Origin of the sequence: Ligilactobacillus hayakitensis DSM 18933 = JCM 14209 (assembly GCF_000615845.1) — a bacterium.
Taxonomy (GTDB): domain Bacteria; phylum Bacillota; class Bacilli; order Lactobacillales; family Lactobacillaceae; genus Ligilactobacillus; species Ligilactobacillus hayakitensis.
In genome coordinates this window covers 1-57,671 of sequence record NZ_BAML01000007.1, presented here as the reverse complement: position 1 = coordinate 57,671, position 57,671 = coordinate 1, and the positions used below count along the sequence as shown (strand labels likewise).

Below are 57,671 nucleotides of genomic sequence, written 5' to 3'. Positions count from 1 at the left end.
TAATTGCTTGGTTCAATACTTCTTCATATGCGCTGATAAAAAATAGGAAGTAAACTAAAGTAAACACTAACGCTTTTACTTTAGCGCGCCAATATATAAGTTTATCTTCTGATTTTTTATTTCCTAATAATGCTAGGTAAATTAAGATTAATACAAGAAAAGTTGCTAAAGGGAAGCTTGGGAGAAATCCTGCAGCTAACGAAGCAAATTTATCTGGACTTTTACTTACAACAAGCAAAAAAATTATTAACTTAAATAATAGTAATCCTCCAAGGATTTTCACTGTAAAATCATAGTATTCATAAATTAATTCATTTTTTATCTTCTTTTCCATTCCTATCTCCCCCTATCTTTTTTCTTATTGTATCACAAAAAAGACCAAGGATTTTTCCTTAGTCTTCAATCTTACTTATTCAGCATTTTTTACACTAGCTTCAATTTCTTTAACTAATGCTTCATCGCTTAATCCTGTAGTTTCTTTAATTACATCTGTTAAAGCTTCATCTTTTAACATCTTTTGTAATTTTTGACTTTCTTCATCTGCTGGTTCATCAAAGTGGTAAATCTTACCTACAGTTTCCATTAAAGTTGTATAACTTAAGTTACGTTCCTTCAATTCACGAATTGGACAGATGAAACGTTCATCATAACCTAATTTACGGATTGGAGTCCGACCAACACGCGCAATATCATCTGAGATATATGGATTTTCAAAACGACTTACAATCTTCTTGTGATAATCAACTAATTCTTGTTCTTCAAAGTCCCACTTAGACAATAGTAATGAACGAATTTCAGCTAATGTTTTTTCAAGTTGTGAAATTACTTTTTCATCTTTCACGGCTTCACCGATTGTATTGTATCCTAATGCTTTACCAGTATAAGCTACTGTAGCGTGACCAGTATTAACTGAGAATAACTTACGTTCAATATATGGTTGTAAATCACTTGCATAGTGGACTGTTTCTAATTTTAAAGATGGGTTCTTCATTTGACTTTCATCAACAACCCATTCTTTGAATTCTTCAACTGAGACTAATAATGGATCATCATGCTTTTGAAGAGGAACAATTCTATCTACTGCCGCATTTGGAAAACCAATATATTCATCAGCAAATTCCTTCGTTTCTTCATCTAAGTGACTATAAACTTCTTCTTTAAGATGTTGTGAGCCACCAATCATGTTTTCACATGCAATGACATCTAACTTTTCTTTATTGCTTGCATCTTTTCTGGCCTTAATTCCATCCGCAATTAATGGTGCAATAAATTTTAAAATCTTAGGTCCAATAGCAGTTGTAACTAGGTTCGTATCTTTAATGGCATCAACAACTTTTTTAGGATCTTTACCATTATTAATCCCATCAACATTTTCTACATGAATTTTCTTTTGTCCTGGTGCTGCTAATTCAATATCATATTCATGGCGTTCATTTAAAGCATCGATAATCGTTTCATTTACATCAACAAAATCAATGCTAAAACCATTTGCGGCTAATGTTTCTCCAATAAATCCTCTACCAATGTTACCTGCTCCAAAATGTACTGCTCTCATTATTTTCCAACTTCTTTCAATAGATTTATTACTTCATTTGGTGTTTGTGCATCTGCTAATTTAGCGACATTTGATACATCACTACAGAAGAGTGCAATTTGTGATAATAATTGTAGGTGTTCGTTATTTAACCCTGCGATTCCAAAAACAACCGTTACTAATTGTTCGGTATCGTCATCATCAGCGCTAAAATCAACTCCCATTGGAATTTGAACAACTGAAATCCCGGTCTTTTTAATGAACTTCTTGCCTTCATCTGTCCCATGAGGAATTGCAATGAAGTTGCCCATATAAGTTGAGACATCGTTATTTCTTGCAATCATGGATTCGATATATTCAGGTCCCACGCAACCATTGTCAACTAAAAGTTGTCCGGCCATTCGAATAGCTTGTTCTTTTGTTGCCACGTCTTGGTTTAACTTAATCATATTTGCTTGTAGTTCCATTTATCTCATCCCCTTATTTAAGTTTTGATACAACTTCTTGTAACTTTTCATCCTTCAATAAATCTTTAACCACAACAACTTGAATGTTTGAGTAACGCACTGCTAAGTTCTTAGCGGCTGCTGGCGTCACAATTACTAAGTTTTCTTTGTTATCATCAAAGTCGCTAATCTTAACTGCTTTAACTGGAGTTGTCTTATTTGCTTTATTCATTAATTCTTTAAATAAGCTTGTTGCCATTGTAGCTGTTCCCATGTGTTGATCATGGCGGATAAAGTTAACTGTCTTTACTTCTGCAAAATCTACATGATCGATATTTGGTGTTTGTGCTTTTGGAGTTGCTTTAGTTACAGCTGCATTACCTGTTACTTGAGTTACAGCTTTTAAGTTAGCAACAATTTCATCATATTTAGGACTGCTCAAGAAGTTATCTACCGCAACGTGCATTGCGTTTGGTGTTCTTTGAGCAGCACGTTCAGCTAATTCAGCTTGAGTAACCACTAATAATCCTTGTTCATCTTGTAATCTATTAACCGCAGTATTTGTAACTGATAAGTCTTTAAATCCTGCTTTTCTTACTTTGTCACGTAATAAAGAAGCACCCATCGCTGATGATCCCATTCCAGCGTCACAAGCAAAGATAATCTTTTTAACACTTGCGTATGATTCAACTGAATTTTCAGCTGCTTGTGATGTTGGCATTTCTTTACTTAGTGTTTGACCTTTTGATTCAGCTTTCATTGCTTGCATTTGAGCTTGTTTTGCTTCAAGATCTGAATCATCTGGTGTTGATTTATCAGCCTTTAAAATTACTGAAGCAATTAAGAAAGATACAATGCAAGCTACTACTACCCCAGCAATAACTCCAAAATATGCTCCTTTTGCTGTCATCAATAAAATTGCAATGATTGAACCAGGTGAAGCTGCTGCTTTAAGACCGGCACCAAAAATTTGGAATGTAAATGTTCCTGAAACCCCACCAGCAATTGCTGCTAAAATCAATGATGGCTTCATCAAAATGTATGGGAAGTAGATTTCATGAATCCCACCAAAGAATTGAATAATTGCAGCACCTGGAGCTGAGCCTTTAGCACTACCTTTACCAAATAACATGAAGGCTAAAAGAATTCCTAAACCAGGACCAGGATTTGATTCAAGTAAGAATAACACTGACTTTCCTGTTTGAGCTGTTTGTTGAATTCCTAAAGGAACCAAAATTCCGTTTCCGATCGCATTATTTAAGAATAATACTTTAGCTGGTTCAATGAAGATGTTAGCTAATGGCAACATATGAATTGAGATGATAAAATCAACACCCTTACTCATCAAGTTGCTACCACCAACAACTAATGGATTAACAATGTATGTTCCTAAAATGGCTAACAACATCCCTAAAATCCCACTAGAGAAGTTGTTATAAATCATTTCAAAACCTGATTTAATTTTTTCTTGGAATAATTGATCGAATTTCTTAATAGCATATCCACCAAGAGGACCCATAATCATTGCGCCTAAAAACATTGGAATCTTCGCCCCAACGATTACCCCCATTGTTGAAATCGCCCCAACAACAGCGCCTCGTTCATCGTAAACCATTCGTCCACCAACATAACCAATTAATAATGGCAATAAGTAGTGAAGCATAGGGTCGATTAATTTAGCGATTTGCGCATTTGGAAACCATCCTTGCGCCATAAAAATCGCTGTAATTAAACCCCAAGCAATTATCGCTGCAATATTTGGCATAACCATACTTGAAAGTGCTGTTCCTAATTTTTGAACACGCGCTTTTAGTGATGTTTTCTTTTGTGTATCTTGCATGATTGCTCCTCCTTTAAAGTATTTCTTAATCTTTTCTACATTTTAATGATAACGCTTACAAAATATCGTAGCAATCATTTCCAAATTGAACTTTGGCACTTTAGTGAGTGTCAGAATTATTAATTTGGATTTTAAACACAAAAAAAGAAGCTAGAAAATCTAGCTTCTTTTACGATTTTAATTATTCTACTGTAACACTCTTAGCTAAGTTACGTGGCTTATCAACATCGTATCCTCGTTGTAATGAGGCATAGTATGCTAATAATTGAGTTGGCACAATTGATAATAATGGTGATAATAATGGATTTACATCTGGTAATACCACTTGGTCACCTTCTTGGGCTACGCCACGGCTTGAAATAATCATGACATTTGCACCACGTGCTAATACTTCTTGAGTATTTGAACGTGTGTGTGTTGCTGTCTTAGGATTTGTAATTACAGCAATTACCGGAGTTCCTTCTTCAATTAAAGCGATTGTACCGTGCTTTAATTCACCTGAAGCAAAACCTTCAGTTTGAATGTATGATACTTCTTTTAACTTCAAGGCAGCTTCTTGAGCAACTGCATAATCAATTCCACGACCTAAGTAAAATGCATTACGAGTTGTTTCTAACATTTCCTTAGCAACTTTTTCTACAGTTCCTTTTTCATCAACTAATTCTTGCATTCCGTTAGCAACCTTAGTCAATTCAGCAGCTAAATCAAATTCTTTAACTGCTTGTAATCCTTTAGCTTCGCCGTATGCCTTAACTAAAATAGCTAAGACAGCAATTTGAGCTGTATATGCCTTAGTTGAAGCAACCGCAATTTCTGGACCAGCGTGAAGTAATAATGTGTATGTTGCTTCACGATCTAATGTTGATGCCTTAACGTTTGTAATTGTTAAACTTGGATAACCTTGAGCATTAACTTGTGTAAGTACTTGACGACTATCTGCAGTTTCTCCACTTTGAGTTAAGAAAATAAAGAATGGTTTTTCTGATAACAATGGTGGATTGTAAGCAAATTCTGAAGCAACGTGAACTTCAGTTGGAATCTTAGCTAATTTTTCAAATAATTCTTTACCTACTAAACCAGCATGGTAACTTGTACCAGCTGCAACCACATATAAGCGATCTGCTTGTGATAATGCATTTAATAAATCAGCATCAATCTTAATTGAACCATCTTCATTGAAGTATTCTTGAACTAATGTACGCATTACACCAGGTTGTTCGTCGATTTCTTTAAGCATGTAGTATGGGTATGCACCTTTTTGTGCAGCTGAAGCATCTGTATCAACATGGAATGGTTCACGTGAAACTTCTGTCCCATCCATTTTTTGAATCTTAACTGAATCAGGCTTAACGATTACGATTTCACCGTCAACTAATTCGATAAAGTCATGAGTTTGGTTTAACATTGCTATTGCATCTGAACATACAACGTTAAAGCCATCAGCAACCCCGATTAATAATGGACTCTTATTCTTAGCTACATATAATGTATCAGCATCATTTTTATCCATTAATAAGAATGAATATGATGATGTTTCATCAACTAAACCGATAACTTTCTTGAAAGCATCTAGTGTTGATAAACCTTCATCGGAAAATTTACCAATAAGTTGGACAATAACTTCTGTATCAGTTGAACTTACTAACTTTACATCTGATAAGTATTCTTCTTTTAATTGAGCAAAGTTACCAATAACCCCATTGTGAACTAAGAAGAAACGACCATTAGCTGATACGTGAGGGTGGGCGTTTACTTTACTTGGAACCCCGTGAGTTGCCCAACGAGTATGACCAATCCCTGTTGATCCTTTAACGTCTGCGCTAACTTCAGCACGTAAATCAGCAATACGACCTTTTTCTTTAACTAAAAAGTCGTTACCTGCTTGATCATTTACATAAATCCCTGCTGAATCATAACCCCGATATTCTAATTGTTGTAAACCATCTAACAAAATATTTGTTGCGTCACTATTTCCTGTAACACCTACGATACCACACATGTGCATCTACCTCTCAAATCTTAAATTTTTTCATTTTCTAAATTGGTATAGACCTTAACAAGAAATTTTCTAATACGAAAACCCTTATAAATTAAGGTACATTCAAAATATACTCTATTAAAAACAACTTGTCAACTAGGCCAATTTTCAAATTGGTATACCTACTTTTATTTCTTGTAAAAATCTCTTTGAAATAACATCTTGAATTTGTTGTTTGCTACCTTTTTCAAATAAAGATAAGCTTTGATCACTCATAATAATCATACTACTAATTAACCCCATTACTTTTTGTTCTACTTCAGATAAATTTTTAGGCCCTAGCATAACTAATATCCGTGTGACTTCAATTTCATTTTGATCCATTGCTTTGAGTCTAATGGGGCAAGACAAATCAATCACCGTAAAATAACATCGTTTAATTTCTTGGCTACTTGTATGTAATAGCGCTATTGAACTATCTGGAATTCCAATCGGTGCTAAGGATATTCTCCGTTTTAAATTTTGAGCGACTTCAGTCCGATTGCGAATAATTGATGTCGTTACCATCAAGACAATTTCATCGACAACTTCATCAATCAAAGTTGTTTTATTATTTAATCGCTTAACTTCAATTCCATTTACTAAATCTGAACAAAATAGCGAACTAATCGCGATTTCATTTAATCCTTGAATTGGATCATGATTAATAATTTTCTCAACATTTTCCTTTGAAACTGCAATATTTTCTTGCATTTTTCTTTGCGATTTTTCTAAATAATCTTTAATACGTCCTAATTCTTCATCTAATAATAGTGGACTTACAATTTGATACTTTCTAGGAAATCCGGGTAACTTAATTGTCGAAAGCACCATATCATATTGACTTAAATCAAGTTTTCTTACCTCTGACACGTTGCTGACTTTAATATTACTAATATTAGGAATTTCTTTTTGAATACGACTAGCTAGAATTGAAGATGTCCCAATTCCGTTTTCACAAATAATCAAGAAACTAACTTTAACTTGGTAACGCCGATTCTTTAATTCGTTAGCGAAATATAGAAGTAATAGTTGTAATTCCGAGATTGGTAAAGTATTGGTTGGAAAATTATCTTGCCATGATTGAGAGATGCTAGCAAATAATTTAGGATACTGTTCACTTACTCGCGTTAATGTTTCAATTGGTGAATTAGGTAATTGGTTAACTTTCTTTTTGATTATTCCTCCAATATGTTTGGTTACCTTTTGGAAAAAAACCGGATTTCTTTGAAAATCCCATCTAATATCATTAGAAACTTGTTGAATAAACTGCTTAATCTTAATTGATAACAGTAATTCTTGATCATCATCATAAAAAACAGGCGAAGCTTCTTGGTCACAACTTTCAACATACTTAGCTAAAAATAAGACTTCTTGGCGCAAGACTTGTAATGGATACTTCTTTTCATAATTTGTCAAAAATTCATAGACTAAACCTTGATATTTTAAAGTTTTATCATCAATCTTGGCATCAGCTTTTATAACCTGTCCTTGTTGCATACGCATCAAACAAATCGCAAACATTAAAATTAGCTGCATTAATTGATGATCTGAGGCTAAGCTAATTTCTTGTAAAATACTTTTTTTTAAATCAATCTTAATTTCTTGAAGTAATTCACGTTCAATTAAGTTCAAAAAGTATTCTTGTTCATACTGGTTATTTTCAATGTAATTAAAGAAACGATATTCATTAATTTCATTTAACAAAATGCCACATAAAACTTGTCTTCTTGTGATTTCTGTTCCTTTAACATAAACCCCCACGCCGCGTTTTTTTATGAGCGTAATTCCATATTCACTAATTGCTTTTCCAACATCACGTAAATCATTTTGAATCGTTGCTTCACTAACATGCAATTCTAAGGCTAATGCAATAATTTTTTGTGGTTCATCATTAAATAAAAGTTTAATTGCTAAAGCATTTTGACGCTTTGAAACTGACATTTCATTGCGGGGATTATCTTCGCCAAGGTCATCTTTTAATTCATTGAGATCTTCTGTTTGTCCTTGAATTTGGTACTTTCCTTCGATGGTTACAATCGCTAACCCGCGCTTTTGAAGTGGTTTTTTTAATTCTTTAAATTCACGATAAATTGTCCGGCGACTAACTTTAATCCGTTCTTCAATCTGTTTAATTCCAATTCCTCCTTGCGCTTTTTGAAGGAGAATTAAAAGATTTTTTTGACGTTCAGTTAAAATCAACATATAACCACCTACTTTTTTACTATTTACTAAAATGAGTATATCACTCAAATGTTTACGCTTACAATAAACAGTAATTAAAAAGACAAGATATTTTCTCTTGTCTTTTCAAATTATTCTTCTATATAATCATCAACAATCAAGGCTTCGATTTGTAAGATTTCATTATACAAACCCACCTTCGATTATCATTCCCATTGCTATACTAATATAATTAACTGAAATTTTACTGAAAATTTGTTCTAAAGTAATACTAAGCGCTACACTTAAAGCCATTAACAAAACTATTATTAATAATTGCATCTTCTTTCTCACTTTCTTAGATAATTTTCATCAATTTTATTTTATTAAAATACTATCTATAAGTCTAGAATCATGCTCTTACTTTAAATAGTATTTGAACTCATTCTTTAAAAAGATTAAAATATCATTAATATGATTCTCATTTATTAAGGAGATTTTCTCATGAAAGTAATTAAATTTGGTGGAAGCTCACTTTCTGATGGGGCTTCCTTCACAAATGCAATTAACATTATTACATCAGATCCTGAGCGTCGTGTGGTGGTAACTTCAGCACCAGGTAAACGTTATTCAGATGATATTAAAGTTACTGATTTACTTATTAAATATGCTGAAATGACAATGGCTAAAAAAGATACTACCGAAATTGTAACTATCATCTTTAATCGTTATAAAGAAATTGGTAATTTCTTTGGGATTGCTGATGAAGAACTTTTTGTAATTCGTGATATCTTAATCGACTTAGCTAATACAGATTATCCAAACAACGATTATCTTATGGCTGCATTTAAAGCCCATGGCGAACGCTTGAATGCGCGTTTAATGGCAAAAATTTTACAAGCTAAAGGCTTTAACGCTCGCTTCGTTGACCCATTGGAAGTTGGTCTTTATGTTACTGGAACTCCCAATAATGCTTCGGTTGTCCCTGCTGCTTATCGCGCATTACGTCGCTTTGAATTCAGCGATGATGAAATTATTATCTTTCCTGGTTTCTTTGGGGTTACTTTAACTAAAAATATCGCGACTTTCGCCCGTGGTGGCTCTGACATTACTGGAGCTATTTTAGCGCGTGCGTTTAGAGCCGATATATATGAAAACTTCACTGATGTCGATGCGATTTACTCAGCTAACCCTGCTTTAGTTGATAATCCATACGCTATCAAGAAGATGACCTACCGTGAAATGCGTGAATTATCATACGCTGGTTTTTCTGTTTTCCATGACGAAGCTTTAATTCCAGCAATCGGTGGGAACATTCCAATTAACGTTCGCAACACTAATAATCCAGATGCACCTGGTACTTTGATTGTTCCAGAAAATGGTTTTGAACCAGAAACAACTCTAACTGGGATTGCCAGCAGTAAAAACTTTGGTGCCCTTTACCTCCATAAGTATCTTTTAAATAAAGAAACTGGGGTTACGTTTAGAATTCTTGAAATCCTAAATGACTTAGGAATTTCATACGAACACATGCCATCTGGAATTGATGACATTACAATTATTTTCGATAAGCAATTCTTAACCGAAGAAATTGTCGATGAACTTTGTACGCGTATTCAAAAAGAAATCGAACCCGATCGTCTAGAATGGATTAGAAACTACGCAATCATCATGATGGTTGGTGAAGGTTTAGCTAAACGTGTTGGAATTATCGCCCCAGCCTTACAATCACTTTATGATAAAGGAATTGATATCCAAATGGTCAACCAAGGAGCTTCCCGAATTTCATTCATGTTAGGAACTAAACGTGAGGATGTAGATGCCGCTGTTAAAGCAATCTACGACCGTTTCTTTAATCAAGAAATTTAAAATCTACTAATGCATAACAAAAGGGACTGGAATTTTTCCAGTCCCTTTTTTAGTTTACGTCAGCTTGTTTAGAATTGATTCTTCAATAATTCTCTAATTTCTTCTAGGCGTGGTTGACGTGGGTTAGCAGTTGTACATTGATCTTGGTATACACGTTCAACCATCTTATCTAATGCCCCATCAAATTGTTCTTTAGTTACGCCATTAGCTGAAAGTTTTGGTGTTACTTCTAAGGCTGTCATCAAATCATTAATCTTCTTGCATAATGCATCAACTAATTCTTCATCTGTGCTACCTTTCAAACCAAGGTTTCTAGCAATATCTGCATAATCTTTTTGTGCACGGTAAACTTCGTAACGTGGGAATGGTGTTCTCTTAACCGCACCTGATACACCATTAAACTTAATTACTTCTTGCATTGCAATTGAAATTGCCAAACCGTGTGGTAATCCAAATTCCCCACCTGTCTTGTGAGCAATTGAGTGGTTAATTCCTAAGAATGCATTAGCAAATGACATTCCGGCTAAGGTTGCAGCATAGTGCATATTTTCTCTTGCTTGTTCACCACGTAAAGTTGGATTCTTTGGATCGAACTTGTATGATTCTTCTAAGTTTTCAAAGACTAAACGAATTGCTTCCATCGCCCATGGACGTGTAAAGTTTGAAGCCATAACTGAAACATATGATTCTAAGGCATGTGATAAACTATCTAATCCTGAAAGAGCTACCGTTCTCTTTGGAACCGTCATTACAAATTCAGGATCTACAATGGCTACTTGCGGTGTCAATTCATAATCAGTTAATGGGTACTTAACGTGAGTCTTATCATCTGTAATAACAGCATATGGTGTTACTTCTGAACCTGTACCTGAAGTTGTTGGAATCGCAAATAATTTAGTTTGCGTTGCATGGTGGAACTTCACAATCCGCTTTCTGATATCAACGAATTTTTGTTGTAATCTAGTAAAGAGTTCGCTAACTTTTTCATAACTATCTAAGAAGCCTGCTTCTTGGTCTAATGAATATTCATAGATGTAACGAGCAATCTTAGATGCATCTAATGCTGAACCCCCACCAATTGCAATGACTGTATCTGGTTGGAATTGTGCCATTTGCTTGGCGATTTCAATTGTTTGACCTAAAGTTGGATCGGGTCTTACAGTTCCATAAATTGCAGTTTCAACTTTTTCATCACGAACAGCTAATTGGTCATACACTTTGTCAACAAAACCAAATTTAACCATTCCTGGATCCGCTACAATAAAGGCACGCTTAATGTCTTCGGTATCATCTTGAAGATATGTGATGGCATTTTTTTCATAGTAAATCTTTTCTGGAAGGCGTACCCATTGAGGACGGTTACGTCTTTTAGCAACAGTCTTAATATTTAATAAATCTGAAGTTGATAAGTTATGTGACAATGAATTCTTCCCCCATGAACCTGTTCCAAGAGTTAAGCTTGCACGTAAAGCATCTGTGTACAAATCACCGATACCCCCGATTGAGTCAGGTTGGTTAACGAGGATACGTGCAGCTTTTGTACGTTCACCAAATTCTTTTACAAATGGATCTGCTTGAGAACCAATTTGAATTGCAGCATTGTGACCTGCACCTTGGTAATCCAATAACTTGCCTACAATTTCAATGGCATTTTCGCGATCCTTTGCTTTATAAACTGATAATAATGGAGATAATTTTTCAGATGAAAGTTTTTCACCGATATTTTTTTCATCTAATTCAAATAACATAACGTCTTTATCTTCAGGTAAATCAACTCCTGCTTGTTGGGCAATCCAACGAGCTGACTTCCCTGCGACTGGGCCATTTACCCCATGACGGTCGTTGAAAACAAAATCTTCAAGTTTCTTATAATCTTTCTTAGGTACGAGATATGCCCCTTTAGCTTGCATTTTTTCAAGCCATTCATCATAAACTGGAGCTTCAACAACCGCTGAATTTTCAGTCGCACAAATCATCCCGTTATCAAAACGCTTTGAAAGAAGTAAATCTTCAACGGCACGATCTAAATGAGCTGTGTGATCAATAAAGATAGCCCCATTACCAGCACCTACACCCATTGATGGATTTCCTGAAGTTAAGGCTGCATGAACCATTCCAGGACCACCAGTAGCTAAAATTGATGCGATATCTGGATTTTGAATTAAAGCAGTTGTATTTTCCAAACTTGGCTTTTCAATCCATTGAATAATGTTTTCTGGAGCACCAGCTTTAACCGCTGCTTCATAGACAATTTTAGCAGCATGAACTGAACAGTTTTGTGCTTGTGGGTGGAATGCAAAGACAAGCGCATTTCTTGTCTTTAATGCAAGTAATGATTTAAACATCGCTGTTGAAGTTGGATTAGTTGTAGGAACAATTCCAGCAAGAACTCCAAGTGGAGCAGCAATCTTAACTTCACCTTTCACCTTATCTTCTTCGATAACACCAACAGTCTTATCGTTTTTGATAGTGTTGTAAATATTTTCAGTTGCAAAACGATTCTTAGTATCTTTATCTTCAACAACACCACGTTTAGTTTCTGCAACTGCTTCTTTGGCTAAGGTCATTGCAGCTTCTGAACCAGCTAAAGCTGCTTGTGCAACGATCTTGTCAACTTGTTCTTGGCTGAAAGTTGAAAATTCTCTTTCTGCTTCCAACGCCTTTTGAACTAAGCCGCTTGTATACTTCTTAGCAGCTTCCATTTTTTCGTTAACATCTTTTTGATCTTTACTCATAAGTCAATCCTCCCTGAGGCCAATTTCATTGTGAATTAATTCACATTTTTTACACCACTAATATAGCACTATAATTTTATAATTACAATATATTTAGTGATTTTTTTCACATAATTTAAAAATATTTGCTTCAAACCGTTCTAAACGCAACATTTAAAGACACAAAAAAAACTGGAGAAATAATTTCTCCAGTTTTAATTTCTATTCTTCTTCTAATACTTGAACATTTACTTTTCCTTGAACACGTTTAAATGCGTATACTCCAAGGCCTAAGGCTAAACCAACTAATGCCGGTACTAACCATGATAATCCCATGCTTGCAAATGGTAAGTAGTGTAATCTAAAGGCTGCAACTGCTTTACCAAAAGCACTTTGGCTTACAACAGCTGGGAAAGCTACTACCATATCAAAGAATGCAGGTACTACTGTGAATAATACTACGCCAAAGTAAACTGCGCTATCTTTGTGGAAGAGTGGTGAAAATACTGATAATAAGATCAATACCATTGATAATGGATATAAGAACATTAACATTGGAGTTGACCAAGCGATGATTTGTTGCAATCCGAAATTAGCTGTTAAAAATGATGCTAAACATGAAAATGCTAACCATGTGTGGTAACTAACTTTTGGAAAATGTTCGTGGAAATCTTGTGCAAATGCGGCAACTAAACCAACTGCTGTTGTTAAACATGTAAGTGTTAATAATGTTGCAAGTAATGCTTGACCAAATACACCAGCGTAAGCATTAACTAATTGTGAAAAGGCAACACCACCATCAGCAGAAACTTTGAATTTACCTAATGACATTGCACCTACAACGATTAGTAGTAAATAGATTAATGCAACAGCTGCCATTGAAAGTACCCCTGCTTTAGCAGTTACTTTAGCAACACTACTTTCTTTCTTTTGTCCCATTGAACGAACAGCACTAACAACTGTAACCCCAAAAGCTAAACCAGCTAAGGCATCCATTGTGTTATACCCTTCTAAAAATCCATTCGTAAATGCACCGTGAAGATATTCTTTAGTTGAAGCTACTTCAGCAGGATTTCCTAATGGGTTTAAAAATGCAACGACAAATACTAAGAATAATAAGACTAAGAAAACAGGGTTTAATAATTTACCTAAATTTGAAACGATTTTATTTTCCTTGTATGAAAGCAAAAATGCTAACAAGAAGAATACAGCTGAAAATCCAAATAATGCTAAATGTTGGAACTTTTCAGGAAGAAGTGGTGCAAATCCAACTGCAAATGAAACTGTCGCAGTTCTTGGTGTTCCAAATAATGGCCCGATAGTTGCATGGATAAGTACCATGAATGCGAGCGCAAAGCCAGATCCAAGTGGTAACCCTACATCATATACCCCTTTTGATCGTGTCACTGCAATTGCGAGCACTGAAAGCAATGGAAGTAATACCCCGGTTACTAAAAAACCAAGTGATGCTGGTAACCAGTTATGACCAGCTAATTGACCTAAGTGTAGCGGGAAAATCAAGTTCCCAGCCCCAAAGAATAGGGCAAACAGCATTGAACTGACGACAAAATAATCTTTTTTAGTTAATTTTCTTTCTTGCATAATTATAGTCCTCTTTAATTCTCAAAATTTTATTAAAAGATCACAATCGTTTTTCTTTTCTAGAACAAGAAAAACAAAAAGCGCCCTTAAGTCGACTGCTCGACTCAAGGACGCTTTAAGCGTGGTACCACCCTGTTTTCATAAATGTATCGCTACATTTACCTTTCACGTACGGCCTACGTCTAGGCGATACGCTAACACGATAATGGGTGTACCCAATGTACTTTACTTTCAAAAATGATTTCAGTACAACACTTGGAAGTGATTTTCATCTAACCATCATCTTACTCCCTTCCACCAACCGGAGCTCGCTGAAAGACTGCTTAGACTACTCTTCTTCCTCATTGCGTTCTTTTATATTAAATATCTATGATTTGTATATTAAATCAATTATGAGAAACTGTCAACACTTTTTAATCTTTTTTTAATTTTTCTTATTTTTATCTCAAAATATCAATCAAATTCTTATTAGCTGCTTGCTTAGCGGGTAAGATTCCAAAGATAATCCCAATAAGCGTAGACACTCCGAATGCGAGTACAAAAGCATTCATCGAGATATGCGCCTTAATATGAACGCCGTTACCAACTTGTGAGGAAAGTAATGGCGCAATTAAATGCGCTAAGCCAGCTCCACTAATAAATCCAATTAATCCACCAATTACCGTTAAGCTAACTGCTTCTAATAAAAATTGGGTCATAATATTTTGGGGAGTAGCTCCGACTGCAAGGCGAATTCCGATTTCTTGGGTTCTTTCAGAAACAGAAATATACATCATATTCATAACCCCAATTCCGGCGATAAATAGCGAAATTCCCGCAACAAATGAAATTAACGCTGTAATGATATTGATAACCGTTGAAAATTGTTTAAGGGCTTTTTCGGTATCATAGTATTGATAAACCCCTTGATTTTTAGCCGTTCCATTCTTTTTAAGGTACTTTTCAATCTTTTTGGATACCTTACTTGGATTAGCGTTCGTTAAAATTTTCATATTAATTACATCACCAGTTTTCTTACTTTCGGCAGTGTAATATCCTTTTTTCGGAACTAAAATATCAGCACTATACTTATTTACATCCCCTAAATTCGTATACATTCCATGATTTTTATATACTCCAACAACAGTATATGTTTTATCTTCGATATTAACCGTTGTCCCTAAAGCATTTTGAATCGTACCGTAATTTTTCTTAGCGATGCTTTCTTTGATCAAAGCAACTTTATTTGCCGCATCTAATTGGCTTTGTGAGAGATTCTTTCCCGCAATTACTTTCATCTCGGAAGTTGCCTTCTTGAGTAAAGTCACACTATAAGTTCCATCATTCAACCCTACAGACCCATGAGTTGTAATATTATGACTAACATGATAAATTTTAATTTTTCTAACTTCGGGGAATTTTTGTTGAATATTTGTCAAATCATCGGCGGTAAATCCATGCGTGGCCGAACTAATATCATCAGGGGTATAATCAATTTCCGTTGTTTGCGTCTTTTTAGTCGCATTGTTCCCTAGATTCTTCCGCATTGTTTGACTAACACCATCACCAATCCCAAGAATCGTGATAACTGCCGCAATCCCAATCGCAATCCCTAAAATGGTAAGAAAACTCCGCTTTTTATTCGTACTAATTGCTTGGAAGGCACTTTTTATTAATTCTGATACTAACATTAGATATCCCTCCTTGTATCGTTAACAACACGACCATCGATAATTTCAATGACACGTTGACATTCTTTAGCAATTCTTGGATCATGAGTAACCATAATTATGGTTGTCCCGTTTTCCTTGTTTAAGCGTTTAAATAAATCCATAATTTCTTGACTGGTCTTTGTATCCAAGGCCCCGGTAGGTTCATCAGCGATTAAGAACTTGGGATTTGTCGCAATTGCCCGTGCAATTGAAACTCGTTGTTGTTGTCCCCCAGACATGTTTTTTGGCAGTTGCTTTTCATATCCGGATAACCCTACCATTTCAAGAAGTTCACTAATTCGTTGCTTGACTTCACTTCGGCTTTTTCCCGCATAAAGCAAAGGTAATGCAACATTTTCTGCAACCGAAAGCTCCCGTAATAACTTAAAATTTTGAAATACAAATCCTACATTTTGGTTTCGTAACTTAGAGTATTGCTTACGACTTAAATTGTGAATTTCTAAATCTTTAAATTGATATTCTCCTTCAAATTCACTATCTAAAAAACCGATAATATTAATCAGTGTTGACTTTCCTGACCCGGATTCACCAATGATTGCGACTAATTCGCCGTCTTCAATCTTAAAACTAATATCATGTAATACATGCGTTAAGTTCGTTCCTGAACGGTAACTCTTATTGATTTTGTTCACTTCAATTAACTTAGTCAATACGATCACCACTCTTTAGATGCTTATCTGGATTAATAACCACTTTTTGACCTTCATTTAAGCCACTTTGAATGACGAATTGCCCATTATTAGCGTAGCCTTCAACCTTTTGTTTATGGGCTTTACCATGTTTTACAAGGTAAACCGTCTTATTTTTAACAGCCGTTGAAGGAATCACCACTCCATCTTGTTGCACCTTGATTTTAACCGTTTGCCCATTCATGAAATTATCCATATTAACATCAGCTGTCATCTTATACTTGGTGTTGTTCTTACTGTTCTTTTCTGTCATTGGGTATTGCGCTAATGATTTAACCGTCGTCGTATCCTCTTTATGGGTCGCTAAAGCTTCGACCTTAATTTCTTTACCGACTGGAACTTTAGCGTAATCATATTCTGAAATTCCTGTTGTAACTTGTAAATCATTGGAATATACAGTAATCACAGGATGATCTTGCTTTGAGTCATCAATATCAACAACCCCTGCAAATGGCGCTGTTACCGTCTTATACTCATTTGATTCATCGCCTTTATTATAAACACTTACAAGAGCTTGTCCTGGGTAAACATACTCACCTGACGTTACCGAAATCCATTGTACTTTTCCTTCAGGAATATCAAGAACTTGCATTCTTTGGGCTTGGATTGAACCCGTGGTTGAAAATGAGCTCATATGACTAACTTTTTTAATTGTATAATTTGGTTTATTATCTTTTTGATCATTTTTATTATTTACTACTCTTAAAGCTCCAAATAAAACAACGATCCCAACCGCTGTATAGATAACTTTTTTCTTGGTTAATTTAGGAAATTTCATTTTATTTTCCCCCTATATATAAATGTTAATTAATTATAACATTTTAAAAATTCTTTTAATATATTCATAATTAAACGTCCATTTTTCTTTAATTATCGTTATATTTTTACTATTAAAACCCATTTTAGTATTTCTAATTTAAATTGTTATTATTTTTTATTCTATAATTCATACTAAATATTATCTTCATGAAAGGGGGACATTTATATGTCATACGTAGGAAAACGTGTTTTGAAATTTGCTCTACGAACAGCCGCTGAATACGCTGGTTGGGAATTAGGCAGAAGATGGTAAAGGAGAGTAATATGTTATCTGTTGTAAAATTATTAGGAAAAGGATTCATTGAAGGTAGCGTCGCTTATCTTTTTGATAGAGCTACCCGTCGTTAAAAAATTAAAAGGAGGAAAAGAATGTTTTCATCATTTGTAAGAGGATACGTTGCAAGAAAAGCTTATAATTTTTATAAACGTACTTTTAAATAATTTATAACAAAAATAGAGAGATTAGAAAAAAGTCTTGAAATTAAAAACCCTTAAGAAATTACGTTTTTTAAACGTTGATTCCTTAAGGGTTTTATTATTACTTTTTTCCAGTCTCCTCTTCTTTTATTTTAATCATTATTATATTAATTTCTAGCTTCCATATATAGCATTAACATGATTACTACTTGTACAATTACTGCAAATATATATTTAATGCTGAAAACGTCTATGTCGATTTTATTAGTAATGCTTAATAATATTATTACAATGTTAAAACTCAATAATTCACCTGAATATTTTTTCACTTTTTCTTTATTAATAAATTTTATTTTTTTCAAATTACTTTCCCTTTTCTTTCTATATTTTAAAAATTATTATTTTCACTTATCTTTCCATGTTCCATAAAAATAACGTTACTCTCATTACTTATCATTTCTAATTTATGAGTTATCGCTACCACTATTTTTTACATCTAAGTTAGATGTAGCTTCATCAACTAAAAGTATATCCTTCTCTGCTAAAATAAGACTTGTCTTATCAATTTTTACATATTTATGTAAAATATTTAATTTGTTGAACATTGCATACATCCCTTCTGTAGAAAAAGTATAAAAAAAGAAGGTTTCAAAAACACCTCCTTCTCTAGCTTAAACTTTTCAACTCGCGTAATTTTCGTGTTGATACAGGACATCCAATTTCTTCATCCACATCAAAATATATTATTTTCTTCTGATAATCAATTTTTTTATAATTCTCCTTGTTTATCAGATAACTTTTATGTGATCTAAAAAAGTATTTATGATCTATTTCAATTTGATTCAACGTTCCCCTTATATCAACAACTCTATCTTTACAATGCATTGTTACAATATTAGGTTTCCCTGGAATTGTTTCAAAATAATAAATATCACTAAATTTCAATTTATAATATCGATTTCTTTTTTTATATGTAAAAAAATCAACGCTTTTCTTCCGGCTCAATATTTTTAAGCAATATTCCAAATCTTCTCGTAAACGCCTATTTACTTTATCATAATCGATATTTTTCACAATAAAATCGATTGGTGAAATTCTTCGTTCTATTGCCATCATGGATAATTGATCATGTGATGTTAAAAAAATTATTGGTTCAAATGGATAGTCTTTTCTAATTTCCTTTGCTAGATGAAAACCTGCAAACCTATCTTCATTTATTTCAATATCTAATATAAATAAAAAATCATGTTCCTTAGAGTTAACATTAACATATTTTAATATTTCATCTTTCGAATCAGTTGCCAAAACTACTTCGGCTTCATATCCTGATAGTAGTATAAGATGTCGTAAAAAATTCTCGTACTCTTCACGTTGTTTCTTATTATCTTCAAATAGAATTACTTTTAACATCCTAAAACTCTCCTACCTCTAAAGTTACTTCGACAAAGTTTTTTTCTTTTATGACAGTTAGTCCAACTTGTTGGTTATTTTTTATTAACTCCCTAACAATCGCAAGCCCATGCCCTCTTTTATTAGATTTTGAAGAAATACCATCAATCAACCAACTATTAACACTTGTCTCCGAATTTTCAGATTCTTGAATTGTATTTTTTATTATAATATCGTATCCTTCGCTTCCATACGAATCTATTAGAAAACTAACTTTTTTCTTCCTAGCTAAACTAGCTCCTTCAAAAGCATTATCAATAAGTATAGATACTATTCTAATTAGATCAATCTCATCAATCTGTAAATCAATAATTTCTTTAGGAATATCACAAATAAATTCAATGTTCATACTTTTAGCTTTATGTTGTTTGGCGATAATTACATTTTTCAATGCTTCACTTTTTAAATTATTAATCGTCATAGACCCCTGGATACTTAACTTTTCAAGTTTTTCTTCCGAATATTCAACAATTTTCGAATAATAACTTTTCAATTCATCATTATCAGTATCTTTTATATAAGAACTTAAAGTAATTAAGATATTTTTATAATCATGTTTAAAATGTTCTATTTGTTTATTTTGTTCTGAAATTACAGATATGTATCTTTCAAAATCTTTATTTTGTTTTTCTTGCATCACTAAAATCATTTTATTACGGACATAATTATATTCAATAAAAAGAAAATAAATAATTAAAAATACACCAATAAAAATGACAAAGATTAACTCTTTTTGATATTTAAGTATATTTCCGGAAATATTCATATATACTTGAATAATTGTAAGTACAGTAAAAAAGCTACAAATTATTCTATTACGTATACTTATAAAATAATCAGTCTTGATAATTACATACCCATCCACTTTTTTATAAATATATATGTATCCAAACGTAAATAAAATTACTACACTTGTACTAAATATCATTTTCAATATTACTGAAGAAATTCCAATTAAATCAGCCATTAAAACTGACAAATTCCCTATCATAGTTAACACTATAATCGTTAACAATAATTCTGGCATTTTATACTCATTAATCTTAATTTTCTGATGTAAAAGCTTTAATCCATACCCATAAAGTCCATACAAAGTTAATTCAAATATATCCTGTGTTAATAATGCAATTACCGTCAAAATAATTGCATCAATTATAGTAGTTACGAACCTAATTGGCGATAATTTTTTTGTGATTATATTAGTTGAAATTCCCACTGGAATAAACGTAATAATGCTATAAATTATAAATAAAATTTCTTCTATTTTCATCTTTTCTTCCCGTAACGCTTGCTAATCGTCAATCCAAATCTAAGTACTGGGATAAACACTTTCCTCACCTCCTAATTATTTTATCTTACAGTCAGCAGTTTACACAAACACATTATAAATTTCACGAAGTATTTTTAAACGTTGTTTTTTTGATTGTAAACGTAAAAATGCGACTCAAGTATGACTCAAGTCGCATTATTTATATTATATTCTTCAAAAATCCGTATATTCCTCCGACTAATAGGAGAAATACCAACGCTAATGGAATAAAGATATGCGTTAGTAACCAACAAAATACCACTATACAAAAAATCCAGTAAAGCATTTTTCCGAAAATCTTCAAAAGAAAAATCGCAAGTAATACACTTATTATTAAGGCAATCATTTACCTCACCTCTTCGTTACCATTATACTATCTTTTTATTTTTATAATCCTAAAATTTTCATTAAATCGTCGTTCTTTTTATACGCTACAACAGCTCGTTGAAGTCGCTTTAACATTTCTTCTATATTATCTACTGAAGTTGCTAAATTAAGCAAGATAAAGTTATCTGTATTTTCTAAATATTCATTTCCAGCTCCAACAATAACTCCGGTTTCTTTCATCGCAAAATCTTTAAATTCAGTACCTGAAATCCCTAATGTTGATATGTCTACCCACATTATAATTGTATTTTTCGTTGGAAGTGGACGTAAATCTGGTACATTATGATCAAGATAGCGGCGGACAAATTCACGATTATCAGCAACATATTGGCTAATTTCTTTTGAAAAAGAATTTCGTTTTCGAAAATTTTCGCTGCGGCTTCTTCATTTTCAAAAACATCCCCAACATCTAAAGTAATATAGATTTGTCCCACTTTTTCTAGTCTTATCACATTTTCTGTTATTTCATCTTCAAAATCAACTTGAATCTTATCACTTCCATCTAAAATAACAGTTTTCCCAAGTGCCATAATCCCTTTAACCTCCGCATTGGAGAAGAATTTACCAACTGGCAACAATGGATTTTTTAACCAAATATATCGCTTAGATTCACCTTGATTTTTTATCACTTCTAAATCAAGTTCATACTCCATTTTTTCAGAATTATAATTTAAGTTATCTCCTGTAATTACTAAACTTGCTTGCTTCAATTCTTCAACTTTTTTAGTATCAATAATTTTTATATTTTCTTTTAATGCTGTGCTAATATCGGCTTTTGTAACTGAAATTAGTGATGCTGGATTTTTCAAATCTGATATTAATGTATTTACAGGGAGTTGATTCTCTTTTACATTCCATTTTTTTGGATTTTTATTATTTATCTCATTAAAATTAAACATTATTTTTCCTCTTTTCCAAATTCTCTTTTATTATAACATTGTTATTATTTTGCAATCGTACTCAGATACGATATACTTTGCTTATTAATATTACAAAGGAAAACCATATGAAAGAAATGAGACACCAAGCTAAACATGCCTTTCCTAAAAAAAGACACTTTTCTTGGAAAGTTGTATCTATCATACTTATTTTAATTAGCTTAATCACTTTAATTAAGCCTGTTCATAAAGACATTAAAAATTCTTTTTACTTTCTTGAAGGTAAAGTAGATTATCTTCTTGCCAAACCTTCACAAAAATTGACAGTTGATTTACAAAACCAACTGCCTGATTTACCCAATGGATGTGAAGTTACTTCACTTTCAATGTTGCTAAATTATTATGATTTGAATACTACTAAAGATCAACTTGCAAGTGAAATTAAGCACGTTGATTCCTTTTATCCTGGCAATAAACGTGGCAATCCTCATGTTGCTTTGTTGGATACATGAGTCAAAAAAACGGTGGTTGGTGTGTTTATAACGAACCTCTTTATGATTTAGCTCATGCCTACACGCCAAATGCGGTTAATTTTACTGGTCATGATTTTAATAGTGTCATCAAAAAAGTTTCCGATGGTCATCCTGTTTTGATTATCGTTAGCACTACTTTAAAACCAGTCGATGACATGAGAACATGGAATACTCCGCAAGGAAAAGTTCAAGTTACGCCATCATCACACTGCGTTGTCGTAACTGGATACGATAAGAAGCAAGGTATCGTTTATTTGAATAATCCTTTTGGTTACCAAAACCAAGCTACTAATTGGCAAGATCTTGAAGCTGTTTATAATCAACAAGGTAAACAAGCAATTTATATTAAATAGCACAATAAAACAAAAAGAAGTTTGATTTAAAGAGTTAGCTCTCATATCAAACTTCTTTTTTATTAGTTTTCTTTGCGTTTACCTAATCCGATTCCAAACATTGTTGATAATACTACAACTGCTAAACCAAGATATTCATTAGTATTTACATCACCTGTTGCTGGTAATTTGTAATTTTCTTGTCCTTGTTGAATATCTTCATTTTCTTTGCCATTATCAATTTGTTTAAAAACATTTTTCTTTTGAAGAACTTCCAGTACTGATGTTACCGGTTTTTCATTCAAAATACTTTCTGGTTGGTTACCAGTAATTATCTCAGTTGAACTTACTTCTGACATTGCTTGGTTCATTGTAGATTCACTTGTTACTGGTGTTTGACTCACAGGTGTTTCACTTTGGGCTGCTGCTTGGCTCACTGATATTTCACTTGTTGCCGTTGCTTGACTCACTGGTGTTTCACTTTGAGATGCTGCTTGGCTCACTGGTGTTTCGCTTGTTGCCACTTCTTGGCTCACTGGCGCTTCACTTTGAGACGCTGCTTGGCTTCCTGATGTTTCACTTTGGGCTGCTGCTTGGCTCACTGATATTTCACTTTGGGCTGCTGCTTGGCTCACTGATATTTCACTTTGGGCTGCTGCTTGGCTCACTGGCGTTTCGCTTGTTGCCACTGCTTGGCTCACTGATGTTTCACTTTGGGCCGTTGCTTGACTCACTGGCGTTTCGCTTTGAGATGCTGCTTGGCTCACTGGCGTTTCGCTTGTTGCCTCTGCTTGACTCACTGGCGCTTCACTTGTTGCTGCTGCTTGGCTTTCTGGTGTTTCACTTTGCGCCGTTGCTTGGCTAACTGGCGCTTCGCTTTGTGCTGGTGTTTGACTCACTGGCGCTTCACTTTCAGGTGCATCCTCTAATGCATCAATTGCGCCATATAATTCATCTTCAGCATCATTAATTTGATCTTGTGTCGCATTAGGATCAACTAATATCTTCTTAGCAGCTTCTAATTTTTGATTAAAATTATCTAAACTAGCTTTCGTCTTATTATTTACATCAGTACTATTAGCTTCATTAATTGCATCTTCTAGATATGATTTATCGACTTCATCTGACTTCTCTAATTTCCAACTATTTTCAACTTTATTTAACTCTAATCCATTTGGATTATTTTGGAAGGTAATCTTTGGTAAAGCATTTAATTTTTGTGCTTCAAAATAAACATGCCCTTCATAATCATTATAATTTTTATCTGATTTTTGAACTTCTAAATTAATTGGATCAGATAATAATTGGGTTGTTAATGAACCGTCATAATTTACAGTATATTGTCCATTTCCTCTAATATTCGCTACTGCTAGGTTATTACTTCCAATATTTAATGTTGAATTTTCTTGAACATCGACGTTCCCATTAATTTTAGTATTATTCTCTAAACTAACTGTACTGTTATTTTTTAATGTTAAATTTTGTGCATCTATTTCAACATTTGCCACATTGGATCCATCAAATTCTAAGTTTTTTATTCCTGAATACTTAGCAATAAAATTAGAAGCAGATTTTACATTTGAAACTCCATCCCCAATAACCGCATTAGCGCGGACATTATTATCACTAATTTCAAGATTTGATCCGTTTTTAACTTCTAATTTGTCGAATTTAGTTTCTGATGTTCCACTTTTAATCGTAACTTTTCCTTGTGTTGAAACAATACTTGGGCGTACTTCAGCTTGAGCTTGACTAATTAACGTTGTTACATTGTTAAGTGTTAAATCGCCTTCATTCGTGATTGTACCTGCACTAGTGCCTTCACCTAAAAGATTTAAATTAATATTTTCTAAGGTTACATTTGCAGCTGTGACAAGATTTACCCCACGTAAAGTTAACGTTTGTCCGCCAGCATCAATTATAATGTCTTTATTTAAAGTTAAAATTTTACCACCAACATTGGCTTCTGTTAGCGAATCTTTAAATCCAGCTCCTAACTTAATTGTATCGCCTTCATTAGCATTTTTAATTGCACTCACTAATTCTTGAGCATTCGTTACCTCACGTGTAACTGTTTTCGTTGTAGCAGCAGTATCAGCTTTAACTAAGTTAGGTTGAACAATCGCTCCTGTTCCTAAGGCAAATGTCATCCCTATTAAAACTGATGTTACTCCAAAACTATATTTACGAATTGAAAAATGTTGTTTAATCGGTGTTGTTTGCTTTTTCATGGTATGTTCTCCTTTTACTTCCTCTCTTAATTAAAATATATCATATTACTATTTTTCTTAAAATATTAAAAATAAAAACCTTAAGAAATCAAATTTTTGGAAATATAATTTCTTAAGGTTTTTTATTCAAGACTTTACTCTAGTCTCTTTTATTTTCTTGTTGTTCTTCCTGTTGCGTAATCAATATTAATATTGGTTTGGACATTTGGAATAAAGACATTAAATTCTAAAGAACCATCAGAAGACTTAGCTTCTAAATGTGCTCCTGATGGAATAATATTGTTGCCATCATACAAGTTCGTTACCCGATATCTGACTTGCTTATTTCTATCTAAAGCTTTTCTGACTAAACCTTCATAATAATTTTGGCCAGTTGAATTTTGTGAAGCTGCTTCATTGGCCCATGCGGTTTGCGTTGCAATATTTTTAGGGTTAGCTTCTGAAGCATCAAAGCCACGAATATTTCCAACTAAAGCATACGCTAATAAATGTCCACGATCATAAGCATGACGATAGCGTCCTGGTAAATTTTGTTGTTGGAAAAATCCTTTTGGCTTCCAATATGTTCTCCCGTTACCAGTTTCTTCACGGCTTTTATATTGACGAGCAGTTCGGTTTAACCAAGCATTCCCGACAGTTGGTCGCCCTAGTGCATCCACTTCATTTGTTGCATATGGTGCACTGGATACCTTGGTATTTAACTTGGTTTTATTATCATTAACAATAAACGCTCCGGTTCCATTGTATTGCACGTTTTTTCCTAATTGTTGACGGATATTATCCGTTAAAACAATTCCAGCTTGCTGTTCATTAGGTGTATCAACGCTTATATTAGTATTAGAACTATTAACGGTTTGAGTTGAAATTTCATTTTTTATATTATCAACATTATTAACTCCAACTGATCCCAATGCGGCGGTTACAGCGATTCCTACTAACCAACGTACTAATTTTTTCGTCTCATTTCTCTTCTTTGCCATCCACTTATTCCTTTCTTATTTTAGATGTAATTTTTGTTTCATTTTTAATACACGATAAACAGATTGATCTACTTGTTTTTCTGACAGTTTTCCTTGTTTAATCGCCTGTTTAATTTCTGGAATTCCATTATCATAATTATTGCTTAAAATCATATCATTACCGGACTGTAATGCAAGTAAATCTGGATTTACATGATTATCTTTGGCATAATCTAGAATCGCTCCCATGGTTAAATCATCGGTTAATACGACCCCTTGATACTTTAAATCCCGCCGTAAATATTGATTAACCTTTTTTGACATTGAAGCGGATGATCTTTATCCAATCCCTTAGCGACAACGTGGCCCACCATAATACTATCAACTTTGGCCTTTACTCCCGCTTTAAATGGAAGCAAATCCTCATTTTGCATGGTCTTTTTATCTTTAGTAGTTTCTCCAAAACCGACATGCGTATCGGCCGCATCTCCATATCCTGGGAAATGCTTCAACGTCGCTGCGACTCCTTGTTGTTGCATTGCCGGCACTACTTTTTTAATATACGTTGCCGTGGTTGGATAATCTTCACCTAAAGTTCGCTCATAAATAAAGCTATCCGAACTTTCTGCCACATCCGCAACCGGCGCAAAATTCCAATTAATCCCTAAATCTTTCAGGATTTTAGCAGTTTGACTCGCTTCACTAACAACACCTTTCATTCCTTGTTCTGCAAACATTTGTTGGGGTGATGGAAACAGACGATTATTAGTTAATTGCGGGTCACTATCTAACCGCGAAACACTACTTCCTTCTTGATCGGTGGCGATTAACAAGGGGATTTCACTATTATTTTGATATGACTGTAATTTTTCTTTGAATTCTTCTTTATTTCCTGTAAAGTCATCTCCAAATAAAACTACCCCACCTAGATGATATTTTTTTATATCTTCAATTTGTAATTTTGGAGCCTTAACACTTGGGCTAACATACAGCTGTCCAAGCTTTTCATCCAAGCTCATTTCATTAACTTCTTTTTTGATCTGTGCATCTGTATCAGGGATTTTTTGTGCTGATACCTCCGCATTGGTAAGCATTAAACTGGCTAATACTACTCCTAAAATTTGACTTATTTTTTTCATTTTTCTTCTTTCTTTCAAAATAATTCCTTTTCAAGATTACAACAAAAATTACTAAAAAGCTAGCACACAAAAAAAGTTAGAAGCTCCTTTTTATCAGAGTTTCCAACTTTATTTCATGTATTTAGTTAATTGATCGACAAATTTTGGATATTCTTTTTTCAAGTTAAGAATCTTACCATCACGATTTGTAAAACAATGCTTAGAAATTCCTTTGGCTACTAGTTCATCATTACAATACATTTCATAACCAATTTCTAACTTAACGGCACTAATATTAATGACATAAGTTTCGATTTCAACGATATCATCAAAGGTCGTTGGGCGCTTATACTTACAATTCGTTTCAATTACAGGTGAAATAATACCCGCTTCTTCAAACTTGGCATAACTCCAGCCAATATTTTTAAGAAACTCTGTTCGTGCTTCTTCCATCCAACGAATATAATTTGAATGATGGGTTATTCCCATGCGATCTGTTTCATAATACTTAACTTCGTGCCGATATCGTTGCATAAATTTCCATCCTTATAATCCCCAGCGCCCACCGTGAACATTCATTACATTTGAAGTTACGATAAAAGCATCTGGATCAATTTCGTGGATTTGTCTAATCAAAGGACCGTAATCTTGAGTATCTACTACCAATAATAACTGTTGTTTTTGATCTTCACTATATCCACCAACTACATTATACACTGTTAAGCCGTTATAGTTTTCCATTAACATCTTTTTAATTTCATTAGTATATTTATTACTCATCACTTCGACTTGATATTTGTGATCTAATCCCGATTCAGTATACCGCATCACCATTGCCGTTACTAATTGCGAGAATGCCGCTAAGAAAAAGGCGTTTAGCCATCAACAAAAACATTCATACAGATCACTATCATATCAATTACTAGTAAACTAATTGCTGAATTGATATAAAAGTACTTCTTTAATATCATTGGTGGTACGGTGGTTCCTCCGCTTGAGGCATTGATTCGATATAATAAAGCCACGCCAAAGCCCATTAACCCCCCACCATAAATCACGGCTAATAATTCATTATTCGTTACTTGAAAACTAGGCGTAATTTCCATCAATAATGGCAATAAGAAACTTCCGATTGTAATATTTTTAACGGTTTTCTTATCTAAAAAAATCAGCGCCAAAACAATCATCAAAATATTAAAAATCAATACCGTCAGCGATCGATTAATTCCCCAAACAGCATCAACTAAAATCGCAATCCCCGTCGCTCCACCAGCGGCAATGTTTATCGGTGCATAAAAAAAGTTAATACTTAACGTGATAATTTCTAATGCTAGTACTAAAACAACCCATCTAAACCACGGGTTTCTTTGAATTTTATTATTAATCATAACCCCACCTCTTGCATATAAATATCTATAACTATTTTAATATATTTAAATATCCGAAAGCAAATAAAAAGCCCAGAATTTAACCTTCTGAGCTTAATTTTAATAAATCCTTTACCTATGCTTCATTATTTTCTTCAATTACTAATTCGCCATCTTTCATCACAGCTTTTAAGTGCTTGATATCAATGTGATCAAGATAAAAATCAGTTACTTTATCCCGAATTTGTTGTTCAACAACGCGACGTAATGGACGTGCACCCATTGCTTCGTCGTATCCTTGTTCAATCAAATATTCCTTTGCTTCATCCGTCACTACTAAATCAATATCTTTCTTAGCTAAGGTCTTATTAACTTCTGCTAACATTAAGTCAACAATTTCTTTTAAATCTTCCTTAGTTAAATGTGAAAATTCAATCACAGCATTAAAACGATTTAAGAATTCAGGACGGAAGAAAGGTGCAATCTTCTTCATGATATCTTCATCTTGTTGCTTATCTTTACCAAGAAGTTCTTCATTGCCAAAACCAGCATTTGAAGTTGCGATAATCACAGTGTTCTTAAAGTCAATTGTATTACCTTGACCATCTGTTAAGCGACCATCGTCTAATACTTGAAGAAGCAATGTAATCACTTGTGGATCAGCTTTTTCAATTTCATCCAAAAGAACAATTGAATATGGATTACGACGAACCCGTTCTGTTAAAGTGTTACTGTTATCATCGTATCCCACATAACCCGCAGTCGTACCAATTAGCTTAGATACCGCTGTGCGATCTGAATATTCTGACATATCCAACCGGATAATGGCATCCTTTGAACCAAACATATCTAAAGCTAATTGCTTAGCCAATTCTGTTTTACCGACACCTGTAGGTCCGACAAATAAGAAACTACCAATTGGACGATTGCCTTCATCAAATCCAGCACGGTTTCTACGAATGGCACGTGCAACTGCTTGAACGGCTTCATTTTGACCAATTACCTTTCCCTTAAGGCGATTGCCAATTTCTTTTAAGCGTTCAATATCACTAGCTCCCATTTTTGATACGGGAATTCCAGTTAATCTTTCAACCGCTTCTGCAACATCATTGATTGTTGCAACTGCTTTTTGCGTTTCTTTGTGATTATCAATTTTCTTTTGAAGTTCATCAATCTTAACTTTAGCATTCAAAGCTGTTTCATAATCTTCTTTGTCAGCTGCATCTTGTTGACGTTGTTTTTCTTCTTCAATGCGGGCCTCAATGGCTTTAACGTCTGTCACTGGATGCATTGCAGCTAAGTGAGCAGCAGTCATATCTACCAAATCAATGGCCTTGTCAGGTAAACTTCTTTGAGGAATATATTGAACTGAAAAATCAACGGCAGCCTTTAATACATCATCAGGTAATTCAACGTTATGGTGCTTTTCATAAAGGGGACGAATTCCTTGAAGAATCTTAAGTGTATCTTCAGGACTTGGGGCGTTAACTGTTACTTGGTTAAAGCGGCGAGCTAAAGCAGCATTTTTCATAATTGTGTTACGATATTCATCTTGAGTTGTCGCACCGATAACAGTAATTTCACCTCGTGACAATGCTGGCTTCAAAATGTCAGCTAAACCTTTAGAGCCATTGTCGCCTCCCATTCCACCAGCACCTAAAATTTGGTGAATTTCATCAAAGAATAGGATTACATTTTTACTTGCCTTAACTTCTTTTACGAGGTTTTGGATGTTTTCTTCAAAGCTTCCACGATATTGGGTTCCTGCTTCAAGTCCAGAAATATCAATACTGATAATTTCTTTATTTTTAATTGCAGCAGGGACATCCCCGTTTACAATCGCTTGGGCTAAACCTTCAACAACGGCTGTCTTACCAACCCCAGCATCACCGACAAGTACTGGATTATTCTTAGTCCGACGTGCGAGAATTTCCGCTGTTTCTTGAATTTCCTTATTTCTTCCAATCACTGGATCTAATTTATCTTCTCTTGCTTCTTGAGTTAAATTACGACCTAATCGAGCTAAAATACCATCTTTTTTAGGAGCTTTTCCTGCTTGATTATTCACTTGATTTCCAGGCATCTTTCCTGTTTGACGATACTTCGCAAATTCTTCTGGAGTTACTTCACGTCCATTAATTAAATAACGGCGTTCGGAGTTAATTCCGTTCATATTTCCCATCAATTCATTAAAAATATCATCCATGTTATCAAATGGTCCTACTGGAATATTTGCCATAATAAATCCCTCATTTCATTATAAGGTACATAAAAAACCCCTAAAACCACATTTACTGTAACTCTACGGATTTCTCATGCACTATTACTTTCACTTCTCATTATCAAGGTATCCTTGTTCTAATTCTTTTAGTACTTCCCACATTGCAAGATTCTGTGCTCTTGCAAGTGAATCTAAATCACGGATATTAATCGAAGTTGCTTTCGATTGTTCCTTGTTAAATGACTTGTGCAAGGTAGTGTAGCCATAGCCTGAAATTTTAGCAACCTGATAGATTGTTAAATTCTTGGCGTCTAAGTACTTTTTTATATCTATTCTCAAGGTACTTCACTTCCTTACAGACTTTATTATATCACATTTGTGATATAACACAAGTGTGATATATATTTTTTTGCAAAAAAATAGGAGAAATCTTTTAATTTCTCCTATCATTGCTTATTCAGCAGCATCAGCTGGTACTTGAACAATTCTTGTAGTTGAATATGTTTCTGTAACTGGAACTTGATAACTATACTTCACCACTTGTCTAGTCGGTTGCGTTGTTGTAGTTGTTTGCGTATTAGTTCTTGTTCCGCCGCCAGTTGTATTTCCTGGTTGTGCCGCTACTTGAGTAACTTGGTTTCCAGCAGATACATTGCCGCCATTATTATTAGATCTATTTTGATTATTGTTAGTATTAGCCGCATTCGCATTGTTTTGGGCTGAGTTATTTTCTTGTTGTTTGTTTTGTTGTGCTTTATCCTCAGCTTCACTTACTTTTTTAGCCGTATCTTGTTTTTCTTGGTTAACATTTGTCTTTTCTTTAACAACCTTAACGATTTTCACGCGTGTGGTTTTGTTAACAAACGGAGACATTGCCCCACCACCTAATCCAAAAATCATTACTAATAGTAACAAGCGATTAAGTGGAACCAATTTTTTCATTTTTGTACGGGTTTTTTCATAACCGATTTTCTTTACAATTACTTCTTGTCCAAGAAAAATGAGAACAAGTAAAACTAAAGAAACCAACGCCGCACCTAAAAAATACTTTGCCATCTTCTTACCTCTTTTATATCATTAAATTTTGTCAAATAATATCTCTTAACATATATCCTTAATCAATTCGATTATAGCAATTTTTTTGGTATTAATCTATATAAAAAAGCCGAGAATATAACTTTTCTCAGCTTGTATAACTTTATTCTTGGGCTGTTTGATCGCCTGGTTCTTCTTGTGGAGCGGGTGCTTTATTTTCTGTTTGGCTTTCTGTCAAGGAAGTCAAATTTCCTTCTCCGGCTCCATTATTTTCTGCTGCAGGTGTGGTTGTAGGCGTAGGTGTGGCTTTAGGTTCGCTTGTTTGACTTGCATTTCCGTTAGATGGTACCGTATTATTTCTACTACCTCTACTTTGACTATTTGATCCTGTGCTTTGTTTACGTGAAGATTGGCTCTTTGTTTCAGAACTTGAACTTTCTTTGCGGATTTCTTCGCTACTTGATTTACTTTGTTCTGAACTTGCTACCCTTACTACGCTTTCTTCACTAGAAGATGAAGATTCTTCTTTTTTCTTATGTTTCTTCTTTTTCTTGTCGCTTTGAGCGTCTTTTTTCTTTTCATCCGTATCTTCTTTCTTTTCTTTTGCCTTATCCGCTTCTTTTTTATGATTTAATTGTTCTACTTGAGTAGTTTTTTTATCAGATTCAAAGAATGGTGATGCAACACTTCCGATAATCCCGATTGCAAGCATTGCGGCTAAGAAACGGTTAAATGGTACCATATTTTTTGACTTTTGATATGTATATCTTCTTCCTTTTTTTCTTACCGTCACCGCTAAACTAATAAAAATAGCTAGTAGCAGAATTAAAGAAATAATTGCGATTGATAAGAAAATCCTAATCATTGCTAAATCCCTCTTCCTTTATTAATTGATTATACAAAACATTTTTTTCATTATACCTTTTATAGTATAGCTTATTAGAGCATTTTTGCAAAATTTTCCCTTATTTTATGATACTAGTATTCTTGACTTCTACTCTGCTCTAAAGCATATACGTCATCCTGCCGATATGCAAGTAATTATCGGAACTATGACACCGAAACACATCGCTGATAGTGCTGCTGGGGCTGATGTTGTTTTAACTCGTCAGGAATGGTATGACTTGTACTTTGCCGCTGGTAACGATTTACCATAAGAAAAAAAGAGATTGGAAAAAATCCAGTCTCTTTTTTATATTATTATGCACGTGATTTGTATTCACCAGTTGTTGTGTTAATTACAAGTTCGTCATCAACTTCGATAAAGTCAGGAACTGTAACAACTAAACCAGTTTCCATTGTAGCTGGCTTACCACCTGAAGCAGCAGTTGCTCCTTTGATGGTTGGTTCAGTTTCAACAACTTTCATTTGAACTGTTGTTGGTAATTCGATTCCGATTAATTCGCCTTTGCAGAAGTCTAATTGAACTTCCATGTTAGGCATTAAGTATAATTTTTCTTCAGTTAATTGATCTTGTGACAATTCATATTGTTCATATGTTTCCATATCCATGAAGATTTCAATTTCACCTTCACCATATAAGTATTGAGCTTTCTTCTTATCAACCATTGCAAGTTCAACTTTTTCAGATGGGCGCATTGTTGTTTGTGTAATTGCACCAGAACGTACATCGTTAAGCTTCATTTGCATAACAGTGTTACCCTTACCTGGTTTGTGGTGATTTGCTTCTAAAACCTTGATAAGTTTACCATTTTGCTCGAAAATCATACCTTTTTTTAAATTAATTGCTTCTACCATATTTTTATTTCTCCTATTCTGTGGTGCAAATAACTATGGATCATAATTACTCGCTTGTTTATTTTAAATTTAACAACCAAAAAGCAAGCGCAAAGTTATTTGGCCTACTTGCACCACCAAACAGGAGGAGCCTGCGGTAAAGCGAATCCTCTTAATGTCATCGGAATCTCCTCCATCCTTTTAAATACCAAGTTAAGTATACCATAAGTCATTATTTACTTTTCATAAATTTTTTGATTCCAAATCAAAAAGCCACGTCTGAAACGTAGCTTCTAATATCATTTAAGATTATTTGATTTTTTCAAAATTTAACATCAATGAACTAAGTACAACTGACAATGAACTAAATGCCATGGCTAATCCGGCTAGTTCAGGACTTAAACTAATCCCTAAAAATGCTAAGCAACCGGCTGCCACAGGAATTCCAATCACATTATAGATAAATGCCCAAAAAAGATTCAATTTAATTCTTTTAACAATTTTTCGGCTTAATTCCAATGAGCGCACTACATCTTGTAAATCATTTTTTACTAAGACGATATCTCCGGCTTCAATAGCAATATCTGTTCCTGATCCCATCGCAATTCCAATATCCGCGACAGATAAAGCGGGGGCATCATTAATCCCATCTCCAACAAAAGCCACTTTAGCTCCATTGACTTGTAAATGTTTAACTTCCATCGCTTTATTTTCCGGTAAAACTTCAGCCACCACTTTATCAATTCCTACTTGCTTGGCAATTTGGTTTGCGACTTTTTGATTATCACCCGTAATCATTACCGTTTGTAGCCCGCGGCTCTTCAATGCGGATATAGCAGCCTTTGCTGATGATTTTGGTGTGTCTTGAATTGCAATTAATCCAATAACTTTTTGTCCCCATGCTAATATAGCTACTGTTTTAGCTTGATCTTGATAGCGATGATATTGCTCGCTTAATTCAACAGAAATTTCAAATTCATCCGTTAACTTAGCGTTCCCTAAACTGACAATCTTTTTTCGATATACCCCTTTTACACCTTTACCTTCAATATTTTGAAAGTTTTGAATTGCTGCCGGCTCAATTTGTAAACTTTGAGCTTTTTTGACAATTGCTTGCGCTAATGGGTGTTCAGAATATTGTTCTAGTCCCGCTGCAAGACTCAAAACTGTCTTTTGATCCCCATAAATATCGGTTACTTCAGGTTTTCCTTGGGTAATCGTACCAGTTTTATCAAATGCGATTGCTTTGATTTGATTAATTTCTTCAAGAATTTCACCATTTTTAATTAAAATTCCCATTTTAGCACTGCGACCTGTTCCAACCATCAAGGCTGTTGGAGTTGCAATTCCGAGCGCACATGGACACGCAACAATAACAACCGCGACCGCATATAATAAAGCATCAACATTACTTGCATCTAAAATAACGAACCAAACTAAATAGGTTAGCAAGGCTAAAATCAAAACTACTGGAACAAAAACGCTCGATATTTTATCAACGACTTTTTGAATAGGCGCGCGGCTTGTTTGGGCTTTTTTAACAATCGTAACAATTTGCGCTAACATTGTTTCTTCCCCAATTTTTTGGGCGCTAAATTCTAATACACCAGTTTTATTTAAAGTCGACCCAATGACTTGATCACCAGTCCGTTTTGTCACCGGCATACTTTCTCCAGTTATCATTGATTCATCAACACTAGATTGCCCTTTTTTTATTATCCCATCTACCGGAATTTTTTCGCCAGGCTTAACTAAAATAAGATCGCCGACTTTAACTTCCTGGATTGGAAGGTTAATAAATTCACCGTTTCGCTTCACCATTGCCATTTTAGCTTGTAAGCTTAGCAATTTTGTAACTGCACTATTAGCAGTTGTCTTACTCATTTCTTCAAATACTTGCCCTAGCAAAACAAAGGTTACGACAAATGCGGCAATTTCGAAAAAAACGGGTTTATGTGTCAGCATCGCATAAATACTATAAAGATATGCCGTTAGCGTTCCTACTGCAACCAAGGTATCCATATTTGCATTATGGTGCTTAAAAGCTGCCCACGCACTTCTGATGAAAGGTCCATCAGCAAGCACCATCACAATCGTTGTGAGTACAAACATCGTTACTTGATGTCCTGGCAACATCACACCCCATGGCTTTAGTAGCATTTCTAGCAACATTGGTAACGAAAAAATCAAGGCAATGATAAAGCGTGTCTTAATACTTTTCATAATTATCTCCTCCTACTTGATAATTACCTTACCGTGATACATATTCATGCCGCAAGCATATTCAAATTCTCCTTCATGACTAGTATCAATTTGAATTGCTTGGGTTTTGTTTTGTGGTAATTTTTCTTTAATTCCAAAATCAGAAAAGACAACTTCTTCTAAACAGGTTGATGGATCCTTACGATAGAAATTTAATGTTGCTGGAACCCCTTTTTTTAAATCAACAGTCTCAGGAGTATAGCCCCCATCAACATTAATGGTGACTGCTTGATTTTCCCCATTAACAACGGCTTGGGTCCCTTGTTTCTTATCTTTTTTAAAGAACCACCATGCAATAAATACAATTGCAGCTAATACTAAAATTGTTACTATAATCTTCATAACTAATCTACCCTTTCAATATATTTACATTTGTAATCAAAATTATAATAGTTCTTCTTTTTCATTTTGTCAACTAATATTCTTGGTGTATCCCACCAAAAATGAATGTTATACTTAGACTAACAATTATGATAACGGAGGGCCTTTATGCGACAAATACAGTTTGATTTACATTTTATTGAACATTATACCAATGTCTTTTTTAAGAATTGGGGCAGTTATCTTGTCTTCTTTTTTGGCATTGGTTTTTCTTGTCAAAGTATCCTTTTTCCTCTTTTTAATCACTTGACTAATCTGATTACATCTCATCATGGAATTCGTAATACATTGGCAAATCAACCTATAAGTATCTTGTTATTTTTCCTCGAATTTTGTTTAATTTTAGCAAGCTTACTTTTATTTTTCATTTTTATCGTTGTTAGTGTTACTAATATTTCTCGTGATACCTTTGAATTACGTTTAATTTGGCAAGAAACTTGGCACAATTTTTTCAAACAAGGAGTTTTGAGTTATCTGCTTTTTGTTGGTTACCTCGTCATCTTATATCCACTAGTTAGGTTATTATTTTTATCATCTTTTTTAAGTAATTTTGTTTTACCGCAGTTCTTTTTAGATGATTTTTATACGAAGACTTCCTATGCATTCGGGATTTTGTTAGTTTATTTAGTTTTATTATATTTCGGGATTCGCCTTTTGTATGCCTTACCATTGATAATTTTAAAATCATATCGCCCAATGCAAGCAATCAAACGTTCCTGGAATCTAACAAAGCAAGCCGTTTTAGAAATTTTTCAACGAGTCTTAGTAATTTTCATCTTTTTTGCGATAATCGCTTACTTTTTAACTGGTATCAGCTATCTTATTCAAATTATCTTTAAAGGATCCAGTATCTTTTTTGAAGTGCGGATTTTTAGTTTAACGTTTTTAGAAATCTGTAATAACTTCTTGATTGCGTGGATCAGCTTTTTAGGCCTACAATTAATGCTTCCGGCTAAATTATTTTCAACCCAACCAGCATTTATGCATGTCAATAAAATCGCTAAAAAAAGGCGTTATATCCGCATTTTAGCTCTTATCATCCTTGGAATTTGGAGTGTCTTTCTTCTTCATTTAACTACAATCCAGCTTCAAGATTTTCCAAGCTCACAACCCGTAATTAGTTTCAAACAAAAATAAGCACCAAAATTTGGTGCTTATTTTTTAATCATTTTTTACAAAAACTAATTCGTTATCATGAGAAAGATTCTCACAATAATGATAACCGCCTATCGTGAATTTCTTTAAGCTCTCAATATCTTCAATCTCATTTTCTGAAATATATCTCACCATATCTCCACGTGCCATTTTTGCAGCCGTGGCTTGTTGCACGTATTTATCCCCTTTTTTCTTTTTGAAAGAACAAGTCAGATATTTATCATTTGCTTGTAAGTATTTTTCAACTACTTTAGCGTATTCTTTGGAAGCAAGATTAACTACGATTTCTTTATCCTTAAATACTTCTTGGTAAATCTTATTCCCCCAAAAATCATACAAGTTTTTGGTTCCTTCAATCTCAACTTTGGCCTGCATTTCCAAGCGATATGGGGTAATTTTATCAAAAGGACGCACTAAGCCGTAAAAACCAGACAAAATATACAGACTATTTTTCACCTTTTTTAAGCCCTTTTTACTGAATAAATCTGGAGCCATCGCTTGATATTGTAACCCCGTATACGCTAAAATCGCCGGTGTCGTCGCATTTTCAAGGTCCATAGTTTGAAGTCTGTGATAATTCAACTCAGCTAGACTATCATTACACTTCCAAATCTTTTTTAAAGTTTCATAATCTTTACCTTTTAAATACTTCAAAATCTTTTTAGAATCCTCTAAAAAAATAGGCGTACTTTGACCTTCAAAAAAATCTGTATTTTCTACCATTTTTTTAGCTGGCGCAATTATCATTTTCATCATTCTCAACTCTTTTCATTACTAATTCAATAAAAAATAGAGGTTTAGTTAACCTCTATTTATGATATGGGCGCCCTGCATTAATCATAAAACCACGATAAACTTGTTCGGTTAAAACTAAGCGCATCAATTGATGGGGCAAAGTAAAACGTCCAAATGAAATTTTCGTATCTGCCCGCTGCATGACTTCTTTGCTTAATCCAAGTGATCCCCCAATAACAAAGGTAATATCACTTTTCCCATACGTTCCTAAATTATCTAACTCTGAAGCAAATTCTTCTGATGATCTTTCTTTACCCTCAATTGCTAAGGCATACACATATTCTTTATCTTTTATTTTAGATAAGATTCGTTCTCCTTCTTTTTGTTTTACCATCAACATTTGGGCATCACTTAATGTTTCTGGCGCCTTTTCATCTGGGACTTCGATAATTTCAAATTTGCAAAAAGTTCCTAGTCTTTTAGCGTATTCCGCAATTCCTTGTTTTAGATATTTTTCCTTAAGTTTACCCACACCAATAATTTTAATATTCATAAATAATCCACCTCAACTCACAAGTTATTCACAAAGTTATCCACATATCCACATTTAACTTTACAATATCTTGTATCTCTTTTCTTTGACCTACTATATTTTTGAATTTATTTTCTTTGTCTCTTTTTCCTAAATTCACATATCTTTGTTAATTATTCTTTTTCTTAGACATCGAGATAATCACTGTTATATCAACGATTAACCGCAAAGGTAAAAAGAAATCTGTTAATTATCCACAAGTTATCCACATTTTGTGGATAACTTTAGATATTTTTATTTCCTTTATATTTTACACTTTTCTCCTGTTATCAACAAGTTAACAAGAGCTTTTTCCACACTTGTACACAAAAAAGAAGCTAGCATCTCTACTAGCTTCTCTTTGACTATTTATTTGCTTGCTCTGTTGCCTCTAAAGATAAGGTTACTTCCACTGTTTTCTTATCATTTTCATGATAATATTCAACTTTTACCTTATCGCCGACTTTATGCTTGTTTAAAATTTCTTTTAAGTCGGTTGCATCGCTAACTTCTTTACCATCAAATTTTGTAATAACATCATATGTCTTGATTCCAGCTTTACTTAAAGGTGAATTATCATTTAACTTAGCGATTACCGCACCAGCTTGCACACTTTCAGGAATCTTCAATAATTCTTTGCGATCAGAATCAGAAACATAATTTAAATCGACTACTGATACTCCTAAAGCAGGTCGTTTAATCGAGCCGTTTTTTACCAAATCATTAATGATTGAAACAACTTCATTACTTGGAATAGCGAATCCCATCCCTTCAACCGTTGTATCATCACCAGAACCGGTTGAAGAAAGCTTCATTGAATTAATCCCAATAACTTGACCAGCCAAGTTAATCAATGGTCCCCCTGAATTTCCGGGGTTAATGGCAGCATCTGTTTGAATTACAGTGGCTTGGCCACCAGTTGTATCGATCGTTCTTTTCTTCGCTGAAATAATCCCTTGCGTTAGTGAAGTAGCGTAATCTGAACCTAATGGTGACCCAATCGCTAATGAGGTTTCACCCACTTTAATGTTGTTTGAGTTTCCAAAAGTTGCGACTTGCGTTACGTTTTTAGCGTTAATTTTTAAAACCGCTAAGTCGCTTACAGCATCGGTCCCAACTTTGGTTGCTTTAGCTTTTTTACCATTCGCTAAGATAATTTCAATCTTGTCAGCACCTGAAATCACATGGTTATTAGTAACGATAAATGCGGTATTATCGGCCTTTTTATAGATTACCCCTGAACCTTCACTTTTCGACGATGAAACCTCAGCATTACCACCTAAAAGCGCTTGAATCGTATTTGATGAACCACCTGAACTATATGCTTCAACTGAAACAACCGCATTTTTAACGGAATTAAAAGCTTTGGTAGTTTGACTGTTTACATCAACATTCATTTTTGAAGTTGTTGCTGTACCAACTGCATTGTTAGTTGTCACTGCCTGGTGATTTTGATACCAATTCATTCCTCCAGCAGCAATTCCGCCACCAACTAAGCCAAACCCTAGACCTACAAGTGCTATTTTTGTAATTATATTTTTATCATTAGTTGTATTATTCTTAATTTGACGTAATTGATCATTAAGAGTGTTATTGTCTTTCATAATTTTTCCCCCTTAATTTTAATTATTAACGTTCATTTTAGTAACTATTTCTGAAGAATTTTTTAAAATTTATTTTTTATTTTATAAAGTCAAAATATTAGTCGCTTTTTTTGGATCAGTGTCCATAATTTCAAAATCATTTCCAACCGCAAAATCATTAGCAGCCATCAGCTGTTCGACGGTTAAATGTGCGAGTTCTTTAACATTATTTTCTTGACTAAGGTGTCCTAGATATATTTTCTTTGTTCGATTGCCTAACACATCCATCAAAGCTTGGGCTCCATCTTCATTTGATAAGTGGCCTTTTTCGCCCAAAATTCGTTGCTTAAGCGCCCATGGATAAGGTCCAACACGTAACATGTCAATATCATGATTACACTCAAATAAATAAGCATCCGCATCTTTAATTACCCCAGCTACCTTGTCATCGATATATCCCGTATCGGTTACAATCGCAAAAGCTTTATCTTTATGATGGAATTGATAAAATTGAGGATTTGCAGCATCATGCGAAACATTAAAACTTTCAATATCGATATCCCCTAAACTTAAAGTTTGACCAGGTTCAAAAAGATATTTTTGTGCATTATCAACTTTTCCAATCCGCTTATTCATAGCATCCCAGGTTTTTTGATTAGCGTAAATATCCATCCCATAGCGACGAGCTAAAACCCCCACACCTTGGACATGATCAATATGTTCATGTGATACTAAAATACTATCAACATCCTTTAAAGTTTTTCCAATCGAATTCATCAAACGTTCGATTCGAATTCCTGATAATCCGGCATCAACTAAGATTTTGCGTTGTGGGGTTTCAATATAAGTTGTATTCCCACTACTACCACTAGCGAGAATACTTATTTGCATATTATCTTTTTTTACCGTCACTTTAAAGATCTCCTCACTTAAAAATCTAAGACTAATTTTACCAAAAAGATCTTTTAATTTAAACAACTATCCATTTTACCCCAAAATAAAAAGAACCTGAAATTTTTCAGATTCTCTTTATTATTATTCATCCATAATTGCCCCCGTAAAGGCGTTAATACGACGAACTTGTTCACTTCCTGAAGTTTTACTTTGAATCGTAAAGTTCCATGTCGGAATATAAATCGTATTATTATTTACATCTAATAGTCTCGTATAAGCCATTGTTGCATCTTTAATTTCAGAATTCGCTGGTAATTTATTGTATTGATAAAGCCAAATCAAAGCTTTCTTTTCGCTAATCGTTTGTCTTTTTTCCCGTAATAAATCCGGTTTTTCTAAATATTTTTGGGTATATCCCGTTACGTAGCCATTTTTAACCGTAAATCTTAATTGACCTTCCGGCGCGTAAACAGGAACTCCTTCTACAACTTGCGTATAAGTAACCAAATTTTTATTCGACAATCCTTTACTATAACGGTATTGCTTTCCATGAACAATTTGGTCGGCATTCTTAACTACAGCGTCCAATGTTTTTTGCGGATGATTAATATCTTTAATCCGAATTACCGTTGGAAATTCGCCCGTTAATTTATTATTTTCATAGTCCCATTCTTGATACCGTAAATTTTCCGCATCTTCTTTTAAATTATTATTAATGGGGCTAGCAAAATAATATCCTTCTTTTTTATCATCATCAATTGTTTTAACTGTAATTTGATCATTACGAATACTCTTGATAATAGAACTATCGCTACCTTGGGTAATATTTGTCGTTGAATCAACCATCGTTGTTTGTTGAATATACGAGAAAATCAAGAAGATATCAAGCGCAATAAACGCAATAAAAAAGATAATTTCAATTCTTTTAAAATTCATTAATCATCCTCCTATTCCTGATTTTCTTGCTTACCACTTTGATAATCCATCCAAGTATCACCAATTTTAACGTAATAGGTTGGCTTTAAATCCACAACTTGATTATTACTTAGATTTTTATGCCATGCATAAGCGAGTTTTATTTCTTTAATTTTATTTTTTTGAACCCCCATTTTTTCAAACAGTTCCAACACTTCATTGGTAGATGGTAATTCTACGTTACTGTTATTATTAGGCACTGGCACTTGCAGACTATACAATGAAAAATTAATTTTTTCGCCATTACCATTTAACGTTGTAAAGCGATAATCACCATAACCTTTATCTGAAACAATTGGAAATCCTGAAATATAACCTCGATAATCAATCTCTTTTTTCTTCGGATTATACGTCGAATAACGGACATCATCTAGACTAACCCCTAAAGAATTAAGCTGATTCAAATTTCTTCGCAAAATTTGGTTGAAATTATCACTTTCATTTTTGAAAGTCTGTTTAATTCCATAATTAACATACTCAACGTTTTTTAATTTATTTTTTAACGTTAATCGTTGATTAGCGCCATCAGAATAAATAATATCTCCATCTTTTTCTTTAGTACTAATTGAAGTACTTGTACCCAAGAGTTTATTGGTAAAATTACCAATCGTATCTTTCGTTAGTAAATAACTATATTGTGGCAATTTTACACCTTCTGGGTAGGTCCATATATATTGATTATCATTAATTTTTTCAAAGTTAATCGCAAGTTCTCTAGTATTTTTCTTAGCTGCAATTTGTTCAATATTGGATGTATTCAAATACTTCACTTTAACTTCAAAAATTTCTTTAGTTTTACTATTTCCAATATAAATTATATTTGACTTACCAGCAGGAAAGATAATCTGATTAATAGTGAATTTTTCAAAATTTTTATAATTATTTGGCACCTGCTTGAATAATATTTTCACCAATTTAAGAGGTACAACATCCGAATAATTTAAAATGTAAGACTGTTTCATATTAATAACATCATCAAATTGCGCCTTATTTTGTTGATGAATCGAAATAATTCTTACTTTATTCATCGTGGCTTTCGTCGTTTGTAAAATATCGTATTTAGTATTAATCAACTGTACCTTTTTTCCAGTAGCTTTGGTATACATCAAACTTGTGGGGGTATAGATGTCATCGAGGCTCTTTTTAGCTTCTTCAGGAATATTATCATTAGTGGTGCTTTTATTTTCCTGCCTTTGTCTAATTTGTTCAAAACCAGTTGGATTTACCCAAATTAACCATGAAAATACAATACTAATTAAAAGGGTTAACACAACCCCTAGATGTAAAATCCACGCTTTAATTTTCATCCCATAAATCCTCCTCATTATATTCCTCGTATGGAAGAGAAATATAGAAAGTTGACCCCTTACCTTCCACACTATCAACCCAAATGCGGCCATGATGCATTTCAATTACTTCTTTGGAGATTGCTAAACCTAATCCGGTTCCACCTTGAGCTCGCGAACGTGCTTTATCAACTCTAAAGAAGCGATCAAAAACATGCTTTAAATCCTTCTTTGGAATCCCTAATCCTTGGTCGGTAATACTTAAAATGACATGATTATGCGTTTCAAATAAACGACAAGTAATGACGCCTCCATCTGGTGAATACTTAATTGCATTATTCATGATGTTATCCACCACTTGAATGAACTTATCGGTATCTAATTCAACCCACAAATCCATTTCGGCCAAATCACGCTTAATCGTATAATTCTTCTTAATTTCGCGTGTATCATTATTATCTTTTTCCAACATCATATCAAAGCGATTTAAAATATAATCAACTAACCGCGTTAAATTAACCAATTCTAAATCCAATTTCATTGTTCCTGAATCCATTCTTGAAAGATTCAATAAATCATTGATCATCCGAATCATCCGATCAGTTTCATCTTGTGTCACTTTTAGAAATTCTGGAGCGACTTTAGGATCTTTCCAAGCCCCATCATTTAACGCTTCAATATAACTGCGCATACTTGTTAAAGGTGTTCTTAACTCATGAGAAACGTTGGATACGAATTGCTTTCGTTCACGATCAATTTTTTGTTGTTCAGTAACGTCATGCAATACACAAACTAACCCTGAAATAAAGCCAGATTCACGTTGAATTAATGAAAAATATGCATTTAAAATTAAATCACGTCCATTTTCAGACATGTCAACGATAATATCATCATTATTTTCAAGTAAATCACGAAGCGTATATTGATCTCTGATTGCTAAAACGTCTAAAATGGATTTTCCTAGAATTTCTTCTTCAGTCACTTCAAGAAAATCTAAGGCTTTATCATTAATGATGGTAATCCCACCACGTCTATCAGTCGCAATAACGCCATCTGACATATGTGACAAGACACTATCTAAACGACGTCTTTCGGCTTCAGAAGCTTCTTGGGTTTCTTCAACTCTGACTGAGAGGTTATTAATTCCTTCAGCTAAATCACCAAGTTCATCATTTCCATACTTCGTAACTTGTCCGGAATAATCTCCCCGTGCGATTTGGGCTGTTTGTTTTTGCATTTCTTCAATCGGTTTCGTAATTTCTTTTGCGACTAAAAATGCTAATATCATCCCAATCCCAGTTGCAATAATTGAAGCTACAGTAAAAATTACAACTACATTTGAAGTTGATTCGTATACACTTTCTAAATTAGCCCGTAAATAAACCGCACCTACAACGTTATTCGTATTTCCCGACGTACTTAAAAGCGGCGTAATGGAAATATAGTACCGTTTATTATCACTACCATTATACGTTGTTTCGGTGTAGGTTCTTCCGGTATACAACACTTGTTTAATATTGTCACTGGTTGTTTTTTGGCCGATAATTGAACGGTTACTAATATCACTTTCCCCACGAATCGTGCCTTTAGCGTCAATAATTTGAACTTCTTGGATATTAGCGTTATTAATATCACTTAAAATCGAATTAATTTTTCGGTCGGATTTTTGGACATTTGAATCCGCTAATGCCGCCATTAATGAATTATCGATATAAGTTGATAATTCGACTCGTTGCTTAAAATCTTTCAAATTCTCATTACGTAGCTGTTGCACAAAAGTAGCCCCGACAATTTGAAATGTTATTAATAGTAACAATGCAAATATCAGGGCTATCTTAAAGTGAATTGATCGGAGAAAGTTGAAATTTAACTTCATAACATTTTCTCCTTTATACCTATTCTACTTCAGGATTTCGAAGATAATATCCCACACCACGCCGAGTTACTAACCACGTTGGACGACTTGGGTTATCTTCAATTTTTTCTCTCAAACGTCTAACAGTTACGTCAACCGTACGCACATCCCCAAAGTAATCATATCCCCACACCGTTTGTAATAAGTGTTCGCGTGTCATTACTTGACCTAAGTGACGGGCAAGGTAATACAACAATTCAAACTCCCGATGTGTTAATTCAATTCGTTTATCATTTTTAGAAACTGTATATTCGTTTGGGTGAATTGTAAGTTCTTTAATTGTAATATCAGTTTCTTTTTCTTCATCAACCGTTACTTTAGATTCAACAGTTGATTGACGGCGTAAGTTAGCTTTAACTCGCGCGATTAATTCACGATTAGAAAATGGCTTTGTTACATAATCATCAGCCCCTAATTCTAATCCTAAAACTTTATCAATTTCTGAATCCTTCGCTGTTACCATAATAATTGGCATGTCATGAGTTTTTCGCACTTCTCTTGCTACTTCTAACCCATCAACTTTTGGCAACATCAAATCAAGTAAAATTAAATCTGGTTGGATTTCTTCAACCTTATCTAAAGCTTCTTGACCATCATAGGCAGTGTATACCTCATAACCTTCTTTAGTTAAGTTAAATTTAACGATGTCTGAAATTGGTTTTTCATCATCAACAACTAAGATTTTTTTCATTTTATTGCCTCCTTGAAGACACTCTTTAAAACTAGTTAGTGTGCTTTTAACATCACATTAAGTGCCAGTTTCATAGTCTATTATAACTTATTTCGTAAATATAGTCGATTTCCCCTAGTTTTGTGTTATGTTATTTAATATGACTATGCAAATTCTGATAAGAGGGCCTATAAATGAAAGAATTAACTTGTAATCAAACCCTTGCAATTACAAGTCATCGTGTAATTGCAAATGATTTAAATGAACATGAAACCGTGTATGGTGGCAGATTGCTTGAAATGCTTGATGGAACGGCTTCAATTTCTGTTTCAAGACTTTGTCGTAGTTTAAGCGTCACTGCTGCAATCGATAACTTAAATTTCATTGCACCGTTTAAACTCCAAGATTCCTTTTGTATTGAATCTTATGTTACCGGCGTTGGAAAACGTTCTATTGAAGTTTTTGTTAAGATTATCGGCGAACATATTGAAACAGGTGAACGTTTTTTAGGATTAACTGCTTTTTTAACCTTTGTCGTCACAAAAAAAGAGGTTGAATTACCTGCAATTATGCCAGTTACTGCTGAACAAAAAGATCTTTGCTCAACTTATCCAGACCGACAAAAACAACGTCAATTAAATCGAATTAAACAAGCACAATTAATTAAAAACATCAACTTAAATTTACCTTGGGATTAATATCACTTACATAAAGTAAGCTAAATAATTGTTCACGTTTGGGAGTTATGTTATGATTATGCCAGTAGGAAAAAGATTTATTACGAAAGAAGGTATATTATGGCAAATAAATATGATGTAATTGTTATTGGTGCAGGTCCTGGTGGAATGACAGCAGCTCTTTATGCATCACGTGCTAACTTAAAAGTAGCAATGCTTGACCGTGGAGTTTACGGTGGTCAAATGAATAATACAGCTGAAGTTGAAAATTATCCTGGATTTAAGTCAATTCTTGGTCCTGACTTGGCTGAAGAAATGTTCCAAAGTTCAACTCAATTCGGTGCTGAATTTGTTTATGGTAATGTTGAAAATGTTACAGTTGATGAAGAAGGTACTAAACACGTTATAACAGATGAAGGCGAATTAGTTGCCCCAGTTGTAATTATCGCAACTGGATCTCAATACCGTAAATTAGGTGTCCCTGGAGAAGATGAATACAGTGGACGTGGTGTTTCTTACTGTGCCGTTTGTGATGGTGCTTTCTATCGTGATAAACCTGTAGCAGTTATTGGCGGTGGAGATTCTGCCGTTGAAGAAGGTATGTATCTTGCTAACTTAACTTCAGAAGTTAACGTAATTCACCGTCGTGATCAATTACGTGCACAAAAGATCCTTCAAGATCGTGCTTTTGCAAACGATAAGATGAACTTTACTTGGGATACAGTTGTAACTGAAATTGTTGGTGATGACAAAAAAGTTACCGGTGTAAAATTACACAACAAACAAACAGGTGAAGATAGCACTATGGATGTAAACGGTGTCTTCATCTATGTTGGTAACATCCCTATGACAGAACCATTCAAAGAACTTGGAATCACAGATGATGCTGGTTGGATTCTTACAGACGACCACATGCAAACACAAGTTCCTGGTATTTTTGCAGTTGGTGATGTACGTGCGAAATTCCTTCGCCAAATCACAACTGCTGTAGGCGATGCAAGTATTGCCGGCCAAGAAGCATTCGCTTATATCGAAGCTTTAGAAAAATAATATCTCCAACAAAAATGTGGCTAAAAAACGCATAATTAAAAAACCTTAAGCTATTACGTTGACACAAACGTTAATTGCTTAAGGTTTTTATTTTTACTATTTTTTCAGCCGCTTTGAACTATTTTACATCATCTTTTTTAAGATAATTAAGGAGAAATTCAAGTGCTTCTTTGTAAGATAAATTACTTTTTTCCATCACTTGTTGAATAATTTTTTGCGTTGAACTAAGTTTCTTTACATCCATGTTTTTCTCCTTTTTCATTAAAAATCTTTTTAAAGTAAAACAGCAAGAAAATCATTTTTTAATGTTTCTTGCTGTTTATCTATTTTTACATTTCTTCCCAAACGTTTTCTAAAACATTAGTTTGATCACGATCTGGACCAACTGAGAATGTTGAGACTTTAACGCCAACTAATTCTTCAATGCGTTTTATGTAGTTACGTGCGTTTTCTGGAAGTTCTTCAAGAGTCTTGCATCCTGTAATATCTTCTTTCCAACCTGGAAGAGTTTCATATACAGGAACACATTTATCAAGTTCCTTAAGACTAGCTGGATAGTGGTAAATTTTTTCACCATTTAATTCATAAGCTGTACAAATCTTAAGTTCATCCAATCCTGTAAGAACGTCAACACAGTTTAAGCAAAGATTTGTTAACCCTGATACACGCTTAGAGTGACGCATAACAACGCTATCAAACCAACCAATTCGGCGTGGACGTTTAGTAACAGTTCCGTATTCATGACCTGCTTCGCGGATATAATCACCAATTTCATTCTTTAATTCAGTTGGGAATGGACCATCACCAACACGTGAAGTATATGCCTTGCAAGCACCAACAACTTTAGTAACTTTAGCAGGGCCAACGCCTCCACCAGTTGTTACCCCCCCGGCAATTGGATTAGATGAAGTAACAAATGGGTATGTACCATGATCAACATCTAACATTACCCCTTGAGCACCTTCAAATAAGACATTTTTGCCATTATCTAAAGCATCGTTAAGGATAACAGAGGTATCAGTCACGTATTTTTTCAATTCTTGACCATATTCATAATATTCTTCAAAGATATCGTCGAATTTTAATGGCTTTTCATCATACATTTTTTCAAATAAGCGATTCTTTTCTTCTAAGTTTGTTCGTAACTTAGTTTCAAATGTATCTTTTTCAAGTAAGTCAGCCATGCGAATCCCTACACGTGCTGATTTATCCATGTATGCTGGTCCAATTCCTTTTTTAGTTGTTCCAATTTTATTATCTTTTTTGGCAGCTTCTTGCAAACCATCTAATACGATGTGATAAGGTAAAATCACATGTGCACGATTAGAAATACGGAGATTATCCGTTGAGATTCCATTTTCATGAAGATATTTTAATTCTTCAACTAATGATTTAGGGTTTAATACAACCCCATTTCCGATAACACTAATTTTGTTGGCATCAAAAATACCAGATGGGATTAAACGTAATTTGTATGTCTTACCATCAAATGCAATAGTATGACCTGCATTATCTCCACCTTGGTAACGCGCGATTACATCGGCGTTTTGGCTAAGGAAATCTGTAATCTTACCTTTTCCTTCATCGCCCCATTGACTACCTACAACTACTATTGATGACATAAATTATCCACCTCGAATTATATTAATATGGTTTTCCATATCTAAAGTGTTTTCACACTAACCTCGATAATTGTAACAATAATTTTTAGTTTGTTCAAGCTAAATACGAATTATTAACTTTAAAATCACCAATCAATCTCGCTAAATTCATTTTTCGTTCGGCTTTAACTTAGGATAGTCGTTAAAATATAATTATTCTTTTTACTTTGACTTAAAAAGGCGTATAAAAAAAGGATTAGCTCAAACTTTATTTTTGCTAATCCTTTTTTTATTATTTATATGATACTTCATTTAAGTAATCTTTAATTAATTGCGTATCTTGATCATTGTCTTGTAAAACTAAACGTGGCATTACATTGGCACGTGGAGCGTGATGACGAATCATTCGAATGCTTCGTCCTTCACCACGTGAAACTGCGTTAAATGAAACAACAGGGACAATATTTTTATTGCTAAAGTTGTGCTTCTTTAAAACTTGCTTAACAATCATTGGCGCAGTATCGTACCAAATTGGGTATGCCAAGAAAATTGTATCATAATCGTCAATATCATCTAACTTTGATACAACTTCTGGTGTAGCTGCTGTAACCCATTCTACAAAAGCTCTTCCCTTAGGATCAGCTTTATAAGGCTTTGTTCCTTCAATTTCAACAATATCTGCATTTGTTTGTGCTTGTACCTTTTGGGCTAAACGCTTTGTTTTTCCTGCAGGTGAAAAATACAATACAAGTGCTTTTTTAGTTGGTTCTGTAAATTTAGTAGCAGTTGGTGTTACTAAGCGAGTAAAGTAAAACCAAATTGCTGCAATTACAAAAACCGCAATAATAATTGCATAAATCATTACAATCCTTCTTTCTTGAAGTTTTTGACTATTTAATTATTTAAAATTAATGCCTTATTCTTTTATACCACTTTATCTTAAAATTGTCATCATCTCTTTACATTGCCGGCTCTTGTTGTCCATAAGCAATCCCCGTAAACTTATTATACGATTTAATAAATAACAATTTGACGGTCCCTCTAGCTCCAGCACGGTTTTTTTCAATAATTAATTCCACTTCTCCTACATCTTGATTTTGTGGATTAACTTCTTCTTGGCTATCATCATCATTCTTTTCACCGCGTTCATAGTAATCATCACGGTATAGGAATGCAACAATATCGGCATCTTGTTCAATCGAACCTGATTCACGAATATCTGATAACACTGGACGCTTATCTTGACGTTGTTCAACGCCACGAGAAAGTTGAGAAAGCGCAATAATTGGAATTGATAATTCCTTTGAAAGTTTCTTTAATTGACGTGAAATTTCTGAAACTTCTTGTTGCCGACTTTCTTTATTGCTACCTTCAATTAATTGAAGATAATCGACAACAACTAAGCCAAGATTTCCTCTTTCTTTAGCCAAACGACGGCATTTAGCGCGAATTTCTGCCATTTTAATCCCAGGAGTATCATCAATAAAAATTTGAGAACGTGATAATGACCCCATGGCCACAACTAAATTTGACCATTCATTTTCATCTAATTGTCCTGTTCTTAAATCATTAGCATTAATTGAACCTTCAGCGCATAATAAACGATTAACTAAAGATTCGGCACTCATTTCAAGTGAGAAAATTGCCACACTAACATCATTATCACGGGCGACGTTTTGGGCAATATTAAGCGCAAAGGCAGTTTTACCAACCGCAGGACGCGCCGCTAAGATAATTAAGTTATCAGGTTGTAAACCAGCTGTCATTTTATCAATTTCCCGATACCCCGTTGAAATTCCAGTAATATCTGAATCTTGCTTAGATAATCGATCAATTTCTACTAAAGCATCATCTAAAACGTCTTTAATTGCTCTAAATCCGCTCCGACTATTTCTTTCAGAAACATTCATAATTTGGCGTTCTGCATCATCGAGTAGCGCAGGCACATCTTGTTCATTATCATTAGCTTTAGAAATAATATTATTTGCTGCTAAAATTAAACGCCTCAACATTGATTTTTCTTCGACAATCTTAGCATAATGAACGATATTAGCAGCCGTTGGTACTGAACCAGCTAATTCAGCAATATAAATCACACCACCAACATCTTCTAATTGATTATTTTTAGTTAAACGATCTTGAATCGTCAAGACATCAATTGCTTCACTATCATCATTTAAATCAATCATTGCTTGGAACAATAATTGATGGGCTCGACGATAAAAGTCATTGGGTTCAAGATACTCCATTGCATCTGCCAATGCATCTTGATTTAAAAATATTGCCCCTAAAACTGCTTGTTCGGCTTCAATATTTTGTGGGGGAAGATTTTCATTTAAAAGCTCGTTATCCATTAATATTTCCTTCTTCTTTAATATACAAAGAGGTTGGGAATTCGTTATCCTCAACCTCCATTTTTTATTATATATCTTATTGTTCTGAAACGTGTACACGAATCTTAGCTGAAACTTCATTGTGAAGCTTAACAGGAACGTTTACATATCCCATTGTCCGAATTGGTTCGTGTAATTCCATCTTACGCTTGTCAATTTTCATTCCAAATTGTTTTTCAAGCGCTTGTGAAATTTGTTTACTTGTAATTGAACCAAATAAGCGACCATCAGCACCTGCTTTAGCCTTTAATTCAACAACGCGTTCGCCTGATTCTAATAATTTCTTTAATTCTTTTGCTTCTTCTAAAATTTCAGCTTCTTTTTTAGCTTCAGCACGCTTTTGTCCCTTCAATTCACTCATTGCTTGAGCATTAGCTTGCTTAGCTTTATTTTGCTTGATTAAAAAGTTGGCGTATCCATCTGGAAGATCTTTAACTTCTCCACGACGACCTTTTCCTCTAACATCTTCAGTAAAAATAATTTTCATAATATTATTCCTCCTCCTGATTTTGTTCATCATCTGGTTCTTTTTGACTGATTAAGTTTAATAAAGTTTCTTTAACTTCTTCCATACTTTCATCAGTAATTTGGGTTGCGGCATTTGAAAGGTGTCCGCCACCTCCCATTTGTTCCATAATGATTTGAACATTACTATCACCGTTACTTCTTGCAGAAATTCCGATAACATTTTCACTTCTATATGTTACCACATATGAAGCTTTAACTCCGCTGACATTTAATAATGAGTCAGCGGCTTGTGCTGCAATAATTGGGTCATAGATAACCCCAGTTTCTCCAAAGACAACTGCATTTCCATCCCCAACAAATTGCACACGGTCAATCAAATGATTGCGGTGTAAGAAATTAGTTACATTTTCTTTCATAAAATGTTGGGCCAATTGCGAGTCAGCACCAACAGAACGAAGATAGCTTGCAGCATCAAAGGTTCTTGTTCCGGTTCTTAAAGAAAACGATTTTGTATCAATAATAATCCCTGTCAACATAGCTGTTGCTTCAATTCGATTAATTGGCTCGCCTTCATGAACTTGATATTCAAACATTTCTGTAATTAACTCACATGTTGAACTAGCATATGGTTCAATGTATACCAACATCGGATTTTCAGGAAATTCTTCGCCCCGACGGTGATGGTCAATAATAATCACATGTTCTTTAAGTCCTTGATACAATTCAAGACTAGCTGAAATTGATGGCTTAGAGACATCAACCATAACTAATAAGCTTCCATTAGTTTGCTTTCTTAAAGCTTCTTCTGGTGTGATGATACTTCCTTTAATTTCAGGATAATTTTCTAATTCTTGTAATAATTTTTCAATGTCAGAATGTAGATTATCAGTATCGATAACAATCCAACAATTTTTATTATTCATTTGTGCAATTCTTCTTATTCCAAGACAAGCTCCAATAGAATCCATGTCCGGTTGCTTATGTCCCATTACAAAAATTTCATCTGCTTGGCGCATAACTTCTTGTAATGCTTGTGAAATCATTCGTGCCCGCACACGCGTTCTTTTTTCCATTGGATTAGTTTTTCCACCATAAAAACGTGCCTTACTGTCTTCACTGCCCCGAACTACAACTTGGTCTCCTCCACGACCTAATGCAAGGTCTAAGTTACTTTGAGAAAGCTTAGAGAGTTCATTTAATTCTGCATCCCCATAAGCCACCCCTATACTTAAAGTAACTGGAATATTTTGTTTTGAAGTATGTTCGCGAATATTATCTAAAAGTTTAAATTTATCTTGTTCCATCTCTTCTAAAGTATTTGTGTACCCTAAAAGAAAATAATGGTCCTCATCTAAACGTTTTAAAAACATTCCCATATTCTTCGCCCAATTTGTAAGCTCATTAGTAATGTAGTTGCTAAGGTCAGAAACGTTTTTATCCGTCATGGTTTGAGTAACTTCATCGTAATTATCGATAAAGATTTGCCCAAATACTAATCTGGAATCTTCATAACGCTTTTGGATTTTGGCATAGTGCGTAATTTCAAACATATACACCGCATTCAAATCTTTTTGAATGAGAATGTTGAAATCCTTATCTTGCCACTTCACTTCAAAGGTTGAAGTTTCATCCTTTTTATCTTGAATTACCGTTGCTAATTCAGAAGTGATATCTTGAAGTTTATATCCAAGGACAGCTTCTTGTCCGAAATAGCTTTGCATTGTCGGATTAACCCATTGAACTTCATCATCATCATTTAAAACTAAAACTCCGATTGGCATTTTAAGTAATGCTTCTTGTTCACTTCTTTTAATCCGATATGATAATTCTGATAAATAAGATACCTTGTCTTGAGAAATTTGATCTAGTGTTACTATTACAAAAATAATAATCCCGAGAATTAATAGCGTTAAGCCTATTCCTAAAATAAGATTAATACTTATTGCAAGTGCACAACTAATAGTTGCTAACACCAGTAAGATAAAGAGAATTGTACGTAAATGCACATTTTCAATAAACTCTGGCATTTTCCAAAAATTCATGGAAAAAATACGTTTCATTATGATTCTCCTTTTATTCTCAAAATTGAGTACTGACTATATTTTACCATATTACAATAAATAAAGGCCAAGACATTTGTCTCGACCTTTAAATTGTTATGAGTTATATAATTATTGGTTTAAGTATACCATTAATTATCGACACTTGTAATATATTTTACAAATTATTATCCATTCTTAAGAAAGTGTTATAAATTGACAAAAAGAAAGTAACTAATGTATATTTTTATGAATAAATCGTTTACAAAATTTATTGCTATTGTTTTTTTAGAGGAGTATTTATGTTTAATAAAAAAATAATTACAATTCTTGGAGCTTGTGGAAATAAATCTACTACTTCAGCTAATTCTAAACAACAAATGACTGTTGCTGTAATTGATGATATGACTACATTAAATGCTGCTAAATATAGTGATTTGGTTAGTTTAGAAGCCATTCAAAACTCATATGAAGGGTTATATTGTTTTGATCAAAAAGGTAAGCCTGTTTTAGCTGGAGCAACCAAAGTTTCAACCAACACTGATAAAACAGTTTATACTTTTGATTTACGCAAAGATGCTAAATGGTCAAATGGTGATCCTGTGACTGCACAAGATTACGTTTATGCTTGGAAAAAGCTTGCTGACCCTAAAACAGCATCTCCTAACTCACAACGAATTGATTCAATTAAAACAAGTTGTTGAATACATGCAAAGTCAATTACAAAAGAACTTACCTGGTCTTAAAGTTAAGGTTCGTTCAATTCCTTTAAAGGCACGTTTAGCTGCAACACGGAATTATGATTTCCAAGTAGTATATGGTACATGGCAACCAGACTATGCCGATCCTGTTAACTTTATCGCTGATGGTGGCCAATATCATTTAAATACTGATTATACAAATAAGCAATTCCTTGATGATTTAGAAAAAGCTAAGACAACTTACGCTTCAGATCCAAAGAAACGCTTTGAAACTCTTGTTGATGCAGAAACACAACTTATTAAAAAAGATGCATATTCTGCTCCTGTATATCAAGGTGCAATGACATATCTCTTAAATTCAAAAGTTAAAGACTTGAATATTTCTCCATACGGAACGGTATTACTTTATCGTGATACTTATATTAAGTAATATTTTAAAAGACCGAGTTTTTCGGTCTTTTTTTATTAGTTAACATATTATTTATTTATTCAATTTATTAGTGGTAAAATATATAGTAGAATTAATTAGAAGTAATTTTAGAAGGGAAAACGATATGAAAAAACGTAACCTCATTATATCCGGTCTAGTAGTCCTTACTTTAGGCTTAGGCGCATGTTCAAATCAAAAACAACAAAGTGCTCCTACTAAAACATCAAGTAGTGTAAAGATGGAAAAAACAGTTCAAGTAATTGATCAAGAACTAAATCCTATTGACGGCTTGGAATACCACTTAAATAAAGTAACAACAGAACAATTAGTTAATATTCCATCAAACTACACTAAAGCAGAAAAAGCGTTAAAGAAAAAGAGTGGCCTTGGAAGTAAGTATTACCGCACAACTATTACTTATACTGTTACTAACCAAAGTGAATCTCCTATTGATTTAGAAAAAGTATCTTTATCAATAACTACTGATCACAAAAAAGGCTTCACAGCAAAAGGAAATGTAAACCATTACGTATTTAATGGGATTACATCAGGTTATCAATTAGAAGCAGGTGCTTCAAAAAATGGTAAACTAGTAATTTTATCTTCTCATAAGCTTGATTTAAGCAAGTTTAAGCTTCATATTAACACTTCAGGGGATACGGACGATACAAACGTTTTATCCGATTCAGACGCAAAAGAAGCTAATTCTGAAGCAAGTTCAAATTCATCATCTGCTGCTTCATCAGAAGCAAGCTATTCAATAGACTCTTCCTTACAATCTGAATTAGTCGCTAATGCAAAAGCTGAAGATAAATTATACAGTAATCAACAAAGTAATGCTCCACAAAGCCAAATAGAAACAAATTCGAATACACCTTCGACTTCGGATTCACATGATCACTAGTTAGTTAACTTGATAATAAAGCATCTTAACTTTTTCACAAATAAATATAAATAAAAAGAGGAATGTAATCTTAAACTACATTCCTCTTTTTATTTAGCTGTCTGAATTAATCTTTTTATTTTATAATATTTTGTACTGATGAGAATTTTAAAATGTATTTTAAGATTCTCATCAGTATTTTTTTGGTGTAAAATTGTACAAAAAAAGAGAAGTCGATTGAACCCCGGCTTCTCTAAGAAAGGATCGACTTCTCTATGACTAATATTATCAATATTTTTAACAGGAATTAAAGCTATTCATGTTATTTTTTGAATAAATTAAAAGACAAATAACTTAACTATTCCTTCTTCAAATATATTTAACTGGTTTTCTTCATCAGCATTAATTGACAAAGAAGCAATAAAAAAAGCCTAACCTCATGTTAGACTTACCTGTTACTATACCGGTGATCGGGGTCGAACCGATACATCCTAATGGATACTGGATTTTGAGTCCAGCGCGTCTGCCAATTCCGCCACACCGGCATTTTAGTTAGCACCCTTAGGAACTAAAGGCGGTAACCGGATTTGAACCGGTGATAAAGGTTTTGCAGACCTCTGCCTTACCACTTGGCTATACCGCCATAAAGGACCAAATCCTTAAAAAATTGGGGTAGCTGGATTCGAACCAGCGCATGACGGTACCAAAAACCGTTGCCTTACCGCTTGGCTATACCCCAATAAGGGCGAAAGACGGGATTCGAACCCGCGCGTGCCGGAGCCACAATCCGGTGTGTTAACCAACTTCACCACTTTCGCCATATATGGCAGGGATAGTAGGAATCGAACCCACAATGACGGTTTTGGAGACCGTAGTTATACCGTTTAACTATATCCCTATAATAAATGGAAGGGAGTGGATTCGAACCACCGAACCCGAAGGAGCGGATTTACAGTCCGCCGCGTTTAGCCAGACTTCGCTACCCTTCCATAATGGCGCGGGACGGAATCGAACCGCCGACACAAGGAGCTTCAATCCTTTGCTCTACCAACTGAGCTACCGAGCCATTTGAATTAAATATTCAATTAACGGTCCATACCGGATTCGAACCGGTGGTCTCCTGCGTGACAGGCAGGCGTCCTAACCAACTAGACCAATGAACCAAAAAATATGGAGGATACAGGGTTCGAACCTGTGACCCCCTGCTTGTAAGGCAGATGCTCTCCCAGCTGAGCTAATCCTCCAAAAGTGACCCGTACGGGATTTGAACCCATGTTACCGCCGTGAAAGGGCGGTGTCTTAACCACTTGACCAACGGGCCATATTATATTTGTTAACGGAGAGCAAGGGATTCGAACCCTTGAAACAGGTCATACCCGTTTACATGATTTCCAATCATGCTCCTTCGGCCTCTCGGACAGCTCTCCATTACAAACTCCGGTAGGCGGACTCGAACCGTCGACACCCTGATTAACAGTCAGATGCTCTACCAACTGAGCTATACCGGAATAATCAGCACGGCAACTTCCTACCCTCGCAAGGGGCGATCCCCTAACTACTATCGGCGTTATGAAGCTTAACTTCTGTGTTCGGAATGGGAACAGGTGTATCCTTCATGCCATCG

At 34.1% G+C, this 57,671-nt stretch carries 47 protein-coding genes, 12 tRNA genes, 1 rRNA gene, 4 pseudogenes and 1 other annotated feature (1 of these 65 running past the window's edge); of the genes and pseudogenes, 9 read left to right on the top strand and 55 right to left on the bottom strand.

Annotated features, from left to right (window positions below; genetic code table 11):
- From JCM14209_RS03375 to JCM14209_RS03350, 6 genes are all read right to left on the bottom strand, one after another.
- Nucleotides 1-334: the beginning of a hypothetical protein gene (locus JCM14209_RS03375; protein ID WP_025022189.1), read on the bottom strand. It extends 365 nt beyond the left edge of the window; 334 of the gene's 699 nt are visible here — the first part of the coding sequence; the start codon lies at nt 332-334; its stop codon lies beyond the left edge, outside the window.
- A 75-nt stretch (nt 335-409) separates the two neighbouring features.
- Nucleotides 410-1,555, bottom strand: coding sequence for a mannitol-1-phosphate 5-dehydrogenase (locus tag JCM14209_RS03370; protein ID WP_035519854.1), 1,146 nt, complete (start codon nt 1,553-1,555; stop codon nt 410-412).
- Entirely contained in the window at nt 1,555-2,001 is a 447-nt protein-coding gene (locus tag JCM14209_RS03365; RefSeq protein WP_025022187.1) for a PTS mannitol transporter subunit IIA, read from the bottom strand. The genes JCM14209_RS03370 and JCM14209_RS03365 overlap by 1 nt, the downstream gene beginning before the upstream one ends.
- A 13-nt stretch (nt 2,002-2,014) precedes the next feature.
- A complete protein-coding gene (locus JCM14209_RS03360) occupies nt 2,015-3,820 on the bottom strand; it encodes a PTS mannitol transporter subunit IIBC (protein WP_025022186.1) in 1,806 nt (601 codons plus the stop codon).
- A gap of 181 nt (nt 3,821-4,001) precedes the next feature.
- Entirely contained in the window at nt 4,002-5,819 is a 1,818-nt protein-coding gene (gene glmS / locus JCM14209_RS03355) for a glutamine--fructose-6-phosphate transaminase (isomerizing) (RefSeq protein ID WP_025022185.1), read from the bottom strand.
- A 147-nt stretch (nt 5,820-5,966) separates the two neighbouring features.
- Complete coding sequence (locus tag JCM14209_RS03350) at nt 5,967-8,042, bottom strand: BglG family transcription antiterminator (protein ID WP_035519851.1); 2,076 nt, start codon at nt 8,040-8,042, stop codon at nt 5,967-5,969.
- Between the two features lie 462 nt (nt 8,043-8,504).
- Between JCM14209_RS03350 and JCM14209_RS03340 the strand changes: the two genes are divergently transcribed.
- Nucleotides 8,505-9,869 carry an aspartate kinase gene (locus tag JCM14209_RS03340; RefSeq protein WP_025022183.1) on the top strand — a complete coding sequence of 455 codons (1,365 nt, stop codon included), beginning with the start codon at nt 8,505-8,507 and terminating at the stop codon, nt 9,867-9,869.
- Nucleotides 9,870-9,937: 68 nt separating this feature from the next.
- Here the strand turns inward: JCM14209_RS03340 and adhE are convergent, their stop codons facing one another.
- The 10 genes from adhE to JCM14209_RS03270 form a co-directional block, all read right to left on the bottom strand.
- Nucleotides 9,938-12,604 carry a bifunctional acetaldehyde-CoA/alcohol dehydrogenase gene (adhE, locus tag JCM14209_RS03335; RefSeq protein ID WP_025022182.1) on the bottom strand — a complete coding sequence of 889 codons (2,667 nt, stop codon included), beginning with the start codon at nt 12,602-12,604 and terminating at the stop codon, nt 9,938-9,940.
- A gap of 201 nt (nt 12,605-12,805) precedes the next feature.
- Entirely contained in the window at nt 12,806-14,185 is a 1,380-nt protein-coding gene (gene brnQ, locus JCM14209_RS03330; protein ID WP_025022181.1) for a branched-chain amino acid transport system II carrier protein, read from the bottom strand.
- A gap of 103 nt (nt 14,186-14,288) precedes the next feature.
- Nucleotides 14,289-14,539 (bottom strand) — a binding site (T-box leader).
- Nucleotides 14,540-14,625: 86 nt separating this feature from the next.
- The gene (locus JCM14209_RS03325) at nt 14,626-15,855 is read right to left on the bottom strand and encodes an ABC transporter permease (protein ID WP_025022180.1); all 1,230 of its coding nucleotides are present in this window, start codon (nt 15,853-15,855) and stop codon (nt 14,626-14,628) included.
- A complete protein-coding gene (locus tag JCM14209_RS03320; protein ID WP_025022179.1) occupies nt 15,855-16,547 on the bottom strand; it encodes an ABC transporter ATP-binding protein in 693 nt (230 codons plus the stop codon). The genes JCM14209_RS03325 and JCM14209_RS03320 overlap by 1 nt, the downstream gene beginning before the upstream one ends.
- Complete coding sequence (locus JCM14209_RS09665; RefSeq protein ID WP_025022178.1) at nt 16,540-17,364, bottom strand: efflux RND transporter periplasmic adaptor subunit; 825 nt, start codon at nt 17,362-17,364, stop codon at nt 16,540-16,542. The genes JCM14209_RS03320 and JCM14209_RS09665 overlap by 8 nt, the downstream gene beginning before the upstream one ends.
- A gap of 922 nt (nt 17,365-18,286) precedes the next feature.
- The gene (locus tag JCM14209_RS09990; protein ID WP_155830664.1) at nt 18,287-18,427 is read right to left on the bottom strand and encodes a hypothetical protein; all 141 of its coding nucleotides are present in this window, start codon (nt 18,425-18,427) and stop codon (nt 18,287-18,289) included.
- A 61-nt stretch (nt 18,428-18,488) separates the two neighbouring features.
- Nucleotides 18,489-19,232 (bottom strand): LytR/AlgR family response regulator transcription factor, encoded by a 744-nt coding sequence (locus tag JCM14209_RS03290; RefSeq protein ID WP_025022176.1) that lies wholly within the window; start codon nt 19,230-19,232, stop codon nt 18,489-18,491.
- Nucleotide 19,233: 1 nt separating this feature from the next.
- Nucleotides 19,234-20,541: a GHKL domain-containing protein gene (locus JCM14209_RS03285; protein ID WP_025022175.1), complete on the bottom strand. Its 1,308-nt coding sequence runs from the start codon at nt 20,539-20,541 to the stop codon at nt 19,234-19,236.
- A gap of 426 nt (nt 20,542-20,967) precedes the next feature.
- Complete coding sequence (locus tag JCM14209_RS03275) at nt 20,968-21,204, bottom strand: hypothetical protein (RefSeq protein ID WP_025022173.1); 237 nt, start codon at nt 21,202-21,204, stop codon at nt 20,968-20,970.
- Nucleotides 21,204-21,866, bottom strand: a complete 663-nt coding sequence (locus tag JCM14209_RS03270; RefSeq protein ID WP_025022172.1) for a hypothetical protein — start codon at nt 21,864-21,866, stop codon at nt 21,204-21,206. Before JCM14209_RS03270 ends, JCM14209_RS03275 begins: the two co-directional genes overlap by 1 nt.
- Nucleotides 21,867-21,982: 116 nt before the next feature.
- Here JCM14209_RS03270 and JCM14209_RS08935 point away from each other — a divergent pair.
- Nucleotides 21,983-22,731: pseudogene (locus tag JCM14209_RS08935) on the top strand (C39 family peptidase).
- A gap of 62 nt (nt 22,732-22,793) precedes the next feature.
- Here the strand turns inward: JCM14209_RS08935 and JCM14209_RS09660 are convergent.
- From JCM14209_RS09660 to JCM14209_RS03220, 9 genes and pseudogenes are all read right to left on the bottom strand, one after another.
- Nucleotides 22,794-24,941, bottom strand: a complete 2,148-nt coding sequence (locus JCM14209_RS09660; protein ID WP_025022171.1) for a YSIRK-type signal peptide-containing protein — start codon at nt 24,939-24,941, stop codon at nt 22,794-22,796.
- 149 nt (nt 24,942-25,090) lie between these two features.
- Complete coding sequence (locus JCM14209_RS03255; RefSeq protein ID WP_025022170.1) at nt 25,091-25,921, bottom strand: DNA/RNA non-specific endonuclease; 831 nt, start codon at nt 25,919-25,921, stop codon at nt 25,091-25,093.
- A gap of 15 nt (nt 25,922-25,936) precedes the next feature.
- Nucleotides 25,937-26,919, bottom strand: a pseudogene (locus JCM14209_RS08925) (glycoside hydrolase family 3 N-terminal domain-containing protein).
- 228 nt (nt 26,920-27,147) lie between these two features.
- On the bottom strand, nt 27,148-27,552 hold the full coding sequence (locus JCM14209_RS03245) for an acyl-CoA thioesterase (RefSeq protein ID WP_025022169.1): 405 nt from the start codon (nt 27,550-27,552) through the stop codon (nt 27,148-27,150).
- A gap of 12 nt (nt 27,553-27,564) precedes the next feature.
- Nucleotides 27,565-28,406: pseudogene (locus JCM14209_RS08920) on the bottom strand (YitT family protein).
- 115 nt (nt 28,407-28,521) lie between these two features.
- The gene (locus tag JCM14209_RS03235; RefSeq protein WP_025022168.1) at nt 28,522-30,624 is read right to left on the bottom strand and encodes an AAA family ATPase; all 2,103 of its coding nucleotides are present in this window, start codon (nt 30,622-30,624) and stop codon (nt 28,522-28,524) included.
- Nucleotides 30,625-30,714: 90 nt separating this feature from the next.
- Nucleotides 30,715-30,945, bottom strand: coding sequence for a helix-turn-helix domain-containing protein (locus tag JCM14209_RS03230; RefSeq protein ID WP_025022167.1), 231 nt, complete (start codon nt 30,943-30,945; stop codon nt 30,715-30,717).
- Between the two features lie 114 nt (nt 30,946-31,059).
- Nucleotides 31,060-31,662, bottom strand: coding sequence for a hypothetical protein (locus tag JCM14209_RS03225; protein WP_025022166.1), 603 nt, complete (start codon nt 31,660-31,662; stop codon nt 31,060-31,062).
- A gap of 142 nt (nt 31,663-31,804) precedes the next feature.
- Nucleotides 31,805-32,506 (bottom strand): hypothetical protein, encoded by a 702-nt coding sequence (locus tag JCM14209_RS03220; protein WP_025022165.1) that lies wholly within the window; start codon nt 32,504-32,506, stop codon nt 31,805-31,807.
- Nucleotides 32,507-32,654: 148 nt separating this feature from the next.
- Here JCM14209_RS03220 and JCM14209_RS03210 point away from each other — a divergent pair.
- A pseudogene (locus tag JCM14209_RS03210) lies at nt 32,655-32,798 on the top strand (aldo/keto reductase); the annotation flags it as partial.
- Between the two features lie 43 nt (nt 32,799-32,841).
- On the opposite strand, the gene efp reads toward JCM14209_RS03210, so the two are convergent.
- The 3 genes from efp to JCM14209_RS03195 all read right to left on the bottom strand — a co-directional run bounded on the left by efp (nt 32,842) and on the right by JCM14209_RS03195 (nt 35,982).
- The gene (gene efp, locus JCM14209_RS03205; protein WP_025022163.1) at nt 32,842-33,399 is read right to left on the bottom strand and encodes an elongation factor P; all 558 of its coding nucleotides are present in this window, start codon (nt 33,397-33,399) and stop codon (nt 32,842-32,844) included.
- 288 nt (nt 33,400-33,687) lie between these two features.
- Nucleotides 33,688-35,601 (bottom strand): copper-translocating P-type ATPase, encoded by a 1,914-nt coding sequence (locus JCM14209_RS03200; RefSeq protein WP_025022162.1) that lies wholly within the window; start codon nt 35,599-35,601, stop codon nt 33,688-33,690.
- Between the two features lie 12 nt (nt 35,602-35,613).
- Nucleotides 35,614-35,982, bottom strand: a complete 369-nt coding sequence (locus JCM14209_RS03195) for a cupredoxin domain-containing protein (RefSeq protein WP_025022161.1) — start codon at nt 35,980-35,982, stop codon at nt 35,614-35,616.
- Between the two features lie 147 nt (nt 35,983-36,129).
- Between JCM14209_RS03195 and JCM14209_RS03190 the strand changes: the two genes are divergently transcribed.
- On the top strand, nt 36,130-37,158 hold the full coding sequence (locus JCM14209_RS03190) for a glycerophosphoryl diester phosphodiesterase membrane domain-containing protein (RefSeq protein WP_025022160.1): 1,029 nt from the start codon (nt 36,130-36,132) through the stop codon (nt 37,156-37,158).
- Between the two features lie 24 nt (nt 37,159-37,182).
- Here JCM14209_RS03190 and yaaA read toward each other — a convergent pair whose 3' ends face one another.
- The 8 genes from yaaA to yycF all read right to left on the bottom strand — a co-directional run bounded on the left by yaaA (nt 37,183) and on the right by yycF (nt 45,826).
- Complete coding sequence (gene yaaA, locus JCM14209_RS03185) at nt 37,183-37,929, bottom strand: peroxide stress protein YaaA (RefSeq protein ID WP_025022159.1); 747 nt, start codon at nt 37,927-37,929, stop codon at nt 37,183-37,185.
- Between the two features lie 55 nt (nt 37,930-37,984).
- Nucleotides 37,985-38,464: a 23S rRNA (pseudouridine(1915)-N(3))-methyltransferase RlmH gene (gene rlmH / locus JCM14209_RS03180; protein WP_025022158.1), complete on the bottom strand. Its 480-nt coding sequence runs from the start codon at nt 38,462-38,464 to the stop codon at nt 37,985-37,987.
- A 383-nt stretch (nt 38,465-38,847) separates the two neighbouring features.
- Nucleotides 38,848-40,086: a S1C family serine protease gene (locus tag JCM14209_RS03175; RefSeq protein ID WP_025022157.1), complete on the bottom strand. Its 1,239-nt coding sequence runs from the start codon at nt 40,084-40,086 to the stop codon at nt 38,848-38,850.
- 81 nt (nt 40,087-40,167) lie between these two features.
- Nucleotides 40,168-40,956, bottom strand: a complete 789-nt coding sequence (locus tag JCM14209_RS03170) for an MBL fold metallo-hydrolase (RefSeq protein ID WP_035519856.1) — start codon at nt 40,954-40,956, stop codon at nt 40,168-40,170.
- A 144-nt stretch (nt 40,957-41,100) separates the two neighbouring features.
- Nucleotides 41,101-41,895, bottom strand: coding sequence for a two-component system regulatory protein YycI (locus JCM14209_RS03165; protein ID WP_025022155.1), 795 nt, complete (start codon nt 41,893-41,895; stop codon nt 41,101-41,103).
- A gap of 11 nt (nt 41,896-41,906) precedes the next feature.
- Nucleotides 41,907-43,241: a YycH family regulatory protein gene (locus JCM14209_RS03160; RefSeq protein ID WP_025022154.1), complete on the bottom strand. Its 1,335-nt coding sequence runs from the start codon at nt 43,239-43,241 to the stop codon at nt 41,907-41,909.
- Entirely contained in the window at nt 43,231-45,096 is a 1,866-nt protein-coding gene (gene walK, locus JCM14209_RS03155; protein ID WP_025022153.1) for a cell wall metabolism sensor histidine kinase WalK, read from the bottom strand. Before walK ends, JCM14209_RS03160 begins: the two co-directional genes overlap by 11 nt.
- Nucleotides 45,097-45,115: 19 nt before the next feature.
- Nucleotides 45,116-45,826 carry a response regulator YycF gene (yycF, locus tag JCM14209_RS03150; RefSeq protein WP_025022152.1) on the bottom strand — a complete coding sequence of 237 codons (711 nt, stop codon included), beginning with the start codon at nt 45,824-45,826 and terminating at the stop codon, nt 45,116-45,118.
- A 173-nt stretch (nt 45,827-45,999) separates the two neighbouring features.
- On the opposite strand from yycF, the gene JCM14209_RS03145 reads away from it, so the two are divergent.
- The gene (locus JCM14209_RS03145; RefSeq protein WP_025022151.1) at nt 46,000-46,503 is read left to right on the top strand and encodes an acyl-CoA thioesterase; all 504 of its coding nucleotides are present in this window, start codon (nt 46,000-46,002) and stop codon (nt 46,501-46,503) included.
- A 99-nt stretch (nt 46,504-46,602) separates the two neighbouring features.
- Nucleotides 46,603-47,532 (top strand): thioredoxin-disulfide reductase, encoded by a 930-nt coding sequence (gene trxB, locus JCM14209_RS03140; protein WP_025022150.1) that lies wholly within the window; start codon nt 46,603-46,605, stop codon nt 47,530-47,532.
- Between the two features lie 118 nt (nt 47,533-47,650).
- Here the strand turns inward: trxB and JCM14209_RS10360 are convergent, their stop codons facing one another.
- The 6 genes from JCM14209_RS10360 to JCM14209_RS03110 form a co-directional block, all read right to left on the bottom strand.
- Nucleotides 47,651-47,776: a hypothetical protein gene (locus tag JCM14209_RS10360; protein WP_263640347.1), complete on the bottom strand. Its 126-nt coding sequence runs from the start codon at nt 47,774-47,776 to the stop codon at nt 47,651-47,653.
- Nucleotides 47,777-47,861: 85 nt separating this feature from the next.
- A complete protein-coding gene (locus tag JCM14209_RS03130) occupies nt 47,862-49,154 on the bottom strand; it encodes an adenylosuccinate synthase (RefSeq protein WP_025022149.1) in 1,293 nt (430 codons plus the stop codon).
- 271 nt (nt 49,155-49,425) lie between these two features.
- Nucleotides 49,426-49,995: a flavodoxin gene (locus JCM14209_RS03125; protein WP_025022148.1), complete on the bottom strand. Its 570-nt coding sequence runs from the start codon at nt 49,993-49,995 to the stop codon at nt 49,426-49,428.
- A gap of 97 nt (nt 49,996-50,092) precedes the next feature.
- A complete protein-coding gene (gene dnaB, locus JCM14209_RS03120) occupies nt 50,093-51,487 on the bottom strand; it encodes a replicative DNA helicase (RefSeq protein ID WP_025022147.1) in 1,395 nt (464 codons plus the stop codon).
- 76 nt (nt 51,488-51,563) lie between these two features.
- The gene (gene rplI / locus JCM14209_RS03115; protein ID WP_025022146.1) at nt 51,564-52,013 is read right to left on the bottom strand and encodes a 50S ribosomal protein L9; all 450 of its coding nucleotides are present in this window, start codon (nt 52,011-52,013) and stop codon (nt 51,564-51,566) included.
- 4 nt (nt 52,014-52,017) lie between these two features.
- Nucleotides 52,018-54,054 (bottom strand): DHH family phosphoesterase, encoded by a 2,037-nt coding sequence (locus JCM14209_RS03110; protein WP_025022145.1) that lies wholly within the window; start codon nt 54,052-54,054, stop codon nt 52,018-52,020.
- Nucleotides 54,055-54,335: 281 nt separating this feature from the next.
- Between JCM14209_RS03110 and JCM14209_RS10475 the strand changes: the two genes are divergently transcribed.
- The 3 genes from JCM14209_RS10475 to JCM14209_RS03095 all read left to right on the top strand — a co-directional run bounded on the left by JCM14209_RS10475 (nt 54,336) and on the right by JCM14209_RS03095 (nt 56,068).
- Nucleotides 54,336-54,737, top strand: a complete 402-nt coding sequence (locus JCM14209_RS10475; RefSeq protein ID WP_025022144.1) for an ABC transporter substrate-binding protein — start codon at nt 54,336-54,338, stop codon at nt 54,735-54,737.
- 4 nt (nt 54,738-54,741) lie between these two features.
- On the top strand, nt 54,742-55,164 hold the full coding sequence (locus JCM14209_RS10470) for a periplasmic substrate-binding domain-containing protein (protein ID WP_025022143.1): 423 nt from the start codon (nt 54,742-54,744) through the stop codon (nt 55,162-55,164).
- A 124-nt stretch (nt 55,165-55,288) separates the two neighbouring features.
- Nucleotides 55,289-56,068 carry a hypothetical protein gene (locus tag JCM14209_RS03095; RefSeq protein WP_025022142.1) on the top strand — a complete coding sequence of 260 codons (780 nt, stop codon included), beginning with the start codon at nt 55,289-55,291 and terminating at the stop codon, nt 56,066-56,068.
- A 440-nt stretch (nt 56,069-56,508) separates the two neighbouring features.
- Here JCM14209_RS03095 and JCM14209_RS03090 read toward each other — a convergent pair.
- From JCM14209_RS03090 to rrf, 13 genes are all read right to left on the bottom strand, one after another.
- A tRNA-Leu gene (locus tag JCM14209_RS03090) sits at nt 56,509-56,592 on the bottom strand.
- A 27-nt stretch (nt 56,593-56,619) separates the two neighbouring features.
- Nucleotides 56,620-56,690, bottom strand: a tRNA-Cys gene (locus JCM14209_RS03085).
- 24 nt (nt 56,691-56,714) lie between these two features.
- A tRNA-Gln gene (locus tag JCM14209_RS03080) sits at nt 56,715-56,786 on the bottom strand.
- 5 nt (nt 56,787-56,791) lie between these two features.
- Nucleotides 56,792-56,865: transfer RNA gene (locus JCM14209_RS03075), tRNA-His, on the bottom strand.
- Between the two features lie 6 nt (nt 56,866-56,871).
- Nucleotides 56,872-56,945 (bottom strand) — tRNA-Trp (locus JCM14209_RS03070).
- A gap of 8 nt (nt 56,946-56,953) precedes the next feature.
- Nucleotides 56,954-57,036: transfer RNA gene (locus JCM14209_RS03065), tRNA-Tyr, on the bottom strand.
- A gap of 4 nt (nt 57,037-57,040) precedes the next feature.
- Nucleotides 57,041-57,113 (bottom strand) — tRNA-Phe (locus JCM14209_RS03060).
- Nucleotides 57,114-57,136: 23 nt separating this feature from the next.
- A tRNA-Asp gene (locus tag JCM14209_RS03055) sits at nt 57,137-57,210 on the bottom strand.
- 8 nt (nt 57,211-57,218) lie between these two features.
- Nucleotides 57,219-57,291: transfer RNA gene (locus tag JCM14209_RS03050), tRNA-Val, on the bottom strand.
- 5 nt (nt 57,292-57,296) lie between these two features.
- Nucleotides 57,297-57,368 (bottom strand) — tRNA-Glu (locus JCM14209_RS03045).
- A 16-nt stretch (nt 57,369-57,384) separates the two neighbouring features.
- A tRNA-Ser gene (locus JCM14209_RS03040) sits at nt 57,385-57,474 on the bottom strand.
- A gap of 8 nt (nt 57,475-57,482) precedes the next feature.
- Nucleotides 57,483-57,555 (bottom strand) — tRNA-Asn (locus JCM14209_RS03035).
- 7 nt (nt 57,556-57,562) lie between these two features.
- Nucleotides 57,563-57,671: ribosomal RNA gene (gene rrf, locus JCM14209_RS03030) — 5S ribosomal RNA — on the bottom strand; the annotation flags it as partial.

Excerpts from the sequence above, each read along its gene's own strand:
- JCM14209_RS03225 (WP_025022166.1), bottom strand. The coding sequence starts at position 31,662 with ATGGCAAAGTATTTTTTAGGTGCGGCGTTGGTTTCTTTAGTTTTACTT.
- JCM14209_RS03365 (WP_025022187.1), bottom strand. The coding sequence starts at position 2,001 with ATGGAACTACAAGCAAATATGATTAAGTTAAACCAAGACGTGGCAACA.
- JCM14209_RS10475 (WP_025022144.1), top strand. The coding sequence starts at position 54,336 with ATGTTTAATAAAAAAATAATTACAATTCTTGGAGCTTGTGGAAATAAA.
- JCM14209_RS03285 (WP_025022175.1), bottom strand. The coding sequence starts at position 20,541 with ATGAAAATAGAAGAAATTTTATTTATAATTTATAGCATTATTACGTTT.
- yycF (WP_025022152.1), bottom strand. The coding sequence starts at position 45,826 with ATGAAAAAAATCTTAGTTGTTGATGATGAAAAACCAATTTCAGACATC.
- JCM14209_RS03255 (WP_025022170.1), bottom strand. The coding sequence starts at position 25,921 with ATGGCAAAGAAGAGAAATGAGACGAAAAAATTAGTACGTTGGTTAGTA.
- JCM14209_RS03275 (WP_025022173.1), bottom strand. The coding sequence starts at position 21,204 with ATGTGGGTAGACATATCAACATTAGGGATTTCAGGTACTGAATTTAAA.
- yaaA (WP_025022159.1), bottom strand. The coding sequence starts at position 37,929 with ATGAAAATGATAATTGCGCCAGCTAAAAAAATGGTAGAAAATACAGAT.
- JCM14209_RS03340 (WP_025022183.1), top strand. The coding sequence starts at position 8,505 with ATGAAAGTAATTAAATTTGGTGGAAGCTCACTTTCTGATGGGGCTTCC.
- JCM14209_RS03110 (WP_025022145.1), bottom strand. The coding sequence starts at position 54,054 with ATGAAACGTATTTTTTCCATGAATTTTTGGAAAATGCCAGAGTTTATT.
- JCM14209_RS03175 (WP_025022157.1), bottom strand. The coding sequence starts at position 40,086 with ATGAAAGACAATAACACTCTTAATGATCAATTACGTCAAATTAAGAAT.
- JCM14209_RS03360 (WP_025022186.1), bottom strand. The coding sequence starts at position 3,820 with ATGCAAGATACACAAAAGAAAACATCACTAAAAGCGCGTGTTCAAAAA.
- JCM14209_RS03165 (WP_025022155.1), bottom strand. The coding sequence starts at position 41,895 with ATGAATTTTAAAAGAATTGAAATTATCTTTTTTATTGCGTTTATTGCG.
- JCM14209_RS03125 (WP_025022148.1), bottom strand. The coding sequence starts at position 49,995 with ATGATTTATGCAATTATTATTGCGGTTTTTGTAATTGCAGCAATTTGG.
- JCM14209_RS03200 (WP_025022162.1), bottom strand. The coding sequence starts at position 35,601 with ATGAAAAGTATTAAGACACGCTTTATCATTGCCTTGATTTTTTCGTTA.
- JCM14209_RS09990 (WP_155830664.1), bottom strand. The coding sequence starts at position 18,427 with ATGTTCAACAAATTAAATATTTTACATAAATATGTAAAAATTGATAAG.
- JCM14209_RS03190 (WP_025022160.1), top strand. The coding sequence starts at position 36,130 with ATGCGACAAATACAGTTTGATTTACATTTTATTGAACATTATACCAAT.
- glmS (WP_025022185.1), bottom strand. The coding sequence starts at position 5,819 with ATGTGTGGTATCGTAGGTGTTACAGGAAATAGTGACGCAACAAATATT.
- JCM14209_RS03370 (WP_035519854.1), bottom strand. The coding sequence starts at position 1,555 with ATGAGAGCAGTACATTTTGGAGCAGGTAACATTGGTAGAGGATTTATT.
- JCM14209_RS10360 (WP_263640347.1), bottom strand. The coding sequence starts at position 47,776 with ATGGATGTAAAGAAACTTAGTTCAACGCAAAAAATTATTCAACAAGTG.
- JCM14209_RS03350 (WP_035519851.1), bottom strand. The coding sequence starts at position 8,042 with ATGTTGATTTTAACTGAACGTCAAAAAAATCTTTTAATTCTCCTTCAA.
- JCM14209_RS03220 (WP_025022165.1), bottom strand. The coding sequence starts at position 32,506 with ATGATTAGGATTTTCTTATCAATCGCAATTATTTCTTTAATTCTGCTA.
- JCM14209_RS03270 (WP_025022172.1), bottom strand. The coding sequence starts at position 21,866 with ATGTTTAATTTTAATGAGATAAATAATAAAAATCCAAAAAAATGGAAT.
- JCM14209_RS03160 (WP_025022154.1), bottom strand. The coding sequence starts at position 43,241 with ATGAAAATTAAAGCGTGGATTTTACATCTAGGGGTTGTGTTAACCCTT.
- JCM14209_RS03130 (WP_025022149.1), bottom strand. The coding sequence starts at position 49,154 with ATGTCATCAATAGTAGTTGTAGGTAGTCAATGGGGCGATGAAGGAAAA.
- JCM14209_RS03145 (WP_025022151.1), top strand. The coding sequence starts at position 46,000 with ATGAAAGAATTAACTTGTAATCAAACCCTTGCAATTACAAGTCATCGT.
- dnaB (WP_025022147.1), bottom strand. The coding sequence starts at position 51,487 with ATGGATAACGAGCTTTTAAATGAAAATCTTCCCCCACAAAATATTGAA.
- rplI (WP_025022146.1), bottom strand. The coding sequence starts at position 52,013 with ATGAAAATTATTTTTACTGAAGATGTTAGAGGAAAAGGTCGTCGTGGA.
- JCM14209_RS03325 (WP_025022180.1), bottom strand. The coding sequence starts at position 15,855 with ATGTTAGTATCAGAATTAATAAAAAGTGCCTTCCAAGCAATTAGTACG.
- trxB (WP_025022150.1), top strand. The coding sequence starts at position 46,603 with ATGGCAAATAAATATGATGTAATTGTTATTGGTGCAGGTCCTGGTGGA.
- JCM14209_RS09665 (WP_025022178.1), bottom strand. The coding sequence starts at position 17,364 with ATGAAATTTCCTAAATTAACCAAGAAAAAAGTTATCTATACAGCGGTT.
- JCM14209_RS09660 (WP_025022171.1), bottom strand. The coding sequence starts at position 24,941 with ATGAAAAAGCAAACAACACCGATTAAACAACATTTTTCAATTCGTAAA.
- walK (WP_025022153.1), bottom strand. The coding sequence starts at position 45,096 with ATGAAGTTAAATTTCAACTTTCTCCGATCAATTCACTTTAAGATAGCC.
- JCM14209_RS03170 (WP_035519856.1), bottom strand. The coding sequence starts at position 40,956 with ATGCAAATAAGTATTCTCGCTAGTGGTAGTAGTGGGAATACAACTTAT.
- JCM14209_RS03195 (WP_025022161.1), bottom strand. The coding sequence starts at position 35,982 with ATGAAGATTATAGTAACAATTTTAGTATTAGCTGCAATTGTATTTATT.
- JCM14209_RS03290 (WP_025022176.1), bottom strand. The coding sequence starts at position 19,232 with ATGTTAAAAGTAATTCTATTTGAAGATAATAAGAAACAACGTGAAGAG.
- brnQ (WP_025022181.1), bottom strand. The coding sequence starts at position 14,185 with ATGCAAGAAAGAAAATTAACTAAAAAAGATTATTTTGTCGTCAGTTCA.
- JCM14209_RS03235 (WP_025022168.1), bottom strand. The coding sequence starts at position 30,624 with ATGGCAAATATTCCAGTAGGACCATTTGATAACATGGATGATATTTTT.
- JCM14209_RS10470 (WP_025022143.1), top strand. The coding sequence starts at position 54,742 with ATGCAAAGTCAATTACAAAAGAACTTACCTGGTCTTAAAGTTAAGGTT.
- efp (WP_025022163.1), bottom strand. The coding sequence starts at position 33,399 with ATGGTAGAAGCAATTAATTTAAAAAAAGGTATGATTTTCGAGCAAAAT.
- JCM14209_RS03245 (WP_025022169.1), bottom strand. The coding sequence starts at position 27,552 with ATGCAACGATATCGGCACGAAGTTAAGTATTATGAAACAGATCGCATG.
- adhE (WP_025022182.1), bottom strand. The coding sequence starts at position 12,604 with ATGAGTAAAGATCAAAAAGATGTTAACGAAAAAATGGAAGCTGCTAAG.
- rlmH (WP_025022158.1), bottom strand. The coding sequence starts at position 38,464 with ATGAATATTAAAATTATTGGTGTGGGTAAACTTAAGGAAAAATATCTA.
- JCM14209_RS03095 (WP_025022142.1), top strand. The coding sequence starts at position 55,289 with ATGAAAAAACGTAACCTCATTATATCCGGTCTAGTAGTCCTTACTTTA.